General features: G+C 64.2%; 51 protein-coding genes, 1 other RNA gene and 2 pseudogenes (1 of these 54 only partly in view). 32 read left to right on the top strand and 22 right to left on the bottom strand.

Annotated elements, in window-relative coordinates; translation table 11 throughout:
- On the top strand, positions 1-255 hold the 3' portion of the coding sequence (locus tag BDW41_RS07855) for a DciA family protein (RefSeq protein WP_074545687.1). The gene continues 228 nt to the left of window position 1, outside the view; only the last 255 of its 483 coding nucleotides appear in the window; the start codon falls outside the window, past its left edge; its stop codon occupies positions 253-255.
- A gap of 230 nt (positions 256-485) precedes the next feature.
- Here the strand turns inward: BDW41_RS07855 and lpxC are convergent, their stop codons facing one another.
- The 17 genes from lpxC to rsmI all read right to left on the bottom strand — a co-directional run bounded on the left by lpxC (position 486) and on the right by rsmI (position 18,804).
- On the bottom strand, positions 486-1,400 hold the full coding sequence (gene lpxC / locus BDW41_RS07850) for a UDP-3-O-acyl-N-acetylglucosamine deacetylase (RefSeq protein WP_074545690.1): 915 nt from the start codon (positions 1,398-1,400) through the stop codon (positions 486-488).
- Positions 1,401-1,861: 461 nt separating this feature from the next.
- A complete protein-coding gene (gene ftsZ / locus BDW41_RS07845) occupies positions 1,862-3,043 on the bottom strand; it encodes a cell division protein FtsZ (protein ID WP_074545692.1) in 1,182 nt (393 codons plus the stop codon).
- Positions 3,044-3,163: 120 nt separating this feature from the next.
- A complete protein-coding gene (ftsA, locus tag BDW41_RS07840; RefSeq protein WP_074545695.1) occupies positions 3,164-4,396 on the bottom strand; it encodes a cell division protein FtsA in 1,233 nt (410 codons plus the stop codon).
- The gene (locus tag BDW41_RS07835) at positions 4,393-5,130 is read right to left on the bottom strand and encodes a cell division protein FtsQ/DivIB (RefSeq protein ID WP_074545698.1); all 738 of its coding nucleotides are present in this window, start codon (positions 5,128-5,130) and stop codon (positions 4,393-4,395) included. Before BDW41_RS07835 ends, ftsA begins: the two co-directional genes overlap by 4 nt.
- Positions 5,127-6,062, bottom strand: a complete 936-nt coding sequence (locus BDW41_RS07830) for a D-alanine--D-alanine ligase (protein ID WP_074545702.1) — start codon at positions 6,060-6,062, stop codon at positions 5,127-5,129. Before BDW41_RS07830 ends, BDW41_RS07835 begins: the two co-directional genes overlap by 4 nt.
- A complete protein-coding gene (murC, locus tag BDW41_RS07825; protein WP_074545705.1) occupies positions 6,059-7,501 on the bottom strand; it encodes a UDP-N-acetylmuramate--L-alanine ligase in 1,443 nt (480 codons plus the stop codon). The genes BDW41_RS07830 and murC overlap by 4 nt, the downstream gene beginning before the upstream one ends.
- Positions 7,498-8,571: an undecaprenyldiphospho-muramoylpentapeptide beta-N-acetylglucosaminyltransferase gene (gene murG / locus BDW41_RS07820; protein WP_074545709.1), complete on the bottom strand. Its 1,074-nt coding sequence runs from the start codon at positions 8,569-8,571 to the stop codon at positions 7,498-7,500. Before murG ends, murC begins: the two co-directional genes overlap by 4 nt.
- Positions 8,568-9,803 carry a putative lipid II flippase FtsW gene (ftsW, locus tag BDW41_RS07815; RefSeq protein ID WP_074545714.1) on the bottom strand — a complete coding sequence of 412 codons (1,236 nt, stop codon included), beginning with the start codon at positions 9,801-9,803 and terminating at the stop codon, positions 8,568-8,570. Before ftsW ends, murG begins: the two co-directional genes overlap by 4 nt.
- A gap of 1 nt (position 9,804) precedes the next feature.
- On the bottom strand, positions 9,805-10,905 hold the full coding sequence (mraY, locus tag BDW41_RS07810; protein WP_074545718.1) for a phospho-N-acetylmuramoyl-pentapeptide-transferase: 1,101 nt from the start codon (positions 10,903-10,905) through the stop codon (positions 9,805-9,807).
- Positions 10,895-12,265 carry a UDP-N-acetylmuramoyl-tripeptide--D-alanyl-D-alanine ligase gene (gene murF, locus BDW41_RS07805; protein WP_074545721.1) on the bottom strand — a complete coding sequence of 457 codons (1,371 nt, stop codon included), beginning with the start codon at positions 12,263-12,265 and terminating at the stop codon, positions 10,895-10,897. Before murF ends, mraY begins: the two co-directional genes overlap by 11 nt.
- Positions 12,262-13,734, bottom strand: coding sequence for a UDP-N-acetylmuramoyl-L-alanyl-D-glutamate--2,6-diaminopimelate ligase (locus BDW41_RS07800; protein ID WP_074545725.1), 1,473 nt, complete (start codon positions 13,732-13,734; stop codon positions 12,262-12,264). Before BDW41_RS07800 ends, murF begins: the two co-directional genes overlap by 4 nt.
- On the bottom strand, positions 13,731-15,542 hold the full coding sequence (locus BDW41_RS07795) for a penicillin-binding protein 2 (protein ID WP_074545729.1): 1,812 nt from the start codon (positions 15,540-15,542) through the stop codon (positions 13,731-13,733). The genes BDW41_RS07800 and BDW41_RS07795 overlap by 4 nt, the downstream gene beginning before the upstream one ends.
- Positions 15,539-15,811, bottom strand: a complete 273-nt coding sequence (ftsL, locus tag BDW41_RS07790) for a cell division protein FtsL (protein ID WP_074545733.1) — start codon at positions 15,809-15,811, stop codon at positions 15,539-15,541. The genes BDW41_RS07795 and ftsL overlap by 4 nt, the downstream gene beginning before the upstream one ends.
- Positions 15,808-16,731, bottom strand: a complete 924-nt coding sequence (gene rsmH / locus BDW41_RS07785) for a 16S rRNA (cytosine(1402)-N(4))-methyltransferase RsmH (protein WP_074545738.1) — start codon at positions 16,729-16,731, stop codon at positions 15,808-15,810. The genes ftsL and rsmH overlap by 4 nt, the downstream gene beginning before the upstream one ends.
- 57 nt (positions 16,732-16,788) lie before the next feature.
- Positions 16,789-17,235 carry a division/cell wall cluster transcriptional repressor MraZ gene (gene mraZ / locus BDW41_RS07780; protein ID WP_074545742.1) on the bottom strand — a complete coding sequence of 149 codons (447 nt, stop codon included), beginning with the start codon at positions 17,233-17,235 and terminating at the stop codon, positions 16,789-16,791.
- A 312-nt stretch (positions 17,236-17,547) separates the two neighbouring features.
- Positions 17,548-17,914: RNase P RNA component class A (gene rnpB / locus BDW41_RS07775), an RNA gene on the bottom strand.
- A 62-nt stretch (positions 17,915-17,976) separates the two neighbouring features.
- Complete coding sequence (gene rsmI / locus BDW41_RS07770) at positions 17,977-18,804, bottom strand: 16S rRNA (cytidine(1402)-2'-O)-methyltransferase (protein WP_074545746.1); 828 nt, start codon at positions 18,802-18,804, stop codon at positions 17,977-17,979.
- 95 nt (positions 18,805-18,899) lie between these two features.
- On the opposite strand from rsmI, the gene BDW41_RS07765 reads away from it, so the two are divergent.
- From BDW41_RS07765 to BDW41_RS07650, 26 genes and pseudogenes are all read left to right on the top strand, one after another.
- Positions 18,900-20,753 carry a penicillin-binding protein activator gene (locus BDW41_RS07765; protein WP_074545750.1) on the top strand — a complete coding sequence of 618 codons (1,854 nt, stop codon included), beginning with the start codon at positions 18,900-18,902 and terminating at the stop codon, positions 20,751-20,753.
- Positions 20,753-21,109, top strand: a complete 357-nt coding sequence (locus tag BDW41_RS07760) for a YraN family protein (RefSeq protein WP_074545753.1) — start codon at positions 20,753-20,755, stop codon at positions 21,107-21,109. The genes BDW41_RS07765 and BDW41_RS07760 overlap by 1 nt, the downstream gene beginning before the upstream one ends.
- 843 nt (positions 21,110-21,952) lie before the next feature.
- Positions 21,953-22,450 (top strand): hypothetical protein, encoded by a 498-nt coding sequence (locus BDW41_RS07755; protein WP_083337453.1) that lies wholly within the window; start codon positions 21,953-21,955, stop codon positions 22,448-22,450.
- A gap of 45 nt (positions 22,451-22,495) precedes the next feature.
- On the top strand, positions 22,496-23,410 hold the full coding sequence (locus BDW41_RS07750) for a type IV secretion system protein (RefSeq protein WP_074545760.1): 915 nt from the start codon (positions 22,496-22,498) through the stop codon (positions 23,408-23,410).
- A 53-nt stretch (positions 23,411-23,463) separates the two neighbouring features.
- A complete protein-coding gene (locus BDW41_RS07745; RefSeq protein WP_233496815.1) occupies positions 23,464-24,177 on the top strand; it encodes a TrbG/VirB9 family P-type conjugative transfer protein in 714 nt (237 codons plus the stop codon).
- Positions 24,174-25,439, top strand: a complete 1,266-nt coding sequence (locus BDW41_RS07740) for a TrbI/VirB10 family protein (protein ID WP_074545768.1) — start codon at positions 24,174-24,176, stop codon at positions 25,437-25,439. The genes BDW41_RS07745 and BDW41_RS07740 overlap by 4 nt, the downstream gene beginning before the upstream one ends.
- A gap of 21 nt (positions 25,440-25,460) precedes the next feature.
- A complete protein-coding gene (gene virB11 / locus BDW41_RS07735; protein ID WP_074545772.1) occupies positions 25,461-26,501 on the top strand; it encodes a P-type DNA transfer ATPase VirB11 in 1,041 nt (346 codons plus the stop codon).
- Positions 26,502-26,532: 31 nt separating this feature from the next.
- Positions 26,533-27,468: a lytic transglycosylase domain-containing protein gene (locus BDW41_RS07730; RefSeq protein WP_074545776.1), complete on the top strand. Its 936-nt coding sequence runs from the start codon at positions 26,533-26,535 to the stop codon at positions 27,466-27,468.
- 260 nt (positions 27,469-27,728) lie between these two features.
- Entirely contained in the window at positions 27,729-28,079 is a 351-nt protein-coding gene (locus BDW41_RS07725) for a TrbC/VirB2 family protein (RefSeq protein ID WP_255412965.1), read from the top strand.
- Complete coding sequence (locus tag BDW41_RS07720) at positions 28,072-28,380, top strand: VirB3 family type IV secretion system protein (RefSeq protein WP_074545779.1); 309 nt, start codon at positions 28,072-28,074, stop codon at positions 28,378-28,380. Before BDW41_RS07725 ends, BDW41_RS07720 begins: the two co-directional genes overlap by 8 nt.
- A gap of 66 nt (positions 28,381-28,446) precedes the next feature.
- Positions 28,447-30,918 (top strand): VirB4 family type IV secretion/conjugal transfer ATPase, encoded by a 2,472-nt coding sequence (locus BDW41_RS07715; RefSeq protein ID WP_074545782.1) that lies wholly within the window; start codon positions 28,447-28,449, stop codon positions 30,916-30,918.
- 20 nt (positions 30,919-30,938) lie between these two features.
- Positions 30,939-31,826: a hypothetical protein gene (locus BDW41_RS07710; protein WP_146217327.1), complete on the top strand. Its 888-nt coding sequence runs from the start codon at positions 30,939-30,941 to the stop codon at positions 31,824-31,826.
- Positions 31,827-31,908: 82 nt separating this feature from the next.
- Complete coding sequence (locus BDW41_RS07705) at positions 31,909-33,057, top strand: type IV secretion system protein (RefSeq protein WP_074545788.1); 1,149 nt, start codon at positions 31,909-31,911, stop codon at positions 33,055-33,057.
- Between the two features lie 637 nt (positions 33,058-33,694).
- Positions 33,695-34,042: a DUF4189 domain-containing protein gene (locus BDW41_RS22995; protein WP_146217326.1), complete on the top strand. Its 348-nt coding sequence runs from the start codon at positions 33,695-33,697 to the stop codon at positions 34,040-34,042.
- A 251-nt stretch (positions 34,043-34,293) separates the two neighbouring features.
- Complete coding sequence (locus tag BDW41_RS07695; RefSeq protein WP_074545796.1) at positions 34,294-34,524, top strand: hypothetical protein; 231 nt, start codon at positions 34,294-34,296, stop codon at positions 34,522-34,524.
- Positions 34,525-34,802: 278 nt separating this feature from the next.
- Complete coding sequence (locus tag BDW41_RS07690; protein WP_074545798.1) at positions 34,803-35,099, top strand: hypothetical protein; 297 nt, start codon at positions 34,803-34,805, stop codon at positions 35,097-35,099.
- Positions 35,100-35,120: 21 nt separating this feature from the next.
- Entirely contained in the window at positions 35,121-36,278 is a 1,158-nt protein-coding gene (locus BDW41_RS07685) for an XVIPCD domain-containing protein (protein WP_083337454.1), read from the top strand.
- A gap of 180 nt (positions 36,279-36,458) precedes the next feature.
- On the top strand, positions 36,459-36,803 hold the full coding sequence (locus BDW41_RS22990) for a hypothetical protein (protein WP_146217324.1): 345 nt from the start codon (positions 36,459-36,461) through the stop codon (positions 36,801-36,803).
- Positions 36,804-37,073: 270 nt separating this feature from the next.
- Positions 37,074-37,541, top strand: coding sequence for a hypothetical protein (locus BDW41_RS07680; RefSeq protein ID WP_343125757.1), 468 nt, complete (start codon positions 37,074-37,076; stop codon positions 37,539-37,541).
- 84 nt (positions 37,542-37,625) lie between these two features.
- A pseudogene (locus BDW41_RS23920) lies at positions 37,626-38,477 on the top strand (peptidoglycan-binding protein); the annotation flags it as partial.
- Positions 38,478-38,498: 21 nt separating this feature from the next.
- The gene (locus BDW41_RS23915) at positions 38,499-38,900 is read left to right on the top strand and encodes an XVIPCD domain-containing protein (protein WP_343125756.1); all 402 of its coding nucleotides are present in this window, start codon (positions 38,499-38,501) and stop codon (positions 38,898-38,900) included.
- A 158-nt stretch (positions 38,901-39,058) separates the two neighbouring features.
- Positions 39,059-39,589 carry a hypothetical protein gene (locus BDW41_RS07670; protein WP_146217323.1) on the top strand — a complete coding sequence of 177 codons (531 nt, stop codon included), beginning with the start codon at positions 39,059-39,061 and terminating at the stop codon, positions 39,587-39,589.
- A complete protein-coding gene (locus tag BDW41_RS07665; protein ID WP_074545815.1) occupies positions 39,586-41,271 on the top strand; it encodes an XVIPCD domain-containing protein in 1,686 nt (561 codons plus the stop codon). Before BDW41_RS07670 ends, BDW41_RS07665 begins: the two co-directional genes overlap by 4 nt.
- Before the next feature lie 72 nt (positions 41,272-41,343).
- Positions 41,344-43,023, top strand: a complete 1,680-nt coding sequence (locus tag BDW41_RS07660; protein ID WP_074545819.1) for a type IV secretory system conjugative DNA transfer family protein — start codon at positions 41,344-41,346, stop codon at positions 43,021-43,023.
- A 134-nt stretch (positions 43,024-43,157) separates the two neighbouring features.
- Positions 43,158-44,654, top strand: coding sequence for an alpha/beta hydrolase (locus BDW41_RS07655; protein WP_074545823.1), 1,497 nt, complete (start codon positions 43,158-43,160; stop codon positions 44,652-44,654).
- A 39-nt stretch (positions 44,655-44,693) separates the two neighbouring features.
- Positions 44,694-46,064, top strand: coding sequence for an FAD-linked oxidase C-terminal domain-containing protein (locus BDW41_RS07650; protein ID WP_074545826.1), 1,371 nt, complete (start codon positions 44,694-44,696; stop codon positions 46,062-46,064).
- 61 nt (positions 46,065-46,125) lie between these two features.
- Here BDW41_RS07650 and BDW41_RS07645 read toward each other — a convergent pair whose 3' ends face one another.
- From BDW41_RS07645 to rhtC, 3 genes are all read right to left on the bottom strand, one after another.
- Entirely contained in the window at positions 46,126-47,514 is a 1,389-nt protein-coding gene (locus BDW41_RS07645; RefSeq protein ID WP_083337456.1) for an XVIPCD domain-containing protein, read from the bottom strand.
- Between the two features lie 43 nt (positions 47,515-47,557).
- Positions 47,558-48,310 carry a hypothetical protein gene (locus tag BDW41_RS07640; protein WP_074545830.1) on the bottom strand — a complete coding sequence of 251 codons (753 nt, stop codon included), beginning with the start codon at positions 48,308-48,310 and terminating at the stop codon, positions 47,558-47,560.
- Positions 48,311-48,468: 158 nt separating this feature from the next.
- Positions 48,469-49,095, bottom strand: a complete 627-nt coding sequence (gene rhtC, locus BDW41_RS07635; RefSeq protein ID WP_074545834.1) for a threonine export protein RhtC — start codon at positions 49,093-49,095, stop codon at positions 48,469-48,471.
- Between the two features lie 222 nt (positions 49,096-49,317).
- Here rhtC and BDW41_RS07630 point away from each other — a divergent pair, with 222 nt between their 5' ends.
- Together BDW41_RS07630 and dusB are read left to right on the top strand one after the other, a co-directional pair.
- A complete protein-coding gene (locus BDW41_RS07630) occupies positions 49,318-50,586 on the top strand; it encodes a nucleoside permease (protein ID WP_074545836.1) in 1,269 nt (422 codons plus the stop codon).
- A gap of 41 nt (positions 50,587-50,627) precedes the next feature.
- A complete protein-coding gene (gene dusB / locus BDW41_RS07625) occupies positions 50,628-51,614 on the top strand; it encodes a tRNA dihydrouridine synthase DusB (protein WP_074545839.1) in 987 nt (328 codons plus the stop codon).
- Between the two features lie 43 nt (positions 51,615-51,657).
- On the opposite strand, the pseudogene BDW41_RS07620 reads toward dusB, so the two are convergent.
- Positions 51,658-52,635, bottom strand: a pseudogene (locus BDW41_RS07620) (CsgG/HfaB family protein).
- 593 nt (positions 52,636-53,228) lie between these two features.
- Here BDW41_RS07620 and BDW41_RS07615 point away from each other — a divergent pair.
- Positions 53,229-54,083 carry an alpha/beta hydrolase gene (locus BDW41_RS07615; RefSeq protein WP_233496803.1) on the top strand — a complete coding sequence of 285 codons (855 nt, stop codon included), beginning with the start codon at positions 53,229-53,231 and terminating at the stop codon, positions 54,081-54,083.
- A 56-nt stretch (positions 54,084-54,139) separates the two neighbouring features.
- Positions 54,140-54,961, top strand: a complete 822-nt coding sequence (locus BDW41_RS07610; protein WP_074546379.1) for a class I SAM-dependent methyltransferase — start codon at positions 54,140-54,142, stop codon at positions 54,959-54,961.
- Here BDW41_RS07610 and BDW41_RS07605 read toward each other — a convergent pair.
- Positions 54,955-55,650 carry an SGNH/GDSL hydrolase family protein gene (locus BDW41_RS07605; protein WP_074545846.1) on the bottom strand — a complete coding sequence of 232 codons (696 nt, stop codon included), beginning with the start codon at positions 55,648-55,650 and terminating at the stop codon, positions 54,955-54,957. The two genes, BDW41_RS07610 and BDW41_RS07605, sit on opposite strands and share 7 nt — an antisense overlap.
- Positions 55,651-55,828: 178 nt before the next feature.
- On the opposite strand from BDW41_RS07605, the gene BDW41_RS07600 reads away from it, so the two are divergent.
- Positions 55,829-57,658, top strand: coding sequence for an FAD-binding oxidoreductase (locus tag BDW41_RS07600; RefSeq protein ID WP_074545849.1), 1,830 nt, complete (start codon positions 55,829-55,831; stop codon positions 57,656-57,658).
- Positions 57,659-57,671 lie beyond the last annotated feature (13 nt).

Below are 57,671 nucleotides of genomic sequence, written 5' to 3'. Positions count from 1 at the left end.
CTGCGCCTACTCCAGGCGCAAATCCTCTCGACCGCACGCGCCGTAGGCACGTACGCCTATTCAGTCACCGTGAAAGTGGCCCCCCCTCCACCGACAGAAATCGTGCCGGATCGGTCAAAACCGCTTTCGCCAGCCGCCGCCTCTCACCTGAGAGTCGCCGCGGCCTCAACCACAGACCCCGAATTGCGGGAACTGTTCCTCGAGTTGGCGTCCATCGCCGAAGTTTCTGATTCCCAATCCGGCGAAACCCGCTGAAGCTGGGTTCCGTCGCACTCAACAGCGGCACATCCCTGACACCGACCCTACGATCGGTGCGCATGGGTTTATACCACGCCCCCACGGACCTGACAGACCCCGATGTCATCAGTACGTGAACAGCTGCCGAGAGAAGGCGGGAGATATATCACAAAACAAACGGCCGCGTCTTTGAGACGCGGCCGTTCGATTTGTTCAGGTTTGTCGAGGACTTGGCCGAGCCGTGAGGCTCAGATCGCCTGCGCCGGGTGGGCGTAGGAGATCGGCGAGGTCGCCGGATCGTCCGCGAAGCTGACCTCTTCCCAGGCCGAGGCATCGGCCATCAGGGTGCGCAGGAGCTTGTTGTTGAGCTCATGGCCCGACTTGTGGGCGTAGTACGCACCGACCAGGCTGTGGCCCAGCAGGTAGAGGTCGCCGATCGCGTCCAGGATCTTGTGCTTCACGAACTCGTCTTCATAGCGAAGGCCGTCTTCGTTGAGCACGCGGTAGTCGTCGAGCACTACGGCGTTGTCCATCGAGCCGCCGAGCGCGAGGTTGTGTTCGCGCAGCATTTCGATGTCGCGCATGAAACCGAAGGTGCGGGCGCGGCTCACTTCCTTCACGAAGGACGTGGTGGAGAAGTCGATCTCCGCCTTGGAGGTGCGCTTGCTGATGATCGGGTGGTTGAACTCGATCGAGAAGCCGACCTTGAAGCCTTCGAACGGCTCGAAGCTGGCCCACTTGTCGCCTTCCTGCACCTTGATCGGCTTCTTGATGCGGATAAAGCGCTTGGGAGCGTTCTGCTCTTCGATGCCCGCGGACTGCAGCAGGAACACGAAGGGACCGGCGCTGCCGTCCATGATCGGCACTTCCGGCGCGGAAAGGTCGACATAGGCATTGTCGATGCCGAGGCCGGCCATCGCGGAGAGCAGATGCTCCACCGTCGAGACGCGCACGTCGCCATTGACGAGCGTGGTCGACAGGCGCGTGTCGCCGACGTTGTCGGGGCGCGCATGGATTTCGACCGGCGGATTCAGATCGGTACGGCGGAACACGATGCCCGTATTCGGGGCAGCGGGACGAAGCGTCATGTACACCTTGTCGCCGGTATGCAGACCGACGCCTGTGGCGCGAATGATGTTCTTGAGCGTACGCTGCTTGATCATTTTTTTGGTACCTGTAAGGGGCAGCAGCCAAATTAGGGAACGGATGCTAACACAGTCTTAACCTGTGAAAAGGCGATCCGCGCCACACACACTGTTCACCCTTTCATGCTCCTTTCATTCATGAATGAGATTCATTCATGGGGTGCGCAGCATTTTCCAAGAACTTTCAATGACTTGACTGACGCACGACGCCCCGGACCGGGACGGGATCCGGTCTCGGGGCGTCGGACCAGCCTGGATTCACTTCCTGGCCGGTCATGCTCATCCGTGAAGCATGGCCCTACATCGCGAGAACAAGCGCCGGAACAGCGTCAGTCAAGCCGCCCACTGCCTACAAAGGCAGGGAAAGCGGGCTCGGGCAAGGGTTCCGCCGGGGCGGATCCCATGCGCGATTCGTTACTGACAAGTGAAACCGGCCGTTTGTTCAATTTTTCTTCAAATTATTTGCCCTGTCAGCTTGTTCAGTCCGCCTGGCGACGCAGGAAGGCCGGGATGTCCAGGTAGTCGAAGCTCGGATCGGCGCTCTTGGCCTGGCTGCTGGCCTCGACGCGGCTGGTCGTGGTGGCTTCGGGCTGGGCGTAGTCGACCACTTCGTTGCCGGTGCCGGTGCGCAGCACGACCGGACGCGGACGCTGGCGCATTTCCACCTGCTGGGTGACCACCGGGCGCTGCGGCTGGCGGGCGGCGGCGCGGTTGAGGCCGGTGGCCACCACCGTGACGCGCACGTCGTCCTGCATTTCCGGGTCGAGCGAGGTACCCATCACCACGGTGGCGTCTTCGCTGGCGAAGTCGTGGATGACGCGGCCGATCTCGTCGAACTCGCGCATGGTCAGGTTCGGGCCGGCGGTGACGTTCACCAGGATGCCGCAGGCGCCGTTGAGGTTGATGTCATCCAGCAGCGGGTTGTTGATGGCGGCTTCGGCGGCGGCCTGGGCGCGATCGTCGCCGCGCGCGGTGCCCGAACCCATCATGGCCATGCCCATTTCGGACATCACGGTGCGCACGTCGGCGAAGTCGACGTTGATCAGGCCCGGAGCGGTGATCAGGTCGGCAATGCCCTGCACGGCGCCGAGCAGCACGTCGTTGGCGGCCTTGAACGCATTAAGAAGCGTCACTTCGCGACCCAGCACCGAAAGCAGCTTCTCGTTCGGCACGGTGATCAGCGAGTCGACGTGCTGCGACAGGTCCTCGATGCCCTTGGCGGCGACCTGCATGCGGCGGCGGCCTTCGAAGGGGAACGGCTTGGTGACCACGGCCACGGTGAGGATGCCCTTCTCCTTGGCGAGCTGGGCCACCACCGGCGCCGCGCCGGTGCCGGTGCCACCGCCCATGCCAGCGGTGATGAACACCATGTCGGCGCCTTCGAGCATCTCCTCGATGCGCTCGCGGTCTTCCAGCGCGGCCTGGCGACCCACTTCCGGGTTGGCGCCGGCGCCCAGGCCCTTGGTCACATTGGCACCCAGCTGCAGGTGCGTACGAGAACTGCAGGTCTTCATGGCCTGCGAGTCGGTGTTGGCGACGACGAATTCGACGCCTTCGATGTTTGCATTGAGCATGTGGGCCACGGCATTACCGCCGCCGCCGCCTACGCCGATGACCTTGATGACTGCATTCGGTGCGAGTTTTTCGATCAGTTCAAACATTTCCCGTCCTCCGTAGAGCTTCGTTGTCGTTGTAACCGCAGGTGTCGACATTCCAGTCGCCCCTTGGTGGTGGACGAACATCCATTCGTCCTGGGCGGAGCCTCCTGCCCCGCCCGCAAATCAGAAATTCTTGGTGATCCAGCCGCGCAGCTTGTCGACCAGGCCGCCGACGCTGCCGCCGCTCGGCCCGCTCACGCGCATGCCGCCGGAGCGCGCGCCATGCAGCAGCAGGCCCACGCCGGTGGAATGCAGCGGATTGGAAACGACCTCGCCCAGGCCCGAGACGTGCTGCGGCACGCCCACGCGCACCATCTTGTGGAAGATCTCCTCGGCCAGTTCCAGCGCACCTTCCATGCGCGAGGCACCGCCGGTGAGCACCACGCCCGCCGCCACCAGGCTTTCGTAACCGGAGCGGCGCAGCTCGTCCTGCACCATCTCGAAGATTTCCTCGTAGCGCGCCTGCACCGACTGCGCCAGCGACTGGCGCGCCAGGCGGCGCGGCGGACGATCGCCCACGCTGGGCACCTGGATGGTTTCCTCGGCGTGCGCCAGTTGCGCCAGCGCGCAGGCGTACTTGATCTTGATCTCCTCCGCGTGCGCGGTCGGCGTGTGCACGCCGTAGGCGATGTCGTTGGTGACCTGGTCGCCGCCCACCGGCAGCGACTTGGTGTAGCGGATCGCGCCCTGCGTGTAGATGGAGATGTCCGTGGTGCCCGCGCCGATGTCGACCAGGCACACGCCCAGCTCGCGCTCGTCGTCGGTCAGCACTGACTTGGCGCTGGCCACGGCCGAGGGCACCAGCTCGTCCACGGTCAGGCCGCAGCGCTGGATGCACTTGCTGATGTTCTGCACCGCCGCAGCGGCGCCGGTGACCAGGTGCACGCTCGCCTCCAGGCGCACACCGCTCATGCCCACCGGCGAGCGGATGCCGTCCTGGCCGTCGATGCGGTACTCCTGCGACTCCTTATAAAGAACCTTGCGGTCGGCCGGGATGGCCACCGCGCTGGCCGCCTCCAGCACCTGCTCCAGGTCGCCCGGCGTCACTTCGCGATCGCGGATCGCGGCGGTACCGTGGGAGTTCTTGGTTTCCAGATGGCTGCCCGAGATCGACGCGTAGACCGAGCGGATGTCGCAGCCCGCCATCAGCTCCGCCTCTTCCACGGCGCGCTGGATGGAGTGCACGGTCGACTCGATGTCGACCACCGAGCCGCGCTTCATGCCGCGCGATACGTGCGTGCCGATGCCGATCACTTCGATCGGTTCGCCCGGCTCGTACTCGCCGACGATCGCCACCACTTTCGAGGTGCCGATGTCGAGGCCGACCACCAGTTGCTTGTCGTTCTTGGTCTTCATGTGCGGGGTGAGCCTCCAGCGTTCACGGTGCTCGCCTGGGGCGGCCATCGAACGGCAAATCCATTGGTATAACGAAGATCGGCATAGGCGAAGCCATCGGAATGACCCGCCATGAGCTGTGGGTAGACGTCGAGGAAACGGCGCAGGCGGCGACCGGCCTGGTCGCGGTCGCCGATGATGATCTGCGCACCGCTGCTCGTGGTGAGGCTCCAGCTGCCGCGCTCGGTGAGCGAGACGCCGGTGATTTTCAGTTTGGTGTTGGCGAAGGCCTTCTGCGTTTCCGCGTAGAAGCTCACCACCTCGGCCAGGCGCGCATCGGGGCCGCGCAGGTCGGGCAGGTCCGTGTTGGCGGACACGTCAGGCACGTCGAACACCAGGCCCTGGCGGCTGATCAGTTGCTTCTCGTTCCAGCGCGCGAACGGCTGGCGTTCGTAGATGCGCAGGATCAGCGTGTCGGGCCAGCGCTTGCGCGCTTCCACCGATTCCACCCAGGGCAAGGCGGCCACGGCCTTCTGCACGCCATCGATGTCGAGCGCGAAGAACCCCTTGCCGAGGCGCGGCATGACGACCGAACGGAGCTCGTCCTCGGTCACATGCTTGAACTCGGCTTGCACCATCAACTGGGTCACCGGCCAACGATTGGCCGCAAACCATCCGCGCAGCACGCCGACAATCGGCAGCGCCACGAGCGCGATGGCCAGAACCCAGGCGACGAGGCGGACGGTTCCCCTCACACGCCCTCCCGGAAGCTCGTCTCGAGAATGCGCCAGCACAGCGTCTGGTAATCGATGCCCGCCACCGCCGCCGCCTTGGGCACCAGCGAGTGCGAGGTCATGCCCGGCGCGGTGTTCACTTCCAGCAGCCAGTTGCGGCCCTGCTTGTCGCGCATGATGTCCACGCGGCCCCAGCCCCAGCAGGCCAGCGCATCGAACGCGCGCAGCGCCAGTTCCTGCATCTCGCGTTCGGCGTCGCCATGCAGGCCCGGGCAGATGTACTGGGTGTCTTCGGCGATGTACTTGGCGTTGTAGTCGTAGTACTCGCCCTTGGGCACGATGTTGATCGAGGACAGCACCTGCCGATGCAGGATGCCGACCGTGTATTCGCCGCCCTCGATCAGCGTTTCCATCAGCATGTCGCCGGGATAGCGCTGCGCCAGCGCCACGGCGGCATCGAGGTCTTCTTCCTTGAACACGCGGGTGACGCCCACGCTAGAGCCTTCCCACGCCGGCTTCACGATCAGCGGAAAGCCGATCTCGCGCGCGGCGGCGTGCACGTCCGCGCCGCGCGGCAGCGCCTTGAACTTCGGCGTGGGCAGGCCGAGGGCCTGCCACACCAGCTTGGCGCGGATCTTGTCGAGCGACAGCGCCGAACCCAGCACGCCCGAGCCGGTGAACGGAATGCGCAACGACTGCAGCGCACCCTGCAGCTCGCCGTTCTCGCCGCCACCGCCGTGCAGGATGTTGAACACGCGCGCGAAGTGGCCCGCGCGCACCGCATCCAGCAGCGCGGGAATGCCGTCGATGGCATGCGCATCGACGCCGCGTGCCTGCAACGCGGCCAGCACGTTGCGGCCGGAATCCAGCGAGACTTCGCGCTCGGCCGAGCTGCCGCCCATGACAACGGCGACGCGGCCAAACTGTGCGGGATCGGTCATCGTCTTGCTCATGCTTTGCTCGTCTTGAGTTGGCCGGCCTGCGCCAGTTCCACCGCCGCCGCGCCGATATCGCCGGCGCCCAGCAGCAGCAACAGGTCGCCGTCGCGCAGCAGCGCAGGCAGCGTGTCCTTCAGTTCACGGGGGTGGTCCACCAGCACCGGATCGACCTTGCCGCGCGCACGCACGGCACGCGCCAGCGCGCGGCCGTCGGCACCCGCGATCGGTGCCTCGCCGGCCGGATAGACGTCCGTCAGCACCAGCACGTCGGCTTCCGCCAGTACGTTGGCGAAGTCGTCCAGCAGATCGCGCGTGCGGCTGTAGCGGTGCGGCTGGAAGCCGACCACCAGGCGCCGATCCGGCCAGCCGCCACGCGCGGCGGCGAACACCGCGGCCAGCTCGCGCGGATGGTGGCCGTAGTCGTCCACCAGCAGGGCCGTGCCCTGGTCCAGCGCGATTTCACCGCGACGGTGGAAGCGGCGTCCCACGCCCTGGAAGCTCTGCAGCGCATGCGCGATCGCCTCGGCTTCCACGCCCAGCTGCCAGCCGATGGTGGCGGCGGCGAGCGCGTTGAGCACGTTGTGGCGGCCCGGCAGGTTGAGCTTCACGTGCAGCGGCTCGTTGCGGCCCGGCAGCCACAGTTCGAAGTGCATCTCGAAACCGTGCTGCGAGAGATTGCTCGCGCGCACGTCCGCATCTTTCGTTTCGATGCCGTAGGTCATCACGCGGCGCGTGGTGGACTTGGCGAGCTCCGCCACTTCCGGATCGTCCACGCACAGCACGGCCAGGCCATAGAACGGCAGGCGGTGCAGGAAGTCGCTGAAGGCCTTCTTCACCAGCGCGAAATCGCCCTGGTAGTTCTCCAGGTGATCGGCGTCGATGTTGGTGACGGCCGCGATCACCGGCGAGAGCATCAGGAAGGAACCGTCCGACTCGTCCGCTTCGGCCACGATGTACTGGCCGGTGCCCAGTCGCGCATTGGCGCCCGCGGCATTGAGCTGGCCGCCAATGACGAAGGTGGGGTCGTAGTTGGCTTCCGCCAGCACGCTGGCGACCAGGCTCGTCGTCGTGGTCTTGCCGTGCGTGCCCGCGATGGCCACGCCACGGCGGAAGCGCATCAGCTCACCCAGCATCTCCGCGCGCGGCACCACCGGGATGCGCGCCGCGCGGGCCGCCTGCAGCTCCGGGTTGTCCGCATTGATGGCGCTGGAGGTCACCACCACGTCGGCATCACCGATATGTTCGGCGGCATGGCCCACGTGCACCACGATGCCCAGGCTGGCGAGGCGCTGCGCGGTGGGCGAGTTGGAACGGTCGGAGCCGGAGACCGCATAGCCGAGGTTGTGCAGCACTTCGGCAATGCCGCTCATGCCCACGCCGCCGATGCCGATGAAGTGCACGCGGCGGAAAGTGGTCATCAAGTCCTCATGCGCGAGCAGGCGACGCGGCGTCATGCGGCCACCTCCACGCAGGCGCGTGCGATCACATCCGCGGCATCGGGCTTGGCCAGCGTGCGCGCGGCCTCGCCCATCGCGATCATGCGTTCGCGATCATCCAGCAACGCTTCCAGGCGCTGCGCCAACTGCTGTACGTCCAGATCCTTCTCCTGAATCAATTCGGCCGCATGCGCGGCGACCAGCGCCTCCGCATTGCGGGTCTGGTGGTCATCCACCGCATAAGGGAACGGCACGAGCACGGCGCCGAGCCCGGCCGCCGTGAGCTCGGCCAGCGTCAGCGCGCCGGCACGGCAGACGGCGAGGTCTGCCCATGCGTAGGTGCCGGCCATGTCTTCGATAAATGGCACGATCTGCGCTTCGACGCCCACCTTGGCGTATGCGGCGCGAGCTTCGTCGATGCCGCGGTTGCCGCACTGGTGCAGCACTTCGGGCCGCTGCGCCGGCGACATCAGGGCAAGCGCCTGCGGCAAGGCGATATTGAGTGCGCGCGCGCCGAGGCTGCCGCCAAGCACCAGCAGGCGCGGACGGCCGGTGCGGCCGGCCATGCGCTCGCGCGGGGCCGGCAATGCGGCGATGGCGCCGCGCACCGGGTTGCCCACCCATTCGGCGTTCGGCAGCGTGTCGTTGAAGCCTTCGAGCACGCGCTGCGCGTAACCGGCGAGCTTGCGGTTGGTGAAGCCAGCGACGCGATTCTGTTCGTGCACCAGCAAGGGGCAGCGCGTCATGCGTGCCGCCACGCCGCCGGGACCAGCCACATAGCCGCCCATCGACAACACGCTGCGCGGGTTGATCCGGCGCAACGCGGACAGCGAGGAGAACAGCGCACGCGCCAGCATCAGCGGCGCCATCAGGCGCGTCTTCAAGCCCTTGCCGCGCAGGCCGCCGACCGGCACGGTCACCAGTTCGATGCCGTGCGCCGGCACCACCTTGGTTTCCATACCACCTTCGGCGCCAAGCCACACCACCGGCACGCCTTGCGCGCGCAGCGCTTCGGCCACGGCCAGGCCGGGAAAGATATGACCGCCGGTGCCACCGGCCATGATCAGCACGGGCTGCTGCGCATTCATGCGGTCACCGCCTCGCGCACAGGCGCGACAGCTGCGTTGGCGTCCGGCACGGCGTTGGCCGGCATGCGCGCGGCCATCTGGCGCGCATCGATGGCGCGGTTGATTTCGTACGTGGTACGCAGCAGCACGCCCGCCATCGCGCAGGTCAGCACGATGGACGAGCCGCCGTAGCTGATCAGCGGCAAGGTCAGGCCCTTGGTCGGCAACGCACCGAGATTCACGCCGATGGACACCATCGCCTGCAGGCCGATCATCAGCGAGATGCCGCAGGCCACGTAGCCGGCGAAGCGCTGGCCGAGTTCCATGCCCTTGACGCCCAGGTACAGGCCCCGGCCCACGGCGAGGCCGAACAGGCTCATCACGACCAGGATGCCGACCAGGCCGAACTCCTCGGAGATCACGGCAAAGATGAAGTCGGTATGCGCTTCGGGCAGGTACGACAGCTTCAGCACACTCGAGCCCAGACCCACGCCCGTCCACTCGCCACGGCCGATCGCCATCAGCGACTGCGTGAGCTGGAAACCGTCGTTGAAGGGATCGGCCCAGGGATCGACGAACGAGGTCAGGCGACGCATGCGGTACGGCTCGAACTTCGCCACAAACCACAGCAGCGCCACCACCGGCAGGCCCATGCCACCCAGGTACACCGGCTTGGCGCCGCCCAGCCAGATCATGCCGATGGTCACCGCGATCATCAGCGTGGCCGAACCGAAGTCCGGCTGCGCGAGCAGCAGCACCACGAACATGCCCGCCACCATGATCGGCTTGAACAGGCCCCAGAAACTGGTTTCCACGCTCTCGCGATGGCGCACGAGATAGCTGGCCGTGTAGATGACCAGGATCAGCTTCACCGCTTCCACCGGCTGGAAGCTGGTGATGCGGAAGTTGAGCCAGCGATGCGCGCCATTGAGCCGCATGCCGATGCCCGGCACGAACACCAGCAACAGCAGCACGACGGCGCCGGCGAACAGCAGATAGGCGTGCTTCTCCAGCAGCTTCAGTTCCGTGCGCATCGCAAAGCTCGCGAGCACCACGCCAAGGGTAAGGAACAGCAGATGGCGCTTGAGGAAGTAGAACGCACCGATGTGCTGGCTCTCGGCCACGGCGATCGAACTGGAGGCCACCATCACGACGCCCACGCAGGCCAGACCGACGAGCGCGATCACCAGCAGCATGTCGAAGCTGCCGCGGGGACCCTGTCGCCGTTTTGCCTGAGTGGTGTCGAAGAGCATGTCAGCGCACCTTCAACGTAGCGAGGCCAATGAGCACCAGCACGACGCTGATGATCCAGAAGCGCACGATCACGCGCGGTTCCGGCCAGCCCTTGAGTTCGAAATGATGGTGAATGGGCGCCATGCGGAACACGCGCTTGCCCGTCAGCTTGAAGCTGGCGACCTGGATCATCACCGAGGCGGTTTCCATCACGAACACGCCGCCCATCACCAGCAGTACGATCTCCTGGCGCACGATCACCGCGATGGCGGCCAGCGCTGCGCCGATGGCGAGCGCGCCGACGTCACCCATGAACACCTGCGCGGGATAGGTGTTGAACCACAGGAAGCCCAGGCCCGCGCCGGATAGCGCGCCACAGAAGATGGCCAGCTCGCCCGCGCCGGGAATGGAGGGAATGCCCAGGTATTCGGAGAACACGCGGTTGCCGGCGAGATAGGCGAACACACCCAGCGCGCCGGAGACGAGCACGGTTGGCATGATGGCGAGGCCATCCAGGCCGTCGGTGAGGTTCACCGCGTTGGAGAAGCCCACGATCATGAAGTAGGCCACCACCACGAACAGGATGCCGAGCGGAATCGCCACCTGCTTGAACAGCGGCACATATAGCGCGGTTTCCGCCACCGGCACCGTGCCCGTCGCCTGCGGCGCGGTGTAGTAGAGGAACAGCGCGGCGGCCAGGCCGAACACCGACTGCCAGAAATACTTCCAGCGCGAGGCAAGGCCGCGGCTGTCCTTGAGCACCAGCTTCTTGTAATCGTCGTAGAAACCGATCACGCCGAAGCTCAGCAGCACGGCCAGCACCAGCCATACATAGCGGTTATGCAGGTCGGTCCACAGGATGGTGGACACGGTGACGGCGAGCAGGATCATCACGCCGCCCATGGTCGGCGTGCCGGCCTTGGACAGATGCGTCTGCGGGCCGTCCTTGCGCACCACCTGGCCAGCCTTGAGATCCGCCAGCTTCTGGATCAGCGCCGGACCGAACAGCAGCGACATCGCCAGCGCGGTGAGCGCGGCCATGATCGTGCGGAACGTGATGTACTGGAACAGATGCAGGGCGGTGAAGTGCCGTGCCATCCAGTCTGCGAGTTCAAGCAGCATCGGATGCGCCCTCCCCTTTTCCCTTGTTGTCGCGAAGTGCGGCAACGACCTGATCCATGCCGGCGGAACGCGAGCCCTTGATCAGGCACGTGACGCCGCCGTGCAGTTGTTGCCTGAGCGCCGCGACCAGCGCGGCCTTGTCGGCGAAATGCTCGCCGCGATCGCCAAACGCCTTCACCGCCGACGCGCTGAGCGGGCCGACGGCGAAGATGCGGTCGATGCCGTGCTTGCGGGCGCGCTCGCCGATGCCCGCGTGCAGCGCGGCGGCGTTGTCGCCCAACTCCGCCATGTCGCCCAGCACCAGCCAGCGCTCGCCCTGGGCGAGAGCCAGGGTGTCGATGGCGGCGCCGACGGAACCCGGATTGGCGTTGTAGCTGTCGTCGATCAGCGTCCAGCCGCCTGTCATGCTTTCGAGCTGCAACCGCCCGGCCACGCCCGGCACCTGCTCCAGCCCTTCCACGATGGTGTCGAGCGGCACGTCCAGCGCCAACGCAATGGATGCGGCGGCCATCGCATTGGCGATGTTGTGGCGGCCAGCCAGCGGCAGATGCACGTCGGCGTCGCCCACCGGCGTGCTCAGCACGAAGTGCGAGCCGTCCACGCGCTGGTCGATGATTTCGGCGCCGACGTCCGCCTTGTGATTGAGCGCAAAGCGCAGCTGGCGACGCGAACCGGCCAACCCCGTGAAGAAGCTGGCGAACGCATCGTCCGCATTGATGATCGCCACACCGTCCACCGGCAGCGCCTGGTACAGCGCGCCCTTGGTCTCGGCCACGCCTTCCACGCTGCCCATGCGCTCAAGATGCGCCGGCGCGATGGTGTTCACGAGGCCGATATCAGGCCGCGCGATGGCGGCGAGATAAGCGATGTCGCCCGGCTTGCCCGCGCCCATTTCCAGCACCGCGTACTCGGTGTCCTGCGGCATCGCCAGCAGGGTCAGCGGCAGGCCCAGCTCGTTGTTGTAGTTGCCGGCATTCACGTGCGTGCGGCCGTGGCGCGACAGGATCGACGCCGTCAGCGTCTTCACCGTGGTCTTGCCGTTGGAGCCGGTGATGCCGATCACGCGCACGTTGCTCTGCGCGCGCACGGCGCTCGCCAGGTCGCCCAACGCCAGCGCCGTGTCGTCTACTACCACCTGCGGCAGCGGCGAGTCGATCTTGCGTGTGACCAGCGCCGCCACGGCGCCACGCGCCTGCGCGTCGGCCAGGAAATCATGGCCGTCGACGCGTTCGCCCTTGATGGCGACGAACAGATCGCCCAGCCGCACCTTGCGGGTATCGATAGCCACGCCGGTCACATCCGCGTCGCCACCCACGAGATGGCCGCGGGTCCACAGCGCGATGGCGCTCAAGCGCATCATGCGCGTACCTCCAGCGCCTGGCGTGCGACCGCCAGGTCATCGAACGGGCGCTTGCCGTGCGCGCCTTCCTGATAGGTCTCGTGACCCTTGCCGGCGATCAGCACCACGTCACCCGGCTGTGCCGAGGACAGCGCGAATGCGATGGCCTTGGCGCGATCACGCTCCACCATGGCCAGGTCCGGCTGGCGAAGTCCGGCCACGATCTGCGCCACGATGACGTCACCGTCTTCGCCACGCGGATTGTCGTCGGTGACGACGATGCGATCCGCCAGCCGCTCAGCGATGGCGCCCATCTGCGGACGCTTGCCCGCATCACGCTCGCCGCCGCAGCCGAACACGCAGATCAACCGGCCTTCGCAGTGCGCGCGCAACGCGGTGAGCGCCTGTTCCAGCGCGTCCGGCGTATGGGCGTAATCCACCACCACCAGCGGCAAGCCGGAAACGCCACCGAGGCGGTTCATGCGGCCGTTGATGGGTTCCAGTGCCTCGACCGCCGCCACGATGCGCTCGAACGGTGCGCCCAGCGCGCCCAGGCAGGCGATCACGGCGAGCAGGTTGGCCACGTTGAAGCGGCCCAGCAGGCGGCTGCGGATGGCATGGCTGCCCCACGGCGTCTGCAGGTCGAAGGCAAGGCCTTCCGCCGAGGTGACCACGCGAACGGCGCGAACGTCGGCATCCGGGTTGCCCTCGGCGCTCAGGCGCAGCGCGCGCACGCCCTGCGGCAGCCGGTGCGCCAGCGTGCGGCCGAAGGCATCATCGATATTGATGGCGGCCGCGTCCAGCGTGGACCACGCGAACAGCTTGGCCTTGGCTTCGCCGTAGGCTTCCATGCTGCCGTGGTAATCGAGGTGATCGCGCGTCAGGTTGGTGAACGCGGCGACGTCGAACGCGACCGCCGCCACGCGCCCCTGCTCCAGCGCATGCGAGGAGACTTCCATCGCCACGTGCGTCGCGCCCTCGTCGCGGAACGAGGCGAGCAGGCCCTGCACGTTGATCGCATCCGGCGTGGTGCGCTCGCCTTCCTGCAGCTTCCCGTGCAGACCCGCGCCCAGCGTGCCGATGGTGGCGGCGCGGTGGCCCAGATGTTCCAGCGCCTGCGCCAGCAGTTGCACCGTCGAGGTCTTGCCGTTGGTGCCCGTCACGCCGATCACGCGCAGCGACTCGGACGGACGTCCAAAGAAGCGCGAGGCGATTTCGCTCACCTTGCCGTGCAGGCCATCCACCCACAGCACAGGCACGTCGATGCCGTCGACATGGGCTGCCGGCGCCTCGGCCAGCACCACGCGCGCGCCGCGCTCGACGGCGCCGCGCGCAAACGCGATGCCGTGCTCGCGCGTGCCGCGCAAGGCGAAGAACGCATCGCCCGGGCGCACCTGGCGCGAATCGAGCGTGAGCCCTGAAACGACGATATCGCCGACACCTGGGGTCTCGGCGATGCCATGGAGCAGCTGATCGAGGCGCGCGGTCATGGTGTCGCCCCCTCGATCGGCGCGTCATCCACTTGTTCCACCGTGGGCTGCTTGCTGCTGGTCAAACCATTCTGTCCTTGCAAAGGCCCGCCGACATACCAGCGGCCGATGTTGTCTGGAGGCACGTCCATCAATCGCAGCGCGCCATCCATGACCTTGGAGAAGACCGGACCGGACACCAGCGCGCCGTAATAGCTGCCTTTCTTCGGGTTATCGATCACCACCACCGCCGCCATGCGCGGATTGGTCGCCGGCACGATGCCGGCGAAGGCGGCGCTGTAGTTGTTCTTGGCGTAGCCGCCGGCGGTCGCCTTGTGCGCGGTGCCGGTCTTGCCGGCCACGGCGTAATTGGCGATCCACGCCCACGGCGCAGCCGTACCACCCGGCTGCGTCACCGACTCGAGCATCTGCACCAGCTGGTTGGCGATCTTGGGATCGATGATCTGCTTGGCTTCGTTGTCCGAGCCCTTCACGAAGGTGGGCAGGTGCATCACGCCGTTGTCGGCGATGGTGGCGTAGCCGTTCGCCAGCTGCAGCGGCGTGACGTTGAGGCCATAGCCGTAGGCCAGAATGGCCTTCTCCAGCATGCCCCAGCTCTTGCCGGGCTTCAGGTAACCGGAAGCTTCGCCCGGAAAGCCGCTGTTGGTGCTGGAACCGAAGCCGAACGCGCGATAGGTGTCGTACATCAGGCCGGTATCCAGCGTCATCGCGACCTTGGCGGCGCCGATGTTGCTGGACTTGGCGAGGATGCCGGTGGGCGAGAGCATGCCGTAGGCGTGCGTGTCGCGGATGTCGTGCGAGATGTAATAGAAGTGGCCGTTGCCGGTATCGATCAGCGGACTGGTCGGCGTGTACTTGCCGCTGGAAAGCGCGGCCGCCATCACGAACGGCTTGATGGTGGAGCCCGGCTCCACCACGTCGGTCATCGCGCGATTGCGGCGGCTGGACGGATTGCTGCCGCGCAAGGCGTTCGGGTTGTAGGTCGGCCAGTTGACCATGGCCAGCACTTCGCCCGTATGCACGTCGATGATCACCATGGAGCCGGAGTCGGCATCCGACTGCTCGATGGTGTTCTTCAACTCGTTATAGGCGAGGAACTGGATGCGGCGATCGATGCTGAGCGTGATGTCGCGGCCCGGCTGCGGCGCGCGCACCAGGTCGAGGTCTTCCACCACATGGCCCTGGCGATCGCGGATCACGCGCTTGCGGCCTTCCTTGCCGGCCAGCCAGTCATCGAACGCCAGCTCCAGGCCTTCCTGGCCGTGATCGTCGATATTGGTGAAGCCCAGGACGTGCGCCGTCACCGGACCGGACGGATAGAAGCGGCGGAATTCGCGCTGCCCGTTGACGCCCGGCACGCCGAGATCGAGCACCACCTGGGCCGCGTCAGGCGACATCTGGCGCTTGAGGTAGACGAACTCGCGCTCCGAACGCTGCGCCAGGTACTGCTTGAGCGCATCCGCATCCATGCCGATGGCCTTGGCCAGCGCCGGCAGCCTGTCTTCGTTGTCCAGCACTTCGGCCGGATTGGCCCAGATCGACACCACCGGCGTGGACACCGCGAGCGGCTCGCCGTTGCGGTCGAAGATGGTGCCGCGCGACACCGCGATGGGCACTTCGCGCAGGATGCGGGCGTCGGCCTGGTTCTGGTAGAAATCCTTGCGCACCACCTGCATGTCGAAGGCGCGCGCCACCAGGCCCAGCGAGGCGGCGGCAAGCACGCAGCCCACCACCAGCATGCGGCGACGGGCGCTCGGGGCCGCGGCGTGGCGGCGGGAGCTGGAGGAAGTGCGCGGGCGCGGCTTCATCGACGCACCAGCTGGATGTCTTGCGGCTTGGGATTGACCATGCCGAGCACCTGGCGCGCCTCGTCGTCCACGCGACGCGGTTCGGCCCAGGTGGCCTGTTCCAGTTCCAGCTTGCCGTACTCGATGTTGAGGTCGTCGCGCTGGTTCTGCAGGCGGGTCAGCTCGACGAACAGCACGCGGCTCTCATGGCGCGTCCACACCACGGCAATGGCGCTGGAAAGCACCGCCGCGATCAGGATGAACATGAAGAGGCCGCCGAGTACCTTCATGCGAGCTTCTCCGCCACGCGCAGCACCGCCGAGCGGGCGCGCGGATTGACGGCCAGCTCTTCTTCCGACGGAAACTGCGCCTTGCCCACCGCAGCAAGGCGGGCAGGCGCGACCGCCACCGGCGGACCGCGGCGACTGCCCTGCACGCGACCGGAATGGTCGCGGATGAACAGCTTCACGGCGCGGTCTTCCAGCGAGTGGAAGCTGATGATGGACAGGCGGCCGCCGACCTTTAGCAGGTCCAGCGCCGCGTTGAGGCCCTTGTCGAGCGCATCCAGCTCACCGTTTACGCGGATGCGCAAGGCCTGAAAGCTGCGGGTGGCCGGATGCTTGCCGGGCTCGCGGCGGCCGATCAGGCGCTCGATCAGCGCGGCCAGCTGGCCGGTGCGCGTGATGGGGTTTTCCACACGGTCTTCGACGATGGCGCGCGCGATCTTGCGACTGAAGCGCTCTTCGCCGTAGATCCACAGCACGTCGGCGATCTCTTTCTCCGACGCGTGGGCGAGGAAATCCGCCGCGCTTTCGCCCTGCGTGGTGTCCATGCGCATGTCCAGCGGCGCATCGGCCATAAAGCTGAAGCCTCGGGCGGCTTCATCGAGCTGGGGCGAGGACACGCCCAGGTCGAGCAGGATGCCGTCCAGGCCGCCGGCGGTTTCGTCCCACTCGGCCATGCTGGAGAAGTTGGCGTGGCGGATGGACACACGCGGGTCGCTGGCGAACTCGGCCTGCGCCGTGGCGATGGCGGTGGGATCGCGATCCATCAACAGCAGGCGGCCGTCGGGGCCCAGGCGCGACAGCACGGCGCGGGCGTGACCGCCGCGTCCGAAGGTGCCATCGAGATAACGCCCGCCAGCCTGCACGGCGAGACCCTCCACTGCTTCACCCAGCATCACCGGGATGTGCACTAAACGCTCGGCCATGCCGCTCGCACTCCCGCTCCCGTCCCGTTCACTCCGCCGCGCCGCCACCGTTGCCGGTTACAGCTGCAGCTCCGCCATGTCGTCGGTGATCTCGTCTTCGCCGATGGTCTGGCGGATCTTGGCCAGGTGGGCCTGTTCGCTCCAAAGCTCGAACTTGTTGCCCATGCCCAGCAGAACCGCCTTCTTCTCGATGCCCGTGGTCGCGCGCTGGCTCGCCGGCAGCAGGATGCGCACGGCGGAATCAGGCTCGACCACGGCCGCGGCGCCCACCAGCTTCATCTGCATGTCGCGGTGGGCCGCCTTGACCTTGGAAAGCGCGTTGACCTGGTCGCGCACCTTTTCCCACTCGGCGTACGGGAACAGCCACAGGCAGCCCGACTCGAAGGGGTTGTAGGTGATCACCAGACGATTGGCGCAGGCGTCGGCCACCAACTCGCGATACGCGGTCGGTATGGCCAGCCGGCCCTTGTCGTCAACGGTGATGGCGGTTTCGCCCTGGAACACGACCGTATGGCTCCACGAATTCCCACGATTTCACACAGGAACCCACGATAGTCTCGCCCCCTGAGACTGTCAAGGAAATTTTTCTTGTGAATCAATGAGAAAGGCGGTGATGTGGCAGTAATTCCAGCCCTTTCTGAGGAAACACCCCAAGGTATTTGAATGGCTGGGATTTTTTGTCTTGCGACCGTGCCATCCGTCACGGTTCCGGGCGCCCGGAAAGCACCTGGAGATGAATCGCCATTCATGGCTTTGCCGCGGGCGATCGTCATCGCCGCGCCGCGGGGGCGAGGCGATGACGATCGGTCGTGAAGGAGGCGGAGTCAGCCTGTAAGCCGGGTTCTGTACGCCTTGCGGCGCGACAGTCATTCCTCTCGGCCTGGCGTCACCGCCAGGCTCCAGCAACCTACCCGGGAACAACGCGGGCCGCGTTATCGTTCCCCTATTCGGTCTTGCTCCAGGTGGGGTTTACCGTGCCATGCGGCGTTAGCCCCGCACGCGGTGCGCTCTTACCGCACCCTTTCACCCTTACCACGCGCGCCCGAAGGCGCCGTTCGGCGGTCTGCTCTCTGTTGCACTGGCCGTCAGCTCGCGCTGCCCAGGCGTTACCTGGCACCTTGCCCTATGGAGCCCGGACTTTCCTCGACGCGCTTGCGCGCGACGCGACTGTCCGGCCGACTCCGCCACGCATTCTAATGGAAGAAGGCGCTCAAAACCGCAGAGAATCGGGCTTTTCAGGGGCAATCAGCCCTCGTAGAGCAGCTTGCGCGGCGCGCCCGTGATGGCTGCGGCCAGCTTGGCCGCCTTTGCCGGCGCCAGTTCTTCGCGCAGGATGGCGAACACGCGGCGGCCTTCCGCTTCGCGCGCATCCGCCTCTTCGCCACGTCCGGCCACCAGGATCACGCATTCGCCACGCTGCTGGTCGGGATCGTTCGCCACGCGCGCCGCCAGTTCGCCCAGCGGCTCGCCGAGCACGGTTTCGAACAACTTGGTCAATTCGCGCGCCAGCACGCCTTCGCGGGCTTCGCCGAACACGTCGCGCATGTCGGCCAGGCTTTCGGCCACGCGATGAGAGGACTCATAAAAGATAAGCGTGCGCGCATCGCCCGCAAGTTCCTGCAGGCGCGTGCGCCGCGCCGCCGCCTTGGGCGGCAGAAAGCCCTCGAACACGAAGCGATCGCTGGGCAAGCCCGCCACGGAAAGCGCGGCAATCGCCGCGCAGGCGCCCGGTACCGGCGCGCAGCGGATGCCTGCGGCGCGAGCGGCACGCACCAGGCGAAAACCCGGATCACTGATCAGCGGTGTGCCAGCGTCCGAAATCAGCGCCACGGATTCACCGCCCAGCAAACGCCTGACGATGGCATCCACTACGTCGCGCTCGTTGTGCTCATGCAGGGCCACGAGCGGCGTGCCGATGTTGTAATGCATCAGCAGCGGGCGGCTGTGGCGTGTGTCTTCCGCGGCGATCACCGATACCGCGCGCAGGGTCTCGATGGCACGCGCGGAAAAGTCGTCCCGATGGCCGATGGGCGTCGCGACCACCCATAGCAGACCCGGCTGAATCTGTGACATCTTGCTGTTTCCTGGACCATGGCGTGGCTAGCCAATGGGCTATCATCGCCCATCCGCCCTACCACGTCGTCAAAAAAGCTCGAAGGGATTTGGCCATGCGCTTGTATCGCGCCGCAGGCGTTGCCCTGCTGATTTCTCTGGCACTCGCTGGCTGCGTACCGCCGGCAGCGCAAAAGTCGCCCGCCGAAGTGGCAGCGAGCCAGCAGGCCGATGCCCTGGCCCAGCAGGGCAAGTTCGACGATGCGGCGCAGGCGTACCTCGCGCTGGCACAGACCGGCAGCAACCGCGATCACTACCAGCTGCTCGCCGCCGAAGCCTATCGCCAGGAAGGCCAGCTCGACCGCGCGGCACCGCTGCTCGATGGCATCAAGCGCCAGCGCCTTACCGGCGACGAGCCCTCGCGACTGGATCTGCTGCAGGCGGAGTGGGCGCTGAGGCAGCACAACGCACCGCGCGCGCTGCAGCTCACCACTCAACCCAACATCAGTGTGCCGCCGGCCCTTCAGCTCCGCCTGCTGGAACTGCGCTCGCAGGCCATGCAGCAGACGGGCGACCTGTGGGGCGCCGCGCGCTCGCGCGTGGAGATGGACGCCCAGCTGAGCGGCCTGGACCAGGCGCAGAACCGCAAGGAGATCGTCTCGCTGCTGAGCAAGCTCGGCGTGGATCCGCTCAAGCAGCGCGCCGCCGCCATGCAGGCGAGCGACCGCATGCTGCCGTGGGTGAATGAAGCGCTGACGCAGCTCGGCGTGGCGGTGGCGCATCCCGCGCCCGCGCTCGAGCAGGAAGTGGGCACGATGATTCCGGGCGAAGGCGCCAACGTGCGCGAGGGCTTCAAGATGCCCGCGCACGTTGCCCTGGTGCTGCCGACCAGCGGCAATCTGGCGTCTGCGGGCACCGCGATCCGCGAAGGCTTCTTCGCGGCCTACGCCGATTCCGCACGCAATCACACGCCGCGCCCTCCGGTGCGCGTGTACGACAGCGGCGGCAGCACGACCGGTGCGGTCAAGGCTTACCAGCAGGCCGTGGCCGATGGCGCGCAACTGGTAATCGGCCCGCTGACGCGTGGCGAAGTCTCCGCGCTGTTCGGCCTGCCCCAGCTCCCCGTGCCGCTGCTCGCGCTCAATCACCCGGACGACAAGAGCCTGCCCGCCAACGGCGTGAGCGAGTTCGGCCTGCTGCCCGAAACCGAAGGCGCCCAGGCCGCCGACCACATGTCGGAGAACGGCATCAATCAGGCCTTTGTCATCGCGAGCAGCGACGATTTCGCGCAGCGTGCCGCCCGCTCCTTCAAGGCGGAGTTTGAAGCGCGCGGCGGCAAGGTGGCCGGCACCGGCAACCTCGCCGGCAGCGGCGTCAACTACGGTTCGACCATCTCCGGCCTGGGCATGCCCACCGACAACGGCGATGCGGGCGCCAGCAGCAACACCGGCCTGTTCATCAGCATGCGCCCCCAGCAGGCACGCCTGCTGCTGCCGCAGATCAAGCTCGCGCGTGTGAATCTGCGAGTGTTCGGCACCTCGCATATCTATGCGGGCACCGATGACGCCGCCGCCAACCGTGACCTCGAGGGCGTGGAATTTTGCGACGCCCCCTGGTTGTTCGACGCACAACCGGGCCTGCCCAACCACGCCGACATCGCCTCGCAGCTGCCCGCTGCGCGCGGCACCTCCGCACGGCTGTTCGCCTTTGGCATGGACGCGTGGAATCTTGCGCCCTACCTTGATTGGCTGCGCGCACACGCCGGCAGCTACCTCCCGGGTGCCAGCGGACAGCTGACGTCAGATCAATTCGGCCGCATCCGTCGCGTGCTGGTGTGGGCGAAGTTCCAGGACGGCCTGGCCCACCCCATCAACGGCAGCCTGCAGATGGATACCGCGCCGGCACTGGCGCCACCCACCGACGCCACGGGCTCGCCGCAACAACCCGCCGAACAGCCCACCACGCATTGATGCGCGCGGCGGGCGCCGTCTTCGAACAACGCGCCTGCGCGGAACTTCAACGCGCGGGCTTCGTCCTGCTGAACCGCAACTACACCACGCGCCACGGTGAACTCGACCTGGTGATGCTCGAGGGCGGAACCGTCGTGTTCGTGGAAGTGCGCCATCGGCTTCATGCCAGCCACGGCGGCGCGGCCCTTTCCGTCACCGCGAGCAAACAGGCCCGCCTGATCGCCGCCGCCGAACTCTGGCTCGCCGCCCACCCCAAGCGTGCGCACCAACCCTGCCGTTTTGACGTGGTCAGCTATGACGGCCCCAGCGCCGATGCGCGCATGAACCATTGGCGCAACGCCTTCGAAACCTGCTGAGCCCGTCGCGCTTCAGCGGCGTCGCTGCATGGGCGAATGTGAACGCACGACGTCGCCACATTCAGGTTCGCGAAGAATCCGACACGATGGACTACGAAATCTGTCACGACGTGTAGTCAAAACCCTACACGCCAGCTGTTTCGCTGCTGACACACTTTGAGAGATTTCTCAGGACAATAGGCAGCAACGGGGGACGCGGTAGTTTTTCTTACATGTGAAACCGTCATTCCCGGGCACTGATTTACTGAATCGGCCAATTCCGCGAGACGGCCAAGTGCCCCTAAAATTGAAAAGCGCTTTGTTTCCGCATCTATGCATGGGCGCCGGCCGTTCCGAACGTTTGTATGTGAAGGCCTGCGGCCGCAATGGAGCGTCATGCCATTGCACAGATTCGGCAACACAAGCGACATACGGGGAAAAGTAAGCAGACTCCGTCACATTTTTCGGTGTCTGCGGTAGTCATGGGCAGAATCTGTGCGATCTACTAAACAAGGTGCCTACCGCCGCAAGGCTGCGATTTCGCAGGCATCGACCGGGATTCCAGAGCGCCCATGGCGTCTCTGGAAGAGGAACAGGGAGTTCGGAATGGAATCGACGTTCATTACCTTGCGGACACGCTTGCTGTCCGCTGCTGCGCCACATCCCATGCGTTCGCCAGCCAAGGCCAATCGCGCAGCTGCCCTTGCGGCAGTTGCGGTGCCGCTGGCGATACCTCGCTGAACCCATCGCTGACCCACGCCACCTCTTGAGGTTGGCGCGTATTGATGTGCGTGGCTGAAGGCATCCGGCCACGGAAATGCTCCAACGCAACCATCCCCTTTTCGTTCAGTCTGCGAGTACGTCGTGAAAAAGGAACTCTCCAAACGTGCCCTTTCGTGCTGTGTGCTGCTCGCCGCGGCGAGCCTCGCCGCCTGCGGCACGCCGCCAGCCAAGGACTTCGGCGGCCGATGGAAACCGGTGAATCACTTCCAGGACGCTCCGTCGGAAATCCCGCTTAATCAGGCCTACACGTATTACGCGGCGCCCATGGACGAGACGCTTCGCACCATGCTGAGGCGCTGGACCAAGGACGCAGGCCTGCAGTTCTCCTACCAGCTGCAGTCGGACTACACCCTTTACAAAGCGGTGACGCAGATCCACACCACGGACGTCTACTCGGCGACCTCCGAACTCTCGTCCATCTATGCAGCCCAGGGCGTATCGGTCACGACGGACGGCCACGAGATACGCGTCAGCGCCGCACGCATGTCGAGCAGCACTGGCACCACCGAAACACCTGCCAGCGGAACGCCGCAAAGCGCTTCCGCGCCGCAGAACACCCCGCCTGCTCAGGCCAAATGACGTCGACCAGGGAACCGTTGAGATGACCGCGCAGGGCTTGTACTGATGTTAAAGAAAAAGACTTCTTCAAAGATCGACGAGGCTGTAGCCAAGTCGGTCAATTACGAACTGACGGTCGCCGACATTGCACGGCGCAGTGAGCGTCGTGCCTGGTGGGTGGCGTTCTCTGCGATCGGCATGTCGCTCATCCTCGCCGGCGGCTATTTCTATATGCTGCCGTTGAAGGAAAAGATTCCCTACGTGGTGATGGCCGACGCCTATACGGGTACCAGCACCGTCGCGCGCCTCAACGAGGATTTCCTCAACCAGCGCATCAGCACCAGCGAAGCCATCAACCGCAGTAACGTCGCGCATTTCGTGCTCGCACGCGAATCCTACGACGTCGCGATGATCAATCTCCGCGACTGGGCGACCGTGCTGACTATGTCGGCGCCCAGCGTCGCCGCTGGCTACACCAGCCTGCATGCGTCGACCAATCCGAACAGCCCCTACAAGCTTTACGGACGGGACAAGGCGATACGCGTAAAGATCCTGAGCATCGTGCTGATCAATGGTGCCAACGGCGCTCCCAAGGGCGCGACAGTGCGCTTTCAGCGGAGCCTGTTCGACAAGCAGACCGGCGCCAGCCGCCCCCTCGACAGCAAGATCGCCACCTTGGAGTTCACTTACAAGCCGAACCTCAAGATGGACGAGCAGTACCGCATTGAGAACCCACTCGGGTTCCAGGTCACGAACTACCGCGTCGACAGTGACTACGCCACGGCACCGCCCGAAGAGGTCCAGAGCCCGCAGACCGACACCGCCGACAGCGCCGCACCGGCGTCGAGCACATCGAGCGGCGAGGTACTGCAATCGACGCTCAGTCCACAGCCGCCCATGTCCGAAACAGGCGTGATGCAGGCCCCGCCGGCGGCCGCACCGGCGGCAGCGGCCAACAATTCGCAGGGAGCGCGCCACTGATGATCAGGACAAGGAAGTTGCTCCCCATCCTCGCCCTTGGCCTCGCCACAGCCATGGTCACTGGCCGCGCCACCGCGCAGGCCATTGAGAAATATGACTACCAACCCGATCACGTCTATCAGGTGCGTACAGGCCTGGGCATCACCACGCAGATCGAGCTGAGCCCAAACGAAAAGATCCTGGACTACAGCACCGGCTTCAGCAGCGGATGGGATCTGACACGCCGCGACAACGTGTTCTACATCAAGCCGAAAAACGTGGATGTCGATACGAATCTGATGATTCGAACTGCCACCCACTCCTACATCTTCGAGCTGAAGGTGGTGGCCACCGACTGGCGCACGCTTGAGCAGGCCCGCACCAAAGGCGTGCAATACAAAATCACATTTAGCTATCCAGGCGATGTCGCGTTCTCGTACGAAGCGAACAAGGCAGCTCAGGTACCCGAGCTCAACACGTCGCTGGTGAAGGGCCGCAACTACAACTTCAACTACGACTACGCCGCGAGCCGCAGGACGGCGGTTTGGCTGGTGCCGGTGAACGTATATGACGACGGCCAGTTCACCTACATCAAGATGAGCGACATGAAGCAGTTCCCTACCGGGAACTTCCCGACCGTGTACATGCGCGAGCTCGAACATGGCGACGACTCCGTGGTGAATACGACCGTCGAAGGCAACACCATCATCGTCCACGGCACCTATAAGTACCTGGTCATTCGTCACGGCGACAACGTTGTGGGCATTCGAAGGAACACCGCCAAATGAACCAGAACAACTCGAATCACCCCGGCGACAACTCCGAGCAGGAATACTCCGCCGCCCACGATGCCCAGGCCGCGGCGTCTGGCAACCCGTATGCCGCGCGCCACCAAGCCACCACCACGCCCGATCTTGATGCAGCGGCTCCGCAACTGCGCTCGAGTGACTTGCGCCGAATGAATTTGCGCGCGCTGGGCTTCCTGGGTGCCATCGTCGCCTTGCTCGTCGTCGTAGCCATCTGGATGTTCAATAGCGCGACGAACCGCAACAACACTCCGCAGAAACCCAAGGAAGAAACGGTGACGGTACCTGAGGCCCCGAAGCCACAGGCGTTGCCGCCACCACCGGTACCGCGCCTGCCGCAGCCGATTCCCGTTGCCCCGACCTTGCCCGCACCGCAGCCTGAACGCCTCGCCAGCCAGCAGCCCCGTGGTCCGAGCCTAGTTGAGCGCCGCATGATGGCGGCCGACGCAGCCGTCGCCGCTGGGACGGGTAGTGGCGGCTATACAAACGGAGGCGGTTACGCCGCCGGCCAGCAAATGCAGCCGGGCATGCCCGGCTATGGCGGCGTGGGCCAGATGATGGGCGGCCTGCCCGGCATGCCTGGCACGGGCGTGCCGATCAACACTGCGTACTCCGCCAAGCCACTACCCGAAGTGTCGAACGCACAGCCTCTGGTTGACCCCGATACCTTGATGCTGCGCGGCACCTTCATCCGTTGCGTGCTGGAGACGCGCATCATCACCGACATCCCCGGCTTCACTTCCTGCGTGGTGACCGAGCCGGTGTATTCCTTCAACGGCAAGCATCTGTTGTTGCCGAAAGGATCCAAGGTGCTCGGCAAATACGAAATGGAGCCCAATGGCCCGCGCGTGGCCGTGATCTGGGACCGCATCGTCACGCCCACCGGCATCGATGTGAACATGGCCAGTCCCGGTGTCGACAACCTGGGTGGCGCGGGTCATCCGGGCTACTACAACGCACATTGGCCCAGCCGTATCGGCGCGGCGCTGCTGATCAGCATGCTCAGCGACGCCTTCAAGTACGAAGCCGCGGAACACGGCCCCAAGACCACAACGGTCAGCAACGGTGTCGTGACGCAATCGCCGTATGAAAGCAACACCGCTCAGACCATGCAGATGCTTGCCAATCAGGCTGTACAGCGTGCCGCGAACCGGCCAGCCACCGTCACGATCAATCAGGGTACGGTGTTGACCATCTACGTCGCCAAGGACGTGGATTTCAGCGGCGTCGTAGCGCGCTTCTGACAATGACTTGCCGATAACACCATGAGCGACGCAACCGTAGCCGCCGTCTCGAACGAATTCCTAGATTACCAGTACGAGGTGCTGGGAATCCGGGAATTCATGGCCTCACCGGAGGTCACCGAGATCTGTATCAACCGGCCCGGCGAGTTGTACCTGGAGAGCCGGGGTGCCTGGCGCCGGGTCGATGTACCGTCCCTCACATTCGACCGTGCCCGCCAGTTCTGCACTGCCGTGGTCAATGAGAGCAACACCGGCCAGCGCATCACCGACGTGGATCCCGTGGTTTCGCTGACCTTCCCCACCGGTCAGCGCGCGCAATTTGTCATACCGCCGGCGGTGGAGGCAGGCAGCATTTCCATCACCATTCGCCTGCCCTCCAAGCAGACCAAGACGCTGGCGCAGTACCAGGACGATGGCTTTTTCAACGAGATCCTGGAAGACGTGCACGGAATCAGCGAGCTGGATCGCCAGTTGCTGCAGCTCCGCGCCGAGCGCCGCTATGCGGATTTCTTCCGCCAGGCAGTGCTCGGCAAGAAGAACATCGTCGTATCCGGTGCCACCGGCAGCGGCAAGACGACCTTCATGAAATCGTTGGTGCACCATATTCCGTCCAACGAGCGACTCGTCACCATCGAGGACGCGCGTGAACTGTTCATCGACCAGCCCAACGTGGTGCACCTGCTTTATTCCAAAGGCGGACAAAGCGCGAGCAACGTCACGGCCAAAAGTTGCATGGAAGCCTGCCTTCGCATGAAGCCCGACCGCATCATCCTGGCCGAGCTCCGAGGCGACGAGTCGTTCTATTTCATCCGCAACTGCGCGTCCGGCCATCCCGGCTCCATCACCAGCTGCCACGCCGGTAGCACCGAGCAGACCTGGGATCAGCTGGCGCTCATGGTGAAGGCATCCAACGAAGGTGCTGGGCTGGAGTTCGCCACGATCAAGCGGTTGCTCAAGATGACCATCGACATCGTCGTGCATATCAAAGCGCACGCGGGTCGTCGGTACATCACTGGCATCGATTTCAACCCGGTCGGCTCGCTGCCGACCGACACACCGTGATTCCGCGGTCGCTGACACAGGAGGACACGAGGTGCTACCCGGTATCGAAATGATGACCTGCCCAAATCTATCCGCGCCCGCGGAGGTCATGCAGCACATTGTGGAAGTGGAGTCCGGGCGCAATCCCTTCGCCATCGGTGTGGTAGGCGCCCGGCTAGAGCGCCAGCCCCAGGATCTGGCAGAGGCCATCGCTACCGCCCAGATGCTCGAAAGCCAGGGCTACAACTTCTCACTTGGCCTCGCGCAAGTGAATAAGGCAAACCTGACGAAATACGGCCTGGATTCCTACGAAAAAGCCTTCCAAACCTGCGCGAATCTTGCCGCCGGCTCACGTATCCTCGCGGAATGCTTCACCAGTTCCCATGGCGACTGGGGCAAGGCATTCAGCTGCTACTACTCCGGCAATTTCACCACCGGCTACCAGGACGGTTACGTGCAGAAGGTGTATGACGCGATCAACCGCGCTGCGAATTCCAGCGTGAGCGGCACACCCATTCCGCTGGTCGCCGATGCAACACTTTCGCGCCGTACGCCGATCGGCCCGGTGGCAGTGGTTGGCGACGAGTCGGCCCAGCGCATTGCCATGCGCCGCGTCATCGATACCGCAGTCAACGCCGCCCTCACGCCCGTCGTAGCAAGCCGCATCGACAACGCACCGACGCCTTCGCCATTGCCGGAAATGCCGGGATCGCGATTGCCGCAAGCGGCCACGCCACAAGAGGGCGTAGCAGCCAATGTACAGGAGGGTGTTGCAAAGGTGGCTGGAGAAACCGCGCCCCCTGCCGCCATACCCCGGGACAACTCGGCGAACCAGGTGTTTGTGCCCGTCGTTCACGGCCCCAACGACCCGCCCGGCGCCCAACCGACGAGCACTTCCATGCAGCAGACCGCGATGGCACCCGCCATGCCTGGCGTGGATCACGCGGACTTGCGGCAACCGGCCACCGATTCGGCCTTTGTATTTTGAGTCATCGGCCATCGTGTCCCTGGAATCCAGCGGCGCGACGGCCATAGCGGATCAGGCATCCACTGCTTGTCCGGTAGCAGGAAGTTTGAGTCATTCCCGGGCAACCGGGCTGCTGCAGTAAACCCGGCGTCGTTCATCGTCGCCGCCCTGAAGAACGGCGAAAGCCGTGTTTGTTCCGAACCACCAAATCAAGGAAATCCGAGATGGCACCGTACTCACACACCAATCCCATGTTCCCCACCAAGAACATGCTCACGTTCATGGCCATGGCTCTCTTCGTGGTTGTTGCCGTGGCGATGCCTGACTTGGTGTTCGCGCAGGATCTCGCGGGAACCGACACGAAAGTTTGCGGCTTCTTCGGCAATATCAACAAGCTACTCAACTATGCCTCGATCATCGTGGTGACCATCGCCATCATCTTCTCCGGCTACCAGATTGCGTTCGCTCACAAGCGCATCGGCGACGTGGCCCCGGTCCTGATCGGCGGTCTGTTGATCGGCGCTGCCGCGCAGATTGCCAAGATGATGGTCGGCGGCACGGACCAATGCGGCGCCACTAGCGGATCGACGGTTACCGGCATCGTGGTTCATCTTCTGAACGTCTATGCATAAGAACGCCCTGTTCCGCGGCTGCACGCGCCCGCCCATGTTCATGGGCGTTCCTTATGTGCCCTTCTTCATGGGCGCGGGCACGGGCTTGCTGATGGCGATGTACTTCAACTTGCTCTTCCTGTTTCTGATTCCCGTGATCATCTTTGTCATGCGCCAGATGGCGCGACGCGACGAGATGATCTTTCGCCTGCTCGGGCTGCGCCTGCAGTTCCGCACACGCGTAAGGAACCTTCAGCAACACGATGGCATGTGGGCGTTCACCCCCAACAGCTACCGCGAACAGAGAAAGGCAAGCAAGTAACGCCGAATGATGCCCTGGTACGAACTACCAGGGCTCCCCTTGGCATCAACGATCGGTAACCAGGTCATGCTCACGCCCGACGCATCCATCAGCGAGTTCATTCCGCTCTCCACCCATGTTTCGCCCACTGTTCTTAAGACGACGGGCGGAGACTTTCTGCTGGTATGGCGCCTGGGCGGTCTTCCCTTCGTTGGCCGGGAAGAGTGGGACCTGGAGCATCGCCACAACACCTTCAACCGCATGCTGCAGACGCTGCGTGCCCCGGACTTTGTCAACGTGGCGTTCTGGGTGCATGACGTCCGCCGCCGGCGCACCCTGAAGGACAACAGCCGCTTCGAGCAGGCATTCAACCAGTCCCTGTCGGACGCGTATTACGGCGCGCTGTCCGCCCAGAAGCTCATGCAGAATGAGCTGTACCTGACGATGATCTATCGCCCGGTGGTATCGGGCAAGCGGTTCGCCGAGAAGTCCTCCGATATCGAGAAGCTCAAGTCCGAGCAGATCCAGGCCATTGCCACTGTGCAGGAGCTGGCCGGTAACGTCGAAGCCGTGCTCAAGGACTATGCGCCCTATCGCCTCGGCATGTACGAGGCCAAGAACGGCATCATTTTTTCCGAGGCGTTGGAATTTTTCGGCTACCTGCTCAACCGCATCGACGAACCAGTGCCGGTGCTTCAGGCACCGGTGTACTCATACCTGCCGGTTAGTCGTCAGCGCTTCTCCAGCAAAACGGGCGATTTCGCCATCACCACGCCGACGGGCACCAACCACTTCGGTGCCATCCTCAACATCAAGGAGTACACCGAGGGTACCTATCCGGGCATCCTCAACGGCCTGAAGTATCTGGATTTCGAATACGTCATCACGCACTCGTTCAGCCCCATGGGGCGCCAGGACGCCCTCAAGGCACTGGAGCGCACCAAGGGCATGATGATCTCCTCGGGCGACAAGGCCGTCAGTCAGATCATCGAACTGGACCACGCCATGGACCAGCTCGCCTCCGGCAACTTCGTACTGGGCGAATACCACTTCAGCATGGCAATCTACGCGGCGACGCAGGAATTGCTTTCCCAGCAGATCGCAGCCACGCGCGCCGAGCTGTCCAACGCCGGTTTCGTATCCGTCAAGGAAGACCTTGCCGTCACCGCGTCGTTCTATGCGCAGTTCCCCGCCAACTGGAAGTACCGCACCCGGCTCGCCAACGTCAGCTCGTTGAACTTCCTCGGCCTGTCGCCGCTGCACAACTTCGCCACGGGAAAGAAGGAAAACAACCCGTGGGGCGACTGCGTGACCACTCTTCAGACGACCAACGGGCAGCCCTATTACTTCAACTTCCACGCTACCCACCCGGCGGAGAACTCCGTGGGCGAAAAGGCCATCGCCAACACCATGGTGATCGGCAAGTCTGGTACCGGTAAAACCGCCTTGATCAACTTCCTGTTGAGCCAGGTGCAGAAGCTCAAGCCTTCGCCGACCATCTTCTTCTTCGACAAGGACCGTGGCGCGGAAATCTTCGTGCGCGCCTGCGGTGGCAACTACCTGGCACTGGAAAACGGCCAGCCCACCGGCTTCAACCCGTTCCACTGCGAGCGCAATGAAGCTAACGCGCAGTTCCTTGCTGATCTGATCAAGGTGCTGGCAGGCAAGAGCGTCTATAGCTCCCGCGAGGAAGAGGACATCTTCCGCGCTGTGGAGAACATGCTCGACACGCCCATGCATTTGCGCAACATGACCAACTTCCAGAAGAGCCTGCCCAATATGGGCGACGACGGCCTCTTCATCCGCATGCGCAAATGGACGGCGGGCAACTCACTGGGCTGGGTGTTCGACAATCCCACCGACACCGTCGACCTTTCCAAGGCCAACATCATTGGCTTCGACTACACGGACATCATCGACAACCCCGAGGTCCGCGTCCCCGTCATCAACTACTTGCTCCATCGCCTGGAAGCGCTGATCGACGGTCGTCCGCTTATCTACGTGATGGACGAGTTCTGGAAGATCCTCGACGGCAAGGGCGGCCTTAAGGAATTCGCCAAGAACAAACAGAAGACCATCCGAAAGCAGAACGGTCTCGGCATCTTCGCTACGCAAAGCCCGGAAGACGCGCTGGCCAGCGATATCGCGTCGGCGCTCATCGAGCAGACCGCCACCATGATCCTGCTGCCAAACCCCAATGCCAGCCGCGAGGACTATATAGAAGGCCTCAAGCTCACCGAAGCCGAATACCAGGTCGTAGTCAGCCTGGACGAGCGCTCGCGCTGCTTCCTGGTAAAGCAGGGCCGTGCTTCGTCCGTATGCCAGCTCAACCTGCGCGGTATGGATGACGCCCTGGCCGTGATCTCCGCGTCCACCGACAACATCGAGATCATGCACGCCGTGCTGGCTGAGCGGTCCGCAGCCGAAGGTATCCCCGTCGATGCGCTCCGCCCCGAACAGTGGCTCACCAGCTTCTATGAGAACCGCAAGGGCAGCGGCAAGAACCGTCCCTCGCCTTCCAACCTGTCGCCGCGCCCATCGCGCTCGGCGGCCGTCTGACCTGACACATGGAGAATCCCATGGCTATCTCTTCCCATGCCACGACGATGTCACCGGTGCGCCCGCGCCGATGGATCCATGCGATAGCCGCCCTGCTGTTTATCGCTTTCGCCACACCTGCAGCCCATGCGCAGTGGCAGGTGCAAGACAAGGATGCGGAAGGCACCTTGAACAACATCAAGAGCGACACCGGCGACATCAAAACCGGTGTTGATAACGTCAACAAGGTGCTCGGCACCACCAGCGATGCCAACGGCACCCCGATCAATGGCACGCTGAACAGCATCAACAACAAGTTCGTGATCGGTGCCTACGACTCGGACGTCCCTGGCACGCGCACGGCCGACCCGGTACAGGCGCTGCCTGCCGACTCGACCGTCCTCGATGATGGTTCCCATTGCAACGATGTCACACCGGCTCAGCAGGGGAACTGCCAGAAGATCGTGGCGCTGGAGAACGCCCAATACCGCTACATGCTGACCATGTACGCCACCAGCAAGGCCCGCGACGACACGCTTCGCAAGCTGCTCAACGAGCGACAGCAGATCAATACGAGCGACGCCAATCAGTACGGCAAGCTGGAAGACAACACCAACAAGCTGACGGCCCTGTACAACCTGATCGCCATCGATCAGCAACAGATGCAGTCGGTCAATTACGCCTACGAGGCCAACCTGCGCTATCTGCGCGCTCAGCAGACCCAGATGGCGAACGCCGCTGCGTCGGGCAAGTCTGCCTCGTCGGGCCCGAGCATCAGCCTTCCGGGCCTGGGTACGGACATCAACGTGGGTTCCGTGGTCGGCGCGCTCACCACCGGCGTGGCGCTGAAAGCGGCACTCAACGGCATCGCCAGCACGCCGCCGTCAGGTATGCAGACGCTGAGCATCGAAAAGACCAACGGATGGTAATGCCAGTCGGCATCGCGATGAGTACGGCCGCGCCGCACGCGGCCCATGAACGCATGGCACGTTACACAAGGGAAGTGCAGTGATGATCAACATGATTGGCAACTGGTTCGGTACAGGTGCCTTGGCGGACATCGGGGACGCGCTCAACAACGCGACCCAGTTCGTGTTCTTCAAGACGATCAACGATTTCCTGAGGAACGAAATCGACATCCTGCAGTGGAACCTGCTGTCGCGCTCCGCTTCCATCATCGGCTTCGTGGCCATCGTGCTGTTGACCATCTGGATCATGTTCCAGGGTTACCGCATCGTCACCGGTCAGTCGCGCCAACCCATGATGGCCCTGGTCGGCGACTCGCTGCGTGCCGTGCTGGTCATCTTTCTCGCCACCAGCGTGGCCTATTCGTCCTCGCCGCTCTACTGGACGCTCACGGATGGCTTGTCCAGCACCATTGCCACTTACGTCACCGGCTCGTCCACTAGCCCCTTCCAGAGCATCGACAACAACCTGGCCGGCATGGAAGGTGCCCTGTCCATCATCGACGCCATCGACACCGGCGGCAATTCCGCCGCGGACGCCGCCAAGGACCGCGACCGCTGGTTCACCGGCGTTGGCATTGCCGGCCCCAGCGTCATTGCCGGCGCGCTGCTGCTGCTGAACAAGATCGCCCTTGCCCTCTTCATCGGTTTCGGCCCCATCTTCATCATGTGCCTGCTGTTCGATCAGACCAAAGGCTTGTTCAGCAAATGGTTGTTCTACGGCATAGGAACCATGTTTTCCTTGGCGCTACTGAGCGTGATGGTGACGATTGCGATGAACATGATGTCAGCCGTCACCGCAGCGTTCGCCGCGAAATACCTCGCATCCATGGCCTCTGGCACCACCACCGACGGCATCAGCAGCATGGCCTTGCAGCAAGGCGGCCTCGGCCTGATCCTGTCCACCCTGATCGTAATGGCACCGCCCATGGCGGCCGCCTTCTTCCAGGGTACGCTGGGCCAGTTCGCTTCGTACTCTTCGTTCGGCACTATCGGCGCGAGAGGGCCAATGGCGCATCAGCAGCAGGCGTTGGCGCAAGGTAGAACGCCCACAGCCTATGCGCCAACGCCGATTGACCATTCGCGCGAAAGCGGAAGATCTCAGCTGACTGATGGTAGACCAAGCCTTCCTATGCAAGCCGCTACACTAGCTCAGAAAGACGAAATTCGTTCTGGGTCTGATCGCCCTTCGTAATAAGGAATTCACATGAAGTTGCTGACGCTCATTGCACTCCTTGGCTGTCTCTCGACATCTATGGCTTGGGCACAATGCGCTCCCGGCATTCCTTCGGCCGGAAATCCTGGCTGCATACCCCCAGACCAACCAAACTCACCTTACTACCAAGGCACCGACACCCAAACGCACGCGTCTCAGCCTAGTGCGGTATGGAGCGATCGCTGGGCAGCCATTGCATTCGGTCACACCAGCATCCTCGGCACGTCCAAAAATCAACCTGACCAACGTGCCGCTGAAAATAGTGCATTAGAGGACTGCCGCAAACAGGGGGGGCAAGAGTGTGTGATTAGCATTAGCTATCACAACCAATGTGGCGCCGTAGCTTGGGGAACCAGTGCAAGTACTACCGCACGCGCGCCCACCGCTGAGGAGGCTGCTAGCGACGCAATGAAAACATGTAGAAGCAAAACATCGGATTGTCAGATTTATTACCAGAACTGCACATATCCGGTGCGCGTGCAGTGATTACCTAGCACTCGCTCTATATCGACTCCGCGAAGCTATTCAGAAATGCAGTAGGCCGACGCAAGGCTGCAAAGTGGCATATGGCGACTGTAGCGATGCCATCAAGATGCAATAAACGAGATAGAGGCGCATGACGGGGGACAACATTATGAGGAAAAGTATCCGCAGCCGTTCATGCACGACAGGAGTCGCGCTTAGCGTATTGATGGCGCCTCTGGCATGGTCTCAATGCGCTCCTGGTATTCCTTCGGCCGGAAACCCGGGATGCATTCCACCTAACCAACCGAACTCCCCTTACTATCAAGGAGACGATGCCGAAACACAGGCGCAGACACAGCCTGCCGCAGTATGGGCCGACCGCTGGGATGCTATTGCCATCGACAGCGACGTAGGTCAGGCAGGGGTGATCGCCAACATTCCAAGCAAGAATGAAGCAATGGATATTGCCGTCAAAACTTGCAAAAAAATAGCGACTTAGATTGCAAGGTGGAGCTCACATATCACAACCAATGCGCAGCGATTGCCTGGGGCACACATAGTCACAGCGTCGCTTGAGCAGCTTATGTTGATACCGCGAGATCAAACGCCATGAACATGTGTAGTCAACGCGCGCAAGACTGCAAGATCGTCTACAGCGAATGTAGTTACGCCGCACGCGTGCAGTAGGAACTTTTGACAGGGGCTGGAGAGGGACTCGTGAAAAGGATGCCAGACAGATATCAGAGGGCGATGGGCATCGTGCTTTGCTATCTGGTATTCGCCGTGCAGGGGCAGCTGGGCATCCACGGGCTGGATCAGCGATGGGCCAGCGTGGACACCATGACGGCGATCAGGACACCGCTGGAGCAAAGCGGCACGCAGTGGTCACAAGCCGCGGAACAGGCGGGAAGCTACACGCACAGCAGCAACAAGCGCAGGGACAGGCACCCTACAGAGCCAGACATAGGCATGGCGCGTTAACCGTGCCCATGCATGCACACCTGCGTTTCACCACGCTTTTCAAGCCACTGACATCTTCACAGATCAATCAAGCTGAGCGCCCTGCATTGAACTTCAGAAACTTGACAACCTGCCTTCTCCTAATCGCGCTTACAGCCTGCGCAGATCACTCACCGGCAAGTTCGACAGGGGAACCATCACGCTCAGCATCGGCGTCATTCGCTTACGCATCCAGTCAGAATGCGCCAACCTGTCCATCGCAGGACTTCACAACGTTCCTCACGGCATTTACTGGCGACATGGCGATCCAGAAGTCATTCACGCGTGACCCATTAGAGAGCGAAACCGTCGATGCAAATGCCGAACCCGAACCGAAGCCCGTAACGAAGATGCTGCATGCAGCGGAGCTGAAGTTTCCCCTGATGCCCAACGCCGAACAGCAGGCCCGTGACGAACTCAAGCGCACTATCACAGCCATCGGGCCCGAAGAAATGCAACTCAAGCTCGCCAAAGAAGACACGGATTACCAGATGACTTTCGTCTTCAAGAAGGAAGGCTGCTGGATGCTCTATCGCAAGCAAGATGATTCGCTCTGACAAGCGCAAGGATGTCCTGCCATGTCATACCAAGACACCATGAACGTCATACTCCCCAGCCGAGACCGCCAATCACCGCACATCACTGGGCATTTTGGCGAAACCCGTGCAAACGGGCCTCACGGTGGCTCGGACTTCAACTATGAAGGTGGTCAGACCGGCGTCAATGTGACGCATCCTGCGGTCCATTCGCCCGTCGCCGGTACCGTGACGTTTGTCGGTGGTCAGTATGGCACGATCAAGATACGTGACGCCGCAGGCAACAGCCATGAGATTCTACATACCGATTCACAATCGGTGACGGTAGGCCAGAACATCGCCGCAGGCGACGAAATCGGCACTATGGGCGGGCGCGGACCTCATGGAGCAACGCAATATGCTCAGCACGTCCACTATCAGATGAAGGACAGTCAGGGTCGCCCCATCAATCCGGAGGTGTATTGGAATGAACGCACTCCGCAGGCTGCCTCTCATACCAGTACTGACTCCCCCTTGCGCCGAGACGCAATGCCCATCGGTGAGTTACGACAGGGCTCCCATGGTAGCGCCGTGCGAGACATGCAACGCCAGCTGAAAGAACTTGGTTATGTCGACATGCAAGGAAAGCCCATACAGATCGATGGCAATTTTGGCCCGAACACTCGACATGCACTAGAGCTGTTCCAGCGCGGTCATGGCTTGGCTGTGGACGGCATCGCTGGCCCAGAGACGCAGAACGAACTCCGGGACGCTTTTGTTCAACGTCAAATATCAACCGACCCAAAGGCGTCGCTCCGGATGGACGATCCAAACCATGGCGCATACCCGATGTTCCAGCAAAGCCTGTCTTGCATCGATCGGCTGAACGCCGATCGTGGTATCGCATCATCCCCTCGCGACAGCAACATCGCCGGTGCACTGACCATGGAGGCAACCGCCAAAGGCCTCACCCGCATCGATCACGTGGTACTCAACGACGACGCTAGCCGGGTATTCGCCGTGCAAGGGCGGCTGGGCGGCATCCAGGGACTGGAGCAACGATGGGCCAGCGTGGACACCATGACAGCCATCAGAACACCGCTGGAGCAAAGCAGCACGCAGTGGGCCCAAGGCGCGGAGCAGGCGGAAAAGCTGCAGGCACAGCAGCAACAAGTGCAGGCCAGGCAGCATACGGAGCCCAGCATAGGCATGGTGCGTTAATCATGCCCCTCCGCATATGCTCCCAAGAGCTTTTACGACGCGTAACGAAGGACGCTGGATGCTCTACCGCGGGCAAGTTGGTTCCCTCAGACAAACGCAAATAGCGCAGGGAAATAGCTTAGGAAACACCGACCACCAAGACACTTATGGCTAACCAACATCACGTTAAGGGATATGACGATGAAGAAATCATGGATTGCACTAGCTGCCCTAGGCTTTTCCGTCCCGGCGCTTGCACAGGTAGCACAATCCGTCGCGCCATTCAGGGATGACGACCCGTTTATCTTCTGCTCCCAGGGCTACGAAACAACGGTCGCCGCTGAGTGCTGGGTTCCCGTGACGCCCTACACCACCCGCGTCTATGCGTACACGGGGTTTTGCGACCCGCCGAACGAGGATGGTCGCCCTTGGACAGATCGCGACTACCAGGCACTGTCTCTCTACATGACTGTTTGCCCGCAAGCTCTCAAATCGGGCAGCTGGGCAGGCCCCGGCACGGGCGCGGAGTCGCCTTATGCGCACTGAGCCGTAATCGGAAGGGAAGAGGCAGCTCTCGCATCCGCAGCGTCTCGAGCGAACCGTATCGGACACGACAACAGGACCACGATCGTCATGAATACAGTCACTACGCTGAGCATGTTACCGCTGATGCTCATGCTAGCCGCCTGCAGCAGCCCGGAATCCAGTTCGCCGCTATCGGGAGTACCTGCGCATGCCTCCACCACTACCGCTGCATCTGCCCAAAGAACCGCCATGGATGACTTGAACGCTTTCGCTACCGACGGGTATCGCCTGATGGACTCGCTTACCAGCGACCTCAACGACGACGGCCGGCCTGATGCGCTGCTGGTGCTGGACCCGCCTGCCGATGGCGACAAGAAACTCGGCCAGGGCACGCCACGCCGGGTGTTGATTGTCGTCCGCGGCGAAAGCGGTCAACTCCATGAGGCGGCGCGAAACGACAAGATCGTGCCATGCAGCGCCTGCGGTGGTTTGGCAGGCGACCCTTACGCCTTTACCCGCGTGGAACGCGGCCAGTTCACCATCAGCAATGGCGGAGGGAGCCGCGAACGCTGGAGCGACGACTACACCTTCACCTACTCCACCGAGCGCAAGGATTGGTTGTTGAGCAAGGTAACACGCAGTGTGAGCGACGAAGAAACAAACGCCCACAAAGCCATTGAACTGACGCCAAAGGATTTTGGAGACATCACCTTCAAGGACTTCGACCCAGGCAAATTGCCAAAGGTCGAACTGCCCTGAACCATGCGTCCCGGGAAGTGACGCATGTCCAGAAACGGCAAGGAATGCCGTTGACTCTGAACAAGCCAGACAGGAGCTTTATTCATGGCTATGGATCGTGAAACACAAGTGCTCAACGCTGCCGTGGCAGCCGGTATCACTTCGCCACGCGAGCTGGCGAACTTCATGGCGCAGACAACGCATGAGTCCCTTGGGCTGAATCGCCTGGAAGAAGGCTTTCGGTACACCAAGGGGATTGAACAGATTCCCGTCAGGGCAGCCTGGCGTCACGGAGCAGTCGAACTGGAACAAGCCCGCAAGGAAGCCTTGCAAGGCAAGCCAGAGCATCTGGCCGAGCTGATGTACGGCGGACGGAACGGCAATGATCATCCCGGCGATGGCTATGCCTATCACGGGCGTGGATACATCCAACTGACCGGCAAGGAGAACTATCGAGCCGCCGGTGAGGCCCTGCAACTGGATCTGGTGAAGCACCCCGAACTGGCATCCCAGCCCGAGAACGCCGCAAAGATCGCCGTGTGGTATTGGCAAAATCGCGTGCCGGAGTCTGCCCGCGACAACGTGCATGACGCCACGCTTGCTGTCAACGGCAAACTCAACGGCCTGAAGGATCGCGAAGCGCGCTTTCAGCAGTGGGAGCACAAGCTGACGCCCGAAGTCATGGAGCGCCTGACCACCGGGCAGGCGGGCCAGCCGCACCCATCTCGCGATGTTACGCACGCACGTGCCGCACCGCACGGTGAACAGACGCCGCAGCCCGAGCAACATCAGGATGTCCGGCGCCTGCAACGGCTGCTCAACGAACACGGCTACCGCGATGAGAACGGCCAACCCCTGAAAGTCGACGGCCACGTGGGCATGCGTACGCACCATGCCATCGAGGTGTTCCAGCGCGAGCAGCACCTGAAGGTCGATGGCGTCGCTGGACCGCTGACGCTGCAGCGACTGGAAGCTGTCGTGCAACAGTCGAAGCACGAAGCACCGCAGCTGAATCAGCCAGGCCACCCCGGCCATGCCATGTATGGCCAGGCCATCGACGCGGTGACCGCCCTGGACAAGCAGTACCAGCGCGCGCCGGACGAGCGCAGCGCCAACCTTGCGGCGGCCCTGACGACCGCGGCACGACAACAGGGCTTGTCCCGCATCGATCATGTGGTGCTGAGCGAAGACGGACAGCGAGCTTACGCCGTGCAGGGCGATCTGAATTCGCCGTTCAAGCGCATGGCCGAGGTATCCACACAGGAAGCAACCGCCACGCCCATCGCACGCAGCAGCGATGCATGGAACCTGGCCGCGCCTCCGTCCGTAGCAGTACCGGCGGAACCATCCCGGGATCAGGCCACGCGGCAGGCACTCTGATCAGGTCCACGCGCGGCGCGCTCGTGAATGGGAGCGCCGCGAAGGAGATTTCGAATATGACGACAACGACACGACGACGAAGCGACTTCGGAAGTCCCCTCTTCAGCAAAGCATTTCCGTTGTTCCTGGCCCTGACCTCTTCCGCCTGCGGTAGCCCCATGAAAACTCCCGACGTCAAGCAGAACCCGAATCCCAAGCAGCGCTACGAGATCACGCTGAAGATTCACGATGCGCCAGGTCCGTTCGATTCCGTCACGGCCAAGGTCGGATACCAGGTCGTTAATGGCGAGTGTGTCCCGCTTACGCCGGGCAGCGGCGCGACCATCGTCCCGCGTGAATACCTTCCGCTGGCACTCACTCGGGTGAGTGAAGACAGCTATAAGGCCACGCTGTATCTCGATCGCTTCCAGGATGAGGACTATTACGGCCTTGGCGTGTGCCACTGGGAGCTGATGTCGGCTGGTTTTGAATTGAAAGTCGGAGGAATGACCTTCCACCCGGCCATCATGCTCAAGGAGATCAAAGCTGGCGTTTCGCCGGTCCGATATTTCTCCAAACACACTTATGCCGATGCTTCGGATCCCGCTATCACTCCTTTCAGTGATAGCGGCAACGCCACGCGTGAGGAATTCAAGGATCCGGCCAACACGTTCTCTACGCAGGTGACTGCCGAGGAGAAGACGCCATGACAATCAGCACCGATGATTACGCACTTCTTGCGCAGGATTCATATAACAAGCCGGACCTGGACGTCCCATTCGACCTTGGTGGCGTAACATACAAACCGTTCTACTACGCCGACGCACCTTCTGGATTCCAGGCTACCGCCTATGAACGCGTGGACACCCACGAAATTGTCATCGCATTCCGCGGAACGGAGTTCGGACGCGAACCATTGAAGGACGGCGGAACCGATGCCGCCATGGTTCTCGCGGGTGTAAACGCCCAGACACCTGACGCGATTGCGTTCACCAAGCATGTGCTGGAAGAAGCGCAGAGCCGGCAAAGGGTGTCAGGCACGCCGGTTTCGATCACCGTAACCGGTCACTCCCTGGGAGGCACGTTGGCGGAGATCACGGCGTCGAAGTACGGCCTGAAGGGTGAGACCTTCAATGCCTACGGCGCGGCCGGGCTGCTTCAGGGTGTGCCTGAAGGCGGCCATCAGGTGATCGATCACGTGCGCGCCACGGACCTGGTCAGCGCGGCCAGCCCGCATTTTGGCGAAGTGCGCGTTTACGCCGCCCAGCAGGACATCGACACGCTCACCAAGGCGGGCTACCGCGACGACAGCACCTTGCTGAGCCCGCGCAATCCGTTCAAGGCCATCGACTTCGATGCGCATGCGATCGACAACTTTGTGCCCTCAAGCAAGCTGCTCGGCCAGTCGATTATCAACCCCGGCGCAGAGGCACTGTATCGCGAGCACCAGCAAATGATCGACCGGTATCGCCATGACGTGCTCGACCTGCGCACGGGCCTGTCGGCGAGCTGGGAGATTCCCAAAGCCATCGCCGACACTGGCGAAGCTGCAGGCAAGGCCATCGCCGACAAGGCCATCGAAGGATGGCATGCCGCCGAGCGCACCACGGCCCATGTCGCGCACGAAGCATCGGAAGCCCTCCAGAACGCCGGTCGTGCCGTGAAGCATGAAGTCATTCGCGACGTGGATGCTGTTGAACGGGCTGCGACCACGGCGGCGCATGCCGCCGAACGGGCTTATGAAAAGGCCAGCACGGCTGTGAAACATGAAGTGGTTCAAGGCGTGCATGCGGTTGAACATGCCGCCAAGGCAGCGATGACAGGCGCGGAGCATGCGCTGGACAACGCCAGAAAGGAAGTCACCCACGGCGTCGAAACTGCCGGCAAGGCGCTGCACGCCGCGGAACAGGCGGTGGGTGAGAAGGCCTCGAAGGTGTTCGACACCCTAAGCCACCCTGGCTCGTGGTTCGACAGCAAGCCCGCAGCGGAGAAGCCCAAGCTCAACGATGCCGCGCATCCGGATCACGCGCTGTTCCAGCAGGCGCGCGGGGCCGTACAGCAGCTCGATGCCTCGCACCAGCGTGCATCCGACCAGCGCAGCGACAACCTTGCGGCGGCACTGACCGTGGCGGCGCGGCAGAATGGCTTGAACCAGGTGCATCACGTGGTGCTCAGTGACGATGCCTCGCGCGCGTATGCGGTGGAGGGCGATCTCAAGTCGCCGTTCAAGCGCATCGCGCAGGTGGATACGGCGCAGGCCATGGGCACGTCGATCGAGACCAGCAGCGCGACGTGGGAGCAGCAGGCGCGGGACGGGCAATCGCTGGCGCAGAACGCTCACGCCCAGCAGTGGCAGCAGAGCCAGCAGTTGTCGGGACCGCAACAGGCCTGACACAGCCACGGTCAACGATGGACTCACCGGAACCCGGCGCGGAAGCGCCGGGACACGCTTCAGGAAGATGGCATGAGCAAGACCAAAGTGTATGTGGTTGTGGGACTGGCGCTGCTGGCGGTGATCGCCGGCGTGTACCTGTCCGGATTCCTCGCCCTTAAGTTTCTCGGCCTCGGCTCCGAGCCGGTGGCCTGGAACACCTACCTCAACTACGTGCGCGCGTTCGACCTGCCGCAGGTACAGCCTTACATCGGTCGCCTGCGCTGGGCGGGCTATCTCGGCTTTGGCGTGCCGGTGCTGTTGTGGCTGGTGTCGCTGTATCCGCTGTCGCGGCGCAAGAAGCCGTCGATGCACGGCGACGCCCGCTTCGCCCATGGTGGCGACCTGCGCAAGAAGGACATGCTCAAGGCCAGCGACAACGGCATCCTGGTGGGCAAGTACAAGGGCGATCTGGTGCGCCTGAGCGGTCAGCAGTTCGTGATACTCGCGGCGCCCACGCGCTCGGGCAAGGGCGTGGGCGTGGTGATTCCCAACCTGCTGGAGTATCGCGAGTCGGCGGTGGTGCTGGACATCAAGCAGGAGAACTTCGAGCTGACCAGCGGCTGGCGCGCCAGCCAGGGCCACGAGATCTACCTGTTCAATCCGTTCGCGGAGGATCGCCGCACGCACCGATGGAATCCGCTGAGCTACGTATCGAAGGATCCGGCCTTCCGCGTGTCGGACCTGATGAGCATCGCGGCCATGCTGTATCCGGACGGCTCCGATGACCAGAAGTTCTGGGTGAGCCAGGCGCGCAACGCGTTCATGGCCTTCACCCTGTACCTGTTCGAGAAGTGGGATGTCGATGAGCGCGAAGGCCTGCCGCAGTCGCTGCGCGTGAAGCCCACGCTGGGCAATGTGTACAGGCTCTCCTCCGGCGACGGCACGGACTTGCGCCAGCTGTATGGCAGCCTGGCGGCGCAGCCGTTCCTCAGCGGCAACGCGCAGTCGGCGTTCGCCAACCTGCTCTCGCAGGCCAACGAGACCTTCGCCTCGATCCTGGGCACCTTCAAGGAGCCGCTGAACGCGTGGATCAACCCGGTGCTGGACGAAGCCACCAGCGCGGACGACTTCCTGCTCACCGACGTGCGCAAGAAGAAGATGACGATCTACATCGGCATCCAGCCGAACAAGCTGGCCGAGAGCCGGTTGATCGTGAACCTGTTCTTCAGCCAGCTGATCAACCTCAATACCAAGGAACTGCCGCAGAACAACCCCGAGCTGAAGCATCAGTGCCTGCTGCTGATGGATGAGTTCACCTCCATCGGCAAGGTAGAGATCATCGCCACCGCCGTGGCGTATATGGCCGGCTACAACATCCGCCTGCTGCCCATCATCCAGAGCATGGCCCAGCTCGATGCGGCCTACGGCAAGGATATATCGCGCTCGCTCATCACCAACCATGCGCTGCAGATTGTCTACGCGCCACGCGAGCAGCAGGACGCCAACGACTACTCCGAGATGCTCGGCTACACCACCGTGCGCAAGGAGAACGTGACCAAGGGGCGCAACGACAAGTCGCGCAGCCAGACCGAGGAGCGCCGCGCCCTGATGCTGCCGCAGGAGCTCAAGGCCATGGGGCCGGACAAGGAAGTGTTCTTCTACGAAGGCATTCCCCACCCGGTGCTGTGCGACAAGATCCGCTACTACAACGACAAGTACTTCACCTCGCGCCTGCTGCCCAAGGTGGACATTCCCAAGCTGGCGATCTGATCCGCCCGCCTCCCGTTCGAGCCATCGAACGGGAGGCGACACGGAACGCGGAGTTTTCTCTACGGTTTCCCCATGCCTTTTGAGGCAGACTGCTGCGAACAGCCGCCACCGGCGGCATCGTTCGCGGGGACGCCATGGTTCGGGTGCTGATCAAGCTGGGCAAATGGACGGCCATCGTCGTCCTGGTCTTCCTCGTTTCTCTGTTGGGCATCCGTGCCTGGGATTCGCAGCAGGGCGATCCGCTGGCGCCGTGGCAGACCTTTGTCCCCGATGAACTGACACCCGCGCAGCTGGACGCCACCGACTGGCCCGGCTATCTGGCCGCCGAGCAGCGCGCGTTCGACGAGGTGAAGACGCAGATCACCGACAAGCTCGCGCCAGCCCAGCGGGTCAGCTCCAACCGGTATTTCGAAGGCGCGCCGATGTATCCCGGCCACTTCGCCCACGACTGGAACCGCTCGTATGTGCTGGAACCGGCGGGGAAGCCGGTGGGCGCGGTGGTGCTTATCCACGGCCTGACCGATTCGCCGTACAGCCTGCGCGATATCGCGGAGCTCTATCGCGCCCACGGCTTCGTCGCCATCGGCCTGCGCGTGCCCGGCCACGGCACCGTGCCGGCCGCGCTAACCAAGGTGGATTGGCCCGACTGGCTGGCCGCCACGCGGTTAGCCATGCGCGAAGCGCGCCGGCGCGTGGGGCCGGATGCGCCGATCCATATGGTGGGCTATTCGAACGGCGGCGCATTGGCCGTGAAGTACACGCTGGATGCCTGCGAGCATAACGAGCTGACCATGCCGACACGCCTGGTGCTGCTCTCGCCGATGATCGGCGTCACCCGCTTCGCGCGCTTTGCCGGTCTCGCCGGCCTGCCCGCCATGCTGCCGCGCTTCGCCAAGGCGGCGTGGCTGGACCTTCTGCCGGAGTACAACCCGTACAAGTACAACTCGTTCCCGGTGAACGCGGCGCGCCAGTCGTATCTGCTGACCGATGCGATCCGCAGCCAGATGCTGCGCATGGCGCACGACAAGCAGCTTTCGCGCCTGCCGCCGATCCTGGCCTTCCAGTCCGTGGTGGACGATACGGTGAGCGCCTCTGCGGTGATGCGCACGCTGTACGCCCACGTGCCGGCCAATGGCAGTGAGGTGGTGCTGTTCGACGTGAATCGCGATCACCGCTTCGATACCCTGCTCAAGGCAAGCTCGCTCACTGCGCTCGGCCGCATGTTGCCGGCGGGACCGCAGGCGTATCGCACCACCGTCATCACCAACGCCGCCGAGAACGACGACCACACCGTGGCGCGCACCACCGAGGCCGGCCAGACCACGGTGACCAGCACGCCGCTGCCCATGCTGTATCCGGACGACATCTTCTCGCTGTCGCACATCGCTCTGCCGTTTCCTTCGAACGATCCGCTGTACGGCACCGAACCCGACATGTCGGAGAACTTCGGCATCCGCCTGGGCACGGCAGCGCCGCGCGGCGAGCGTGGCGCGCTCATCCTCAATCTGAACGACATCCTGCGTGTCAGCTCCAACCCGTTCTATCCGTATATCCGCCAGCGCGTCGATGCCCTGCTGCCGGCTGAGGTCACGCCGCCGCCCGTGAAGATGGCGGCGCCGCAGGCCAACTGACGGGCGGCGATCGGCGCGGGAGAGTGGGATACTGGCGCCATGAATCTCCCCGACGCCCTGCTCAGCGCGCTGAGTGAACACTTTCCCGGCGACGCGATGGCCACCGGCATGGCCGAACGCCTCGCCTATGCCTACGACAACTCACGCCGCAACGCCCTGCCCGATGCCGTGGTGTTTCCCACCACGCATGAGCAGACGGAAGCGTTGGTGCGGGCCTGCCGCGAACACCGCGTGCCCTTGATCGGACGCGGGCGTGGCACCAACACCACCGGCGCCACGGTACCGGTGGAAGGTGGCGTGGTGGCGAGTTTCGAGCGGATGAACCGCATCCTGCGCATCGATCCGGACAACCGGCTCGCCGTGGTGGAACCCGGCGTACTCAACGGCGACCTGCAGCAGGCCTTGAAGCCGCATGGTTTCTTCTGGCCGCCGGATCCGTCGTCATCGCCCTGGTGCAGCATCGGCGGCAATCTGGCCTGCAACTCGGCGGGGCCGCGCACAGTGAAGTACGGCAGCCCCCGCGAGAACACGCTGGGCCTGCGCGCGGTGGCCGGCACGGGCGAAGGTTTCCGCTGCGGCACGTACACCAGCAAGGGCGCCACGGGCTATGACCTCACACGTCTGTTGATCGGCTCGGAAGGCACGCTGGCCTTGATCACCGAGGCCACGCTCAAGCTCACGCCCAAGCCCTCCGCGCTGCGCACGCTTCGCGCCACCTACCGCGACGTATCGGCCGCCGCGCGCGCCGTCGCGCGCATCATGGCGCAGCCGGTGACGCCGTGCGCGCTGGAATTCATCGATGATGTCGCGCTGAAACTTGCGCGCAACTACGGTGGCGAGGGCGTGCCGCTGGCGGGCGCGATGCTGATGATCGAAGTGGACGGCGAACCGGAAACGCTGCCCAGCGCTGTGGACGCCGTGTCGCGCGCCGCGCGCGGCGACGGGCTGGAAGACCTGCGCGTCGCGGAAACCGCCGAGGAAACGCAGGCCCTGTGGTCCGCACGCAAGGCGCTCTCGCCTGCGCAGCGCACCATCTCACCGAACAAGATCAACGAGGACGTGGTGGTTCCCGTCAGTCATCTGCCGGAGCTGGTCGATGGCATCAAGGCGCTCGCGAAGAAGCACGATGTGCTGATCGTCAGCTTCGGCCATGCCGGCAACGGCAACCTGCACGTGAACCTGCTGCCGCGCGACGACGCAGAGCGCGAGCGCTCGCACGCCTGTCTCGCGGAGATCTTCGCGCTGGTGATTTCGCTCGAAGGCACGCTGTCCGGCGAACACGGCATCGGGCTGGTCAAGAAGGAGTTCATGCCTCTCGCGCTGCAGCCATCCACGCTGCATCTGATGCGCGGCGTGAAGGCGGCGTTCGATCCGCAGGGCATTCTCAATCCGGGCAAGTTGCTGCCCTGATGCGCGCCGTATCAGCATCGTAGAGCGTAGGGCCGCCCACGCGGCCCACGCCTGTTTCCACTCAGCGATGCGGCCCCTCGACCGCGGGCTGCAACACATTCATCGCCGGCTGCTGCGCCTCGGGCGTTGGCTTGGCAGCCTGCGCAACGGCTTCCGAACTCTGCGCCACCGGCGTATGGACGGCCTGGGCCACGTCCACGGGCGCCATCTGCTTGAACGGCGAATTCAGGCTGCCCTGCACGCCCCAGGCCTGACGCCCGTCGTCGCTCATCACGACGTGATCGATTTTCGACAAACCCTTGCCGTGCGCAGCGGCAGCCAGTGCGGCGGCCAGGTTCTCGCTGTGCTGGTCGGACGGTCTTCCCTGCTGCTGGTCGATCTTGCGAACGCCCGACATGGCCTGCTGGAACAAGGCGTGCTGCGCGTGGGCAGGATCGTTCAATGGCGTTGCCTTCGCCGGCGTGTCCTGCGCATGCAGGCGGACCTGATTGTCGAGCTGGCGCCGGGTCAGCGGGCCGGCGATGCCATCGGGCGTCAGATGATGATCGCGCTGGAAGGCCTCCACCGCGCCTCGCGTGACCGGCCCGTAATGGCCGTCCGAACGCAGGCTGCCCTTGGGCTCGCCGGTATAACCGAGCTTGCCCAGTTGTTCCTGCAACGCGCGTACGTCGCTGCCATGCGCGCCCTCCTTCAGCACATCTGATGCGTGCGGTGCGTGCGAAGGCGCAACGCGCGCATGTTCCGGAACATGCGTTGGCGATGGCTGCGACAGGGAAGCGGCGGGCGTCTGTCCCGGCGCGACATGGCGGATGTCTTCCGCATAACGCTCGTAGCGGCTCATCTGCTGCCCCATCCGCTGATAGGCGGCCTCGACGGTACCGCTGCCGTCGCCATAAAGCCCCGGGTTGCGCTTGATGACGTTGGCCGAGAGCACCGCGTCCACACGCTCGTTGGGATGCTCGCGCACGGCCTTCAGGAACGCCGCGCCTCCCGCGCCGCCCAGGTTGTGCAAGGCGTACACGTTCGCGTCCGCATCCTGCCCGCCCAGCCAAGCGCCCTTGACGACGTTCTCGCGGGTGAACTCCGCCAGCATGCCTGCCTGCAGCGCCGTGTCGTTGCGCAAGGCGGGTGCATTGGCCTGCGCTACGGTGAGGTGGCGGGCGTCGGCCACGCCGTACTTTTCGCCGTACTGGCGCACCATGCCGGCCCAGGTGTCGTTGGTGAACTGGCCGTAGCCATACGCCGAGGACATCGCCTTGACGCCGTCGAACTGCGTCACCGAATTCAATTCCGCATGCTTGTGCCCTGCGATGGGACGCGCATGCGGGTTGTACTGCGATTCGAAGCCGGCGATCTTGGCCAGCACGCCGGGATCGACACCCGCCCGGGCGGCGGCGTTGGCCAGATCCTGCCTGGCGGTTTCCCAACGTTCGTCGGTGGTGTTTGACATGTCTTCGTCCTTGAATAGTCAATGATGTGCGAGGCTTTCGCGCTCAGTCGCCGGCAGGCAACACGTAGGCGAATGCCTTGGGATCGAACTTCACCTGGAATGACTTGACCGTCGCGCCACCCTTGGACTTGGTCACATTAAGAGGAAACATCCCCGCGCCGGCGGAAGCCACCTTGACGTCGTACTGGACGTCCTGCGCGGCTTCCCTGACCTGCGGGATCTTGCTGACGTCAACGAAGCCGCCCTTGTGCGCCATCACGATGTTGTAGTCGGCCACGACCGTCCCCTGGAATACGCCACCGCTGGTGAACAGCCAGCCGTAGTCGCTCTGCTGGCTCAGTTGCACGAACTCGGCCTTGTTGCAGCCGCAATAGCCGTTGGAGCCGAACTCCAGGGCGTTGTCGAGCGACTGGTAGGTCCACTGCCCCTTCGCATCGATCTTGATCGCGAAGGCGCCCATCAGGCCCGGGTCGACATGCCCGTAGCTGTAGCGATCGTCGTCGTGGATGTCGTAGCGGTTGGCCGCATAGACGTAGAGCAGCTTGCCCTTGGCGGTATCCACCACCTGCGGCTTGCCCGCGCTCATGCAGTAGGTCAGCGCATTGCCCTGCTCGGAGGTGTGCGCGAAGGTCCAGCAGGCGTGCTTGCTGTCGTATTGGTTGCCGTATTGATCGTCCATCACCGCCTTGACGATGGCGTTCACGTCGGGGGACGGGGCGTCGGCACGGGCAACGGCAACGTGGCCGGCCAACAGTAGCGACAAGGCGAGCACGCCTGCGATCGCTGTTTTCTCCATGAGCATCTCCATGCTTGATGCGGCCACGCCCCCTGCACGGTCCGGTGCGGCGACACCGCACCGGCCGAGTGTACATGGCCTTTCCGCACCAAAATCGCGACGCAGGTCGAACCCGGCGCCCTCGTTCATGGGCAATCCATGCTTCTCCAGGCCAACGCTCAGACGGCGCGCCGGGCGAAGATCAGGTGCAGGCCGAAGGCCACGAACACGGCTCCGGCGAAGCCGTCGATCCAGCGCGAGAGCTTCAAATAGCCCCGGCGCATGGCCGGCAAGGCGAACACGCCGGCCACCAGGGTGAACCACAACAGGGTTTCCACGATCACCAGCGTCCACAGCCCCCAACGGGTGGCGGCATCCACGCGGTCCCCCAGGAAGGCGGAAAACACGCTGCCGAAATAGATCACCACCTTGGGATTGGACAGGTTGGTGAGCAGGCCGGCACGCAAGGTGGCCCAGTCGCTCTGCTGCAGGGCCTGCGCGGGCTCGCCCGTCGTGGCGGGCGCCTTGAGCGCGCCACGCAGCATCTTCACGCCCATCCACACCAGGTAGAGCCCGCCGGCGACGGCGATCAGCCGCTCCAGCCAGGCCAGCCGCTGCAGCACCAGCTGCAGGCCCGCCAGCGCCAGCGCCGACCACACCACCACGCCCAGCGTGATGCCGACGACGCCGAACATGGCCTGCCGCCGCGAACGGCTCACCGCCGTCTGCGACACGAAGAAGAAATCCGGCCCCGGGCTGGACAGGGCTACCAGATGCACCAGGGCGATGGTCAGGAACAGGCTCACGAGGGTCTCCCGGGAAAGTCGAACCGCCCCATTCGCGGCGACGCAGCTTGTCGCCACCGCGGCGGTCCTCTAGTCTGCCGCTATTTTGGCACGGTACTGGGCTGTTCCAGGCCGTTTGCAGGGGATCTTCGGCTCGCCCCGCCAGGCCCGGCCCATACCCGGCCTGTGGCAGCAGCGCGCCTCCCCTTCGTCCACCACCGCTTGAAGCACACGAATACGCTGATGAACCTGCGACTGCGCCTGACCGCCATGAACTTCCTGCAATTCTATGTATGGGGGTCGTGGCTCATCACCATCGGTGCGTACTGGTTCCAGACCAAGCACTGGTCGGGCGCGCAGTTCGGCGCGATCTTCTCGACCATGGGCATCGCCTCGCTGTTCATGCCGTCCATCGCGGGCGTGATCGCGGACAAGTACATCAACGCGGAGAAGCTCTACGGCATCTTCCACATCTGCGGCGCGGCGGTGCTGTGCGCGGTGCCGATGATCCAGTCGCCCGGCCTGATGTTCTGGGTGATGCTGCTCAACATGATGTTCTACATGCCGACCATCTCGCTCTCCATCGCGGTGGCATACAACGCGCTCAAGAGCGATGGCAAGGACGTGGTGCGCGACTATCCGCCGATCCGCGTGTGGGGCACCGTGGGCTTCATCGCCGCGCTGTGGACGGTGAGCCTGCTGCGCCTGGAAACCTCCTCGGGCCAGTTCTACGTGGCCGCCGGCGCCGCGCTGGCGCTGGGCCTGTACGCGTTCACGCTGCCGCCCTGCCCGCCGCGCTTCCAGCGCAGGGACAACCACTCGTGGCTGGATACCTTCGGCCTGACCTCGTTCAAGCTGTTCCGCGATGCGCGCATGGCGGTGTTCTTCCTGTTCGCCATGCTGCTGGGCGCGTCGCTGCAGCTCACCAATGCCTACGGCGATACCTTCCTGCACGACTTCGCGCAGATGGATGCCTACAAGGACCTGATGGCGGTGAAGTACCCGGCAATCATCATGTCCATCTCGCAGATTTCCGAAACGCTGTTCATCCTGGCCATTCCGTTCTTCCTGCGCCGCTTCGGCATCAAGACGGTGATGCTGATCAGCATGCTGGCGTGGACGCTGCGCTTTGGCCTGTTCGCCTATGGCAACCCGGGCCCGGGGCTGTGGATGATCGTGCTGTCGTGCATCGTGTACGGCATGGCGTTCGACTTCTTCAACATCTCCGGCTCGCTGTTCGTGGAAGGCCAGAGCGATCCGTCGATCCGCGCCAGCGCGCAGGGCCTGTTCATGCTGATGACCAACGGCATCGGCGCGGTGCTGGGCAGCTCGATCAGCGGCCTGGTGATCGAGGCGTTCTTCACCCACCCGGACCAGAGCAAGGACTGGCACGGCATCTGGATGACCTTCGCGAGCTATTCGCTGATCGTGGCCGTGCTGTTCATGGTGCTGTTCAAGCACAAGCACGACCCGCAGGCCGCGCGTGCGCTGGCCGCCAAGGCCGCGCACTAGGCCTTTCCACGGGCGTTCCGCCGCCCGGGTACAATAGGCGGATGCAGATCGGCCCCTACCGCATCGACCCGCCCGTGGTGCTCGCGCCCATGGCCGGCGTCACCGACAAGCCTTTTCGCCTGCTGTGCAAACGGCTGGGCGCGGGTTTGGCCGTCTCGGAGATGACCAACGCCGATCCGCGCCTGTGGCAGACGCGCAAGTCCCGCCAGCGCATGGATCACGATGGCGAGCCCGAGCCGGTGAGCGTGCAGATCGCCGGCTACGACCCCGGCATGCTGGCCGAGGCCGCGCGCTACAACGCGGACAACGGCGCGCAGATCATCGACATCAACATGGGCTGCCCGGCCAAGAAGGTCTGCAACGTGTGGTCCGGCTCGGCACTATTGCAGGACGAGCCGCTGGTCGCGCGCATCGTGAAGGCCGTGGTCGATGCCGTGGACGTGCCCGTGACGCTGAAGATCCGCACCGGCTGGGATCGCCAGAACAGGAACGCGCTGACCATCGCGAAGATCGCCGAGGACGCCGGCATCGCCGCGCTCGCCGTGCACGGCCGCACGCGCGCGGACAAGTACGAGGGCGAAGCGGAATACGACACCATCGCCGCGGTGAAGGCCAGCGTGCGCATTCCGATTCTCGCCAACGGCGACGTGGTCTCGCCGCAGCAGGCGAAGCACGTGCTCGACGTCACCGGCGCCGACGCCGTGATGGTCGGCCGCGGCGCACAAGGCCGGCCGTGGATCTTCCGCGAGATCAGCCATTACCTCGCCACCGGCGAAACCTTGCCGGAACCCACGCCCGCCGAAGTGGGCGAGATCCTCGTGCATCACCTGGAACATCTCTACGCGTTCTACGGCGAGCTGCAAGGCGTGCGCATCGCGCGCAAGCACCTGGGCTGGTACGCGAAGGATCGTGCGGAAAACGCCGCGTTCCGCGACGTAGTGAACCGCGCCGAGAACGCCCAGGACCAGCTGCGCCTGACGCGCGAATATTTCGACCGCCTGCAGCAAGGCGTGCGCCTCGCGGCCTGAGGGGCAACCCCGAGCCGCCCGATGGCGACCCGGGGAACAACGATTACCTGGACAACTGCAGCAAGGTGGAATTGATCCAACCCTTGTTGCCCAACTCGTCTTCCACTTCCCACATGGCGCCCTGCTTGTTGCCTGTCGGATACAGCACCATGCCAACGGTGACATTACGCACAGCGGACCCGCCACCAGGACTGTTCAGCAGCTTGCCGGGCGTCGTCACAGTCACCGCCTGGCGGGCGTTGGATTGCGACGCATTTCCGGACAGGCCACCCAACTGCGACACCATCTTGGTATAGGCGTCCAGATAGGCCAGGGTGATCACCTGACCGATCTCCGTATTGGCATAACCGCCCACGCCTGCGGCACCCAAGGCGCTGCCACCGAACAGCGCGCCGCCGGCGCCGAAGCCCAAGTCGGTTTTCTTGGCATTGCCTTCCACCATCGCGACCTGCTCGGAAGAACGCACGTCCGTCAGCGTCAGGACCACATCGGCTGTCTTGGAGTTAAGCGTGATCTTGCTCGCCACCGCCCCTGCGGTGCCTCCGATAAGGCCACCAAAGAGGCCGCCGATGGCGCTTCCACTGGCATTCCGGTTGCTGGAAATCAGATCAGGTACCAGCACGTAGTCGGCGGCCTTCACCTGCCCCTTGCCGAGGTTGGAACCACCCCTCAACTCGCCGCCGGCGGCCAACTCGCGTTCACGCATGGCCGCATCCATGCCGGCACCGCGATCGACGAGGGTGAAACAACCAGACTTGCTTACGAACACCTTGATCAACCGGGTGGGCGCGGGCAACTGCTGCCCCGTCTACCAGTTCGTCGCTGCCTCGGGCTCCTGCACGGCGATTGAGCCCAGCTTGTGCGTGCACACGGGAATCTGTGCTTCCTTCTGGACCCGCTGGTCCTGGGCGCTTGTGCGCGAGTCTTTGATATCCGCAGCGGTTGTAGCGCAGCCTCCAACCGCGATAACCGTACCGCAGAGAGCCACGGCACCGATGTGGCGCTTCCAGCGACTGTTCATTCAAACTCCCCTTCGTATCTGGTCGAGCCCCTTTCAACAAACCCGACCACCGGCCGGTGGCGGGATCACCCGCATATGGGCAACGTGGCCGCGGTGTCGAGGTCTCGTGTAACACTGGCCACATCCCGACAAGGTTGCAGGAGGGACAGCAGCCCTGGATACATCTGTAGGATGTTATTTACGTCAGCGAAATCCGCTCAATTTGCTGACTCGTTCGAACCGACTCGAACACGGAAGTTATGGCGCGCGATGCGGACAGATCAGATTGCCAATCGCTCATGGCATTTGCACCCAATAACTGCTAAGGGGCATACGAAGCCCCTCGCAGCCAGCACACTGAAGCCGGTTGCAGGGTCGAGAGCCGCGTAGCGCGCCATGCATGTGTTGCGATCAGCGCCAGTTACCGCGCAGATGAACGCCGGCTCGTGCCCATCACATAGACTCGTGACCAACGCATGCCGCATACATTGCGCAACGCTTCGGGGCATTATGTCGCAACTGCCGCCACGTCGATTCCCATGCGCTTGTCGCTCTCGCACCGGCTAAAGCCATCAAGGAGATGGAGCTGCTCCCTTCTGCTTGTCGCGTCGCTATTGGGCGGCTGCGAAGCCACGCTGTTCGCCGGGCTCAACGCCACCGACCAACATCGCGCCATCGCCACCCGGCAAGACATCGTGTTCGACGCGGAGCACCGACTCGCGCTTGACGTCTACGCACCGGAGCACGCGGCGCACGCGCCCGTGGTGGTGTTCTTCTACGGCGGCACCTGGGTGCGTGGCGAACGCGCGTGGTATCGCTTCGTGGGCACAGCTCTCGCCGCGCGCGGCGTGGTGACGGTGGTGCCGGATTACCGCAAATATCCCGGCGTTACGCTGGACGGCTTCATGCAGGACGCCGCCCGTGCCGTGGCCTGGACGCACGCGCACGCCACCGAACTGGGCGGCGCACCGGATGATATCTTCGTCATGGGCCACTCGGCCGGTGGGCAGATCGCCGCCCTGCTCGCCACCGATCCGGAATGGCTGGGCGCGCAGGGGCTTGCGCCTGCGCAGTTGGCCGGCCTGATCGGCCTCGCGGGCTGTTACGACTTCGTGCCGGTGCCGCAGGACGATCCCATCATGCTCGGCGTGTTCGGCGCGACGCCCGCGCAGCAACGGCGCGGCCAGCCGGTGTCCTACGTGCGCGGCGCCGAGCCGCCCATGCTGTTGCTGCAGGGCACGGACGACGGCGAGGTCGAGCCTTCCAACGCGATCTCGCTCTATCGGGCCACGCAGGCGCTGCATGAGGACAGCACGCTGCGCACCTATCCCGGCCTGGGGCACGAAGCGCTGCTGTTCGCCCTGTCGCGCCCGATGCACGACGCCGCGCCAACCTTGCATGACGTGCTGTCCTTCATCCAGTCGCACCCGCATGCCCTGAGCCAGGCGCCGACCTTCCCTAGACGGTGACCGGCGTAACGTGGCAGCCAGCACTCGCCAACCTAAGGGCTGCCGCCGTGAACAGCATCGTCACGGGTGAATTCCCCTATATCCACGGCTTCTCGTCCGAAGAGCAGTCGCGGCTGATGCGCCAGGCGCGCATGTTCGAGTCCATCCTGTTCAGCCGCATCGACTACAGCGAAGCCACGCGCCTGCTCGAGGTGGGCTCTGGCGTCGGCGCGCAGACGGAGATCCTGCTGCGCCGCTTTCCCAACCTGCACGTGACCGGCGTGGACCGCTCCCCCGCGCAGCTGGCTGCGGCGGAGCAGAATCTCGCCTCCACCGCCTGGTGCACGGCGCGCTATGACCTGCAACTGGCCGACGCCACCGACCTGCCCTTTGCCGACCGCAGCTTCGACGCGGCCTACCTGTGCTGGGTGCTGGAACACATGCCGAGCCCGGCGCGGGTGCTGAGCGAGTTGCGGCGCGTGCTGAGTCCCGGCGCGGTGATCTACGTCACCGAGGTGCTCAATGCCTCGTTCTTTCTCGATCCGTATTCACCCAACCTGCTGCGCTACTGGATGGCCTTCAACGATCATCAGTACGACAGCGGCGGCGATCCGTTCATCGGCGCCAAGCTGGGCAACCTTCTGCTGGCCGGCGGCTACAGCGACGTGCAGACCGAGGTGAAGAACTTCCACCTGGACAACCGCCAGCCGGGCAAGCGCAAGCAAATGATCGAGTTCTGGGAAGAACTGCTGCTGTCGGCGGCCGACCAACTGGTGGCCGCCGGCCAGGTGGACACCGCCACCGTCGAAGGCATGCGACGCGAACTGCAGGCCGTGCGCAATGACCCCAACGCGGTGTTCTTCTTCGCCTTCGTGCAGGCGCGGGCGCTGGTTTACTGAGCGGGCCGGGTGACGAAGCCGTAATCCGCCAGCACCGGCTTGAGCGCGGCGATCCACAGCGCATAGCCGGCCGGCAGCATGTGCAGGCCGTCGGGGCGGAACAGCTCCGCACGCGGCTTGCCCTGGGCGTTAAGCATCACGGGCGCGATGTCGACGAAGCGCACGCCCTGCTGCGTGGCGGCCCAGTCGCGGATCTTGTCGTTGGCCGCCTTCATGCTCGGCCACAGGTTGAAGCGGGCGATGCTCGGCTTGATGGAGACGTAGACGATGGGCACGCCGGGCACGCCTTCGCGGGCGCGGGCCACGAACTTCTGGAACGAGGCCAGCACCTGCTCCGCCGTGGCGCCATCGTTGATGTCGTTGTCGCCGGCATACATCACGATCAGTTTTGGCTGGTACGGCCAGACGATGCGGTCGGCGTAATAGGTGGAATCGGGCAGCGCCGAGCCGCCGAAACCGCGGTTGATCACCGGGATGCCGGGAAAGTCCTGCGCGAGCGACTTCCAGAACTGGATGGACGAGCTGCCGATGAACAGCACGCCATGCTTGGCCGGAGGATGGATGCGGTCGCTGGCCTCGAAGGCGGCGATGTCCGGCTGCCAGTGCGAGGGCGGCGCGCTGTCCGCGTGGGTGATGGCTGAAACCACCAGGGAGATCAGCAGGAAGGCCAGCCCGGTCAGTCGCTTCATCCGCTCGCTCCAGTAGAGATGGGGAGCTTTCGATTATGGCTGTCTTGGCAGGTATGTCCAACGCCGACCCCGCCAGCCCTCCGTTCGTCCCCCAACGGGTGCCGTTCATCACCTTGCGCTTGTTCCGGCGCCGGCTCCGTCCAGAGTGACGTCATCACGTCCAGCCCAGGAATCCGCCATGCATCGCCGCGATCTGCTCAAGGCCGCCCTTACGCTTCCGCTGCTGCCGTGGGCGCTGTCGCCCACCGTGGCCCGCGCGCTGGACGCCGGCCCGGCGGCCGCCGGGCTTCGTTCACGGGTGCGGCCGGGCGATCCCGGCTGGCCGACGTCGGCGCAATGGGAGCAGCTCAAGAACGCGGTGGGCGGCCGGCTGCAGGCGCTGCACTCGCCGTTCCAGGCCTGCAGCGCGCAGAACGCCGAATGCCAGGAGGCGCTCGCGCAGATCAAGAACCCGTTCTATATCGGCGACCAGCCGGCGCTCACCCAGACCAGCGGCTGGGTCGATGCGTGGACATCGCATCCCAGCGCCTACGCGGTGGCCGTGGAGAACACCCAGGATGTCGTCGCCGCCGTGAACTTCGCCCGCAAGCACCATCTGCGGCTGGTGGTCAAAGGCGGCGGCCACAGCTACCAGGGCACGTCGGCCGCGCCGGACTCGCTGCTGGTCTGGACGCGCCACATGAATGCGGTGGACCCGCACGACGCCTTCGTCCCGCAAGGCGGCGAAGGCCGGCAGGCGCCGGTGCCCGCCGTCTCGGTGCAAGCCGGCGCGATGTGGATCGACGCCTACAACGCCGTCACCACGCAGGGCGGGCGCTATGTGCAGGGCGGCGGCTGCACCACCGTGGGCGTGGCTGGGCTGGTGCAAAGCGGCGGTTTCGGCAGCTTCTCCAAGAACTTCGGCAGCGCGTCGAGCAACCTGCTGGAAGCGGAAATCGTGACGGCGGATGGCAAGGTGCGCGTGGTCAATCCGCACCGGGATCCGGAGTTGTTCTGGGGCATCAAGGGCGGTGGCGGCGGCAGCCTGGGCGTGGTGACACGACTGACGCTGCGCACGCACGAGCTGCCGGAGACCTTCGGCGCGGTGTTCGGCGCGATCAAGGCCGACACCGACGAGGCCTATCGCGCGCTGATCGCCTTCACCATGCGCTTCTATCGCGACGCCCTGTTCAATCCGCACTGGGGCGAGCAGATCACGTTCCGCGGCGGCAACCTGGTGAAGCTGTCGCTGGTGTTCCAGGGCCTCAGCCAGCAGGAGGCGGAGAAAGTCTGGGCGCCCTATCTCGCCGCCGTGCGCGCCCGCTCCGACTGGCACATCCACGATGACGTGCAGGTATTCGCCATGCCTGCCCGCCACTTCTGGGATGCGGACTTTTTCCGCGCCCACGCGCCTGATCTCATCCGGGCCGACCGCCGCCCCGGCGCGCCGCGCGACCATGTGTTCTGGGCCGGCGACGAGGGACAGGTCGGGCAGTTTATCCATGGCTACCGTTCCGCGTGGCTGCCGCAGTCCCTGCTGGACGAGCGGCAGCTCGACCGGCTGGCCGATGCGCTGTTCGCCGCCGTGCGCCAGTGGGATTTCTCGCTGCACTTCAACAAGGGGCTGGCCGGCGCGCCGGCCGAGGCCATCGCGCGATCGCGCGACACGGCGATGAACCCCGGCGCGATGGGCGCCTTCGCGCTGATGATCACCGGCGGCGAGAGCGACCCGGCCTTTCCCGGCATGCCCGGCGACGGGCCGGACCTGGACCGCGCGCGCCACGATAAGGCCGGCATCGACCGCTGCGCGGATGCCTTGCTGAAGGTGGCGCCGGGCGCCGGCTCCTACGTCTCCGAAAGCGACTACTTCGAGCGCGACTGGCAGGCCTCGTTCTGGGGTGCCAACTATCCGCGGCTGGCCGCCGCCAAGCGCCGCTACGACCCGGAAGGCCTGTTCTTCGTCCGCCACGGCGTGGGCAGCGAGGGCTGGAGCGACGATGGTTTCACCCGCCTGCGGCAAAACGCCTGACGCCCGGCTCGCC

Source organism: Dyella sp. AtDHG13 (assembly GCF_003201105.1).
Taxonomy (GTDB): domain Bacteria; phylum Pseudomonadota; class Gammaproteobacteria; order Xanthomonadales; family Rhodanobacteraceae; genus Dyella; species Dyella jiangningensis_B.
Note: the sequence above shows the minus strand (reverse complement) of the source record. Positions and strands in the feature narration are given on the sequence as shown.

Excerpts from the sequence above, each read along its gene's own strand:
- BDW41_RS07670 (WP_146217323.1), top strand. The coding sequence starts at position 39,059 with ATGAAAACTCCCGACGTCAAGCAGAACCCGAATCCCAAGCAGCGCTAC.
- murG (WP_074545709.1), bottom strand. The coding sequence starts at position 8,571 with ATGAATGCGCAGCAGCCCGTGCTGATCATGGCCGGTGGCACCGGCGGT.
- BDW41_RS07800 (WP_074545725.1), bottom strand. The coding sequence starts at position 13,734 with ATGACCGCGCGCCTCGATCAGCTGCTCCATGGCATCGCCGAGACCCCA.
- ftsW (WP_074545714.1), bottom strand. The coding sequence starts at position 9,803 with ATGCTCTTCGACACCACTCAGGCAAAACGGCGACAGGGTCCCCGCGGC.
- mraY (WP_074545718.1), bottom strand. The coding sequence starts at position 10,905 with ATGCTGCTTGAACTCGCAGACTGGATGGCACGGCACTTCACCGCCCTG.
- BDW41_RS07760 (WP_074545753.1), top strand. The coding sequence starts at position 20,753 with ATGCGCGCGGCGGGCGCCGTCTTCGAACAACGCGCCTGCGCGGAACTT.
- BDW41_RS07630 (WP_074545836.1), top strand. The coding sequence starts at position 49,318 with ATGAACCTGCGACTGCGCCTGACCGCCATGAACTTCCTGCAATTCTAT.
- BDW41_RS07830 (WP_074545702.1), bottom strand. The coding sequence starts at position 6,062 with ATGAGCAAGACGATGACCGATCCCGCACAGTTTGGCCGCGTCGCCGTT.
- murF (WP_074545721.1), bottom strand. The coding sequence starts at position 12,265 with ATGATGCGCTTGAGCGCCATCGCGCTGTGGACCCGCGGCCATCTCGTG.
- BDW41_RS07745 (WP_233496815.1), top strand. The coding sequence starts at position 23,464 with ATGGTCACTGGCCGCGCCACCGCGCAGGCCATTGAGAAATATGACTAC.
- BDW41_RS07705 (WP_074545788.1), top strand. The coding sequence starts at position 31,909 with ATGATCAACATGATTGGCAACTGGTTCGGTACAGGTGCCTTGGCGGAC.
- BDW41_RS07765 (WP_074545750.1), top strand. The coding sequence starts at position 18,900 with ATGCGCTTGTATCGCGCCGCAGGCGTTGCCCTGCTGATTTCTCTGGCA.
- BDW41_RS07605 (WP_074545846.1), bottom strand. The coding sequence starts at position 55,650 with ATGAAGCGACTGACCGGGCTGGCCTTCCTGCTGATCTCCCTGGTGGTT.
- lpxC (WP_074545690.1), bottom strand. The coding sequence starts at position 1,400 with ATGATCAAGCAGCGTACGCTCAAGAACATCATTCGCGCCACAGGCGTC.
- dusB (WP_074545839.1), top strand. The coding sequence starts at position 50,628 with ATGCAGATCGGCCCCTACCGCATCGACCCGCCCGTGGTGCTCGCGCCC.
- rsmH (WP_074545738.1), bottom strand. The coding sequence starts at position 16,731 with ATGGCCGAGCGTTTAGTGCACATCCCGGTGATGCTGGGTGAAGCAGTG.
- virB11 (WP_074545772.1), top strand. The coding sequence starts at position 25,461 with ATGAGCGACGCAACCGTAGCCGCCGTCTCGAACGAATTCCTAGATTAC.
- ftsZ (WP_074545692.1), bottom strand. The coding sequence starts at position 3,043 with ATGTTTGAACTGATCGAAAAACTCGCACCGAATGCAGTCATCAAGGTC.
- BDW41_RS07655 (WP_074545823.1), top strand. The coding sequence starts at position 43,158 with ATGGTTCGGGTGCTGATCAAGCTGGGCAAATGGACGGCCATCGTCGTC.
- BDW41_RS07750 (WP_074545760.1), top strand. The coding sequence starts at position 22,496 with ATGTTAAAGAAAAAGACTTCTTCAAAGATCGACGAGGCTGTAGCCAAG.
- BDW41_RS07685 (WP_083337454.1), top strand. The coding sequence starts at position 35,121 with ATGTCATACCAAGACACCATGAACGTCATACTCCCCAGCCGAGACCGC.
- BDW41_RS07740 (WP_074545768.1), top strand. The coding sequence starts at position 24,174 with ATGAACCAGAACAACTCGAATCACCCCGGCGACAACTCCGAGCAGGAA.
- BDW41_RS07725 (WP_255412965.1), top strand. The coding sequence starts at position 27,729 with ATGGCCATGGCTCTCTTCGTGGTTGTTGCCGTGGCGATGCCTGACTTG.
- BDW41_RS07640 (WP_074545830.1), bottom strand. The coding sequence starts at position 48,310 with ATGGAGAAAACAGCGATCGCAGGCGTGCTCGCCTTGTCGCTACTGTTG.
- BDW41_RS22995 (WP_146217326.1), top strand. The coding sequence starts at position 33,695 with ATGACGGGGGACAACATTATGAGGAAAAGTATCCGCAGCCGTTCATGC.
- ftsL (WP_074545733.1), bottom strand. The coding sequence starts at position 15,811 with ATGAAGGTACTCGGCGGCCTCTTCATGTTCATCCTGATCGCGGCGGTG.
- BDW41_RS07695 (WP_074545796.1), top strand. The coding sequence starts at position 34,294 with ATGGGCATCGTGCTTTGCTATCTGGTATTCGCCGTGCAGGGGCAGCTG.
- BDW41_RS07720 (WP_074545779.1), top strand. The coding sequence starts at position 28,072 with ATGCATAAGAACGCCCTGTTCCGCGGCTGCACGCGCCCGCCCATGTTC.
- BDW41_RS22990 (WP_146217324.1), top strand. The coding sequence starts at position 36,459 with ATGAAGAAATCATGGATTGCACTAGCTGCCCTAGGCTTTTCCGTCCCG.
- BDW41_RS07600 (WP_074545849.1), top strand. The coding sequence starts at position 55,829 with ATGCATCGCCGCGATCTGCTCAAGGCCGCCCTTACGCTTCCGCTGCTG.
- rsmI (WP_074545746.1), bottom strand. The coding sequence starts at position 18,804 with ATGTCACAGATTCAGCCGGGTCTGCTATGGGTGGTCGCGACGCCCATC.
- BDW41_RS07680 (WP_343125757.1), top strand. The coding sequence starts at position 37,074 with ATGGACTCGCTTACCAGCGACCTCAACGACGACGGCCGGCCTGATGCG.
- BDW41_RS07650 (WP_074545826.1), top strand. The coding sequence starts at position 44,694 with ATGAATCTCCCCGACGCCCTGCTCAGCGCGCTGAGTGAACACTTTCCC.
- BDW41_RS07645 (WP_083337456.1), bottom strand. The coding sequence starts at position 47,514 with ATGTCAAACACCACCGACGAACGTTGGGAAACCGCCAGGCAGGATCTG.
- BDW41_RS07690 (WP_074545798.1), top strand. The coding sequence starts at position 34,803 with ATGGCGATCCAGAAGTCATTCACGCGTGACCCATTAGAGAGCGAAACC.
- murC (WP_074545705.1), bottom strand. The coding sequence starts at position 7,501 with ATGACGCCGCGTCGCCTGCTCGCGCATGAGGACTTGATGACCACTTTC.
- BDW41_RS07665 (WP_074545815.1), top strand. The coding sequence starts at position 39,586 with ATGACAATCAGCACCGATGATTACGCACTTCTTGCGCAGGATTCATAT.
- BDW41_RS07795 (WP_074545729.1), bottom strand. The coding sequence starts at position 15,542 with ATGAAGCCGCGCCCGCGCACTTCCTCCAGCTCCCGCCGCCACGCCGCG.
- ftsA (WP_074545695.1), bottom strand. The coding sequence starts at position 4,396 with ATGAAGACCAAGAACGACAAGCAACTGGTGGTCGGCCTCGACATCGGC.
- BDW41_RS07710 (WP_146217327.1), top strand. The coding sequence starts at position 30,939 with ATGGCTATCTCTTCCCATGCCACGACGATGTCACCGGTGCGCCCGCGC.
- BDW41_RS07715 (WP_074545782.1), top strand. The coding sequence starts at position 28,447 with ATGCTCACGCCCGACGCATCCATCAGCGAGTTCATTCCGCTCTCCACC.
- BDW41_RS07660 (WP_074545819.1), top strand. The coding sequence starts at position 41,344 with ATGAGCAAGACCAAAGTGTATGTGGTTGTGGGACTGGCGCTGCTGGCG.